The organism is Kribbella hippodromi (assembly GCF_039531045.1).
In the GTDB taxonomy this organism is placed as follows: domain Bacteria; phylum Actinomycetota; class Actinomycetes; order Propionibacteriales; family Kribbellaceae; genus Kribbella; species Kribbella hippodromi.
This window is the reverse complement of record NZ_BAAAPH010000024.1, coordinates 1-53,351: the sequence shown is the minus strand read 5'-3', so window position 1 is coordinate 53,351 and position 53,351 is coordinate 1. Positions and strand designations below refer to the sequence as shown.

General features: G+C 66.5%; 62 protein-coding genes, 1 tRNA gene and 2 pseudogenes (1 of these 65 running past the window's edge). 26 read left to right on the top strand and 39 right to left on the bottom strand.

Annotation, left to right across the window (positions count from 1 at the left end):
- From rsfS to ABD260_RS30400, 3 genes are all read left to right on the top strand, one after another.
- Window positions 1-393, top strand: the 3' portion of a protein-coding gene (gene rsfS / locus ABD260_RS30410) for a ribosome silencing factor (RefSeq protein WP_344239040.1). The gene continues 60 nt to the left of window position 1, outside the view; the window shows 393 of its 453 coding nt (coding positions 61-453); its start codon lies off the left edge, out of view; the stop codon is at window positions 391-393.
- Window positions 390-1,034, top strand: coding sequence for a histidine phosphatase family protein (locus tag ABD260_RS30405; protein WP_344239038.1), 645 nt, complete (start codon window positions 390-392; stop codon window positions 1,032-1,034). Before rsfS ends, ABD260_RS30405 begins: the two co-directional genes overlap by 4 nt.
- Window positions 1,035-1,473: 439 nt before the next feature.
- Window positions 1,474-1,546 (top strand) — tRNA-Ala (locus tag ABD260_RS30400).
- A gap of 614 nt (window positions 1,547-2,160) precedes the next feature.
- Here ABD260_RS30400 and ABD260_RS30395 read toward each other — a convergent pair.
- The 4 genes from ABD260_RS30395 to ABD260_RS30380 all read right to left on the bottom strand — a co-directional run bounded on the left by ABD260_RS30395 (window position 2,161) and on the right by ABD260_RS30380 (window position 4,937).
- On the bottom strand, window positions 2,161-2,835 hold the full coding sequence (locus ABD260_RS30395; protein WP_344239036.1) for a hypothetical protein: 675 nt from the start codon (window positions 2,833-2,835) through the stop codon (window positions 2,161-2,163).
- Window positions 2,836-3,348: 513 nt separating this feature from the next.
- Entirely contained in the window at window positions 3,349-3,801 is a 453-nt protein-coding gene (locus tag ABD260_RS30390) for an Imm1 family immunity protein (RefSeq protein WP_344239034.1), read from the bottom strand.
- Window positions 3,798-4,664, bottom strand: a complete 867-nt coding sequence (locus ABD260_RS30385) for a DddA-like double-stranded DNA deaminase toxin (RefSeq protein ID WP_344239032.1) — start codon at window positions 4,662-4,664, stop codon at window positions 3,798-3,800. Before ABD260_RS30385 ends, ABD260_RS30390 begins: the two co-directional genes overlap by 4 nt.
- 12 nt (window positions 4,665-4,676) lie before the next feature.
- Window positions 4,677-4,937, bottom strand: coding sequence for a hypothetical protein (locus ABD260_RS30380; protein ID WP_344239030.1), 261 nt, complete (start codon window positions 4,935-4,937; stop codon window positions 4,677-4,679).
- Between the two features lie 111 nt (window positions 4,938-5,048).
- Between ABD260_RS30380 and ABD260_RS30375 the strand changes: the two genes are divergently transcribed.
- Complete coding sequence (locus tag ABD260_RS30375) at window positions 5,049-5,573, top strand: hypothetical protein (RefSeq protein ID WP_344239028.1); 525 nt, start codon at window positions 5,049-5,051, stop codon at window positions 5,571-5,573.
- A gap of 30 nt (window positions 5,574-5,603) precedes the next feature.
- Here ABD260_RS30375 and ABD260_RS30370 read toward each other — a convergent pair whose 3' ends face one another.
- The 3 genes from ABD260_RS30370 to ABD260_RS30360 all read right to left on the bottom strand — a co-directional run bounded on the left by ABD260_RS30370 (window position 5,604) and on the right by ABD260_RS30360 (window position 7,420).
- Window positions 5,604-6,446, bottom strand: a complete 843-nt coding sequence (locus tag ABD260_RS30370; RefSeq protein ID WP_344239026.1) for a class I SAM-dependent methyltransferase — start codon at window positions 6,444-6,446, stop codon at window positions 5,604-5,606.
- 360 nt (window positions 6,447-6,806) lie between these two features.
- Window positions 6,807-7,001 (bottom strand): hypothetical protein, encoded by a 195-nt coding sequence (locus tag ABD260_RS30365; protein WP_344239024.1) that lies wholly within the window; start codon window positions 6,999-7,001, stop codon window positions 6,807-6,809.
- Between the two features lie 218 nt (window positions 7,002-7,219).
- Window positions 7,220-7,420, bottom strand: a complete 201-nt coding sequence (locus ABD260_RS30360; RefSeq protein WP_344239022.1) for a hypothetical protein — start codon at window positions 7,418-7,420, stop codon at window positions 7,220-7,222.
- 216 nt (window positions 7,421-7,636) lie between these two features.
- On the opposite strand from ABD260_RS30360, the gene ABD260_RS30355 reads away from it, so the two are divergent.
- Window positions 7,637-8,956, top strand: coding sequence for an NsdA family TPR-like regulatory protein (locus tag ABD260_RS30355; protein WP_344239020.1), 1,320 nt, complete (start codon window positions 7,637-7,639; stop codon window positions 8,954-8,956).
- The gene (locus ABD260_RS30350; RefSeq protein ID WP_344239018.1) at window positions 8,953-9,837 is read left to right on the top strand and encodes a phosphotransferase family protein; all 885 of its coding nucleotides are present in this window, start codon (window positions 8,953-8,955) and stop codon (window positions 9,835-9,837) included. Before ABD260_RS30355 ends, ABD260_RS30350 begins: the two co-directional genes overlap by 4 nt.
- Window positions 9,838-10,009: 172 nt before the next feature.
- Here the strand turns inward: ABD260_RS30350 and ABD260_RS30345 are convergent, their stop codons facing one another.
- From ABD260_RS30345 to ABD260_RS30335, 3 genes are all read right to left on the bottom strand, one after another.
- Window positions 10,010-10,897, bottom strand: coding sequence for an aminoglycoside phosphotransferase family protein (locus ABD260_RS30345; protein ID WP_344239016.1), 888 nt, complete (start codon window positions 10,895-10,897; stop codon window positions 10,010-10,012).
- A 100-nt stretch (window positions 10,898-10,997) separates the two neighbouring features.
- A complete protein-coding gene (locus ABD260_RS37685; protein ID WP_425553433.1) occupies window positions 10,998-11,297 on the bottom strand; it encodes a hypothetical protein in 300 nt (99 codons plus the stop codon).
- 253 nt (window positions 11,298-11,550) lie between these two features.
- Window positions 11,551-12,594, bottom strand: coding sequence for a GNAT family N-acetyltransferase (locus ABD260_RS30335; RefSeq protein WP_344239014.1), 1,044 nt, complete (start codon window positions 12,592-12,594; stop codon window positions 11,551-11,553).
- A gap of 36 nt (window positions 12,595-12,630) precedes the next feature.
- Here ABD260_RS30335 and ABD260_RS30330 point away from each other — a divergent pair, with 36 nt between their 5' ends.
- On the top strand, window positions 12,631-13,236 hold the full coding sequence (locus ABD260_RS30330) for a dihydrofolate reductase family protein (protein ID WP_344239012.1): 606 nt from the start codon (window positions 12,631-12,633) through the stop codon (window positions 13,234-13,236).
- Window positions 13,237-13,316: 80 nt separating this feature from the next.
- Here the strand turns inward: ABD260_RS30330 and ABD260_RS30325 are convergent, their stop codons facing one another.
- Window positions 13,317-13,736: a hypothetical protein gene (locus tag ABD260_RS30325; RefSeq protein WP_344239010.1), complete on the bottom strand. Its 420-nt coding sequence runs from the start codon at window positions 13,734-13,736 to the stop codon at window positions 13,317-13,319.
- A 36-nt stretch (window positions 13,737-13,772) separates the two neighbouring features.
- Here ABD260_RS30325 and ABD260_RS30320 point away from each other — a divergent pair, with 36 nt between their 5' ends.
- Window positions 13,773-14,399 carry a hypothetical protein gene (locus ABD260_RS30320; protein WP_344239008.1) on the top strand — a complete coding sequence of 209 codons (627 nt, stop codon included), beginning with the start codon at window positions 13,773-13,775 and terminating at the stop codon, window positions 14,397-14,399.
- 9 nt (window positions 14,400-14,408) lie between these two features.
- Complete coding sequence (locus ABD260_RS30315) at window positions 14,409-14,813, top strand: NUDIX domain-containing protein (protein ID WP_344239006.1); 405 nt, start codon at window positions 14,409-14,411, stop codon at window positions 14,811-14,813.
- On the opposite strand, the gene ABD260_RS30310 is transcribed toward ABD260_RS30315, so the two are convergent.
- Both ABD260_RS30310 and ABD260_RS30305 read right to left on the bottom strand, forming a co-directional pair.
- Entirely contained in the window at window positions 14,810-15,220 is a 411-nt protein-coding gene (locus ABD260_RS30310) for a hypothetical protein (RefSeq protein WP_344239004.1), read from the bottom strand. The two genes, ABD260_RS30315 and ABD260_RS30310, sit on opposite strands and share 4 nt — an antisense overlap.
- Before the next feature lie 70 nt (window positions 15,221-15,290).
- The gene (locus tag ABD260_RS30305; RefSeq protein ID WP_344239002.1) at window positions 15,291-16,085 is read right to left on the bottom strand and encodes an MBL fold metallo-hydrolase; all 795 of its coding nucleotides are present in this window, start codon (window positions 16,083-16,085) and stop codon (window positions 15,291-15,293) included.
- A 68-nt stretch (window positions 16,086-16,153) separates the two neighbouring features.
- Between ABD260_RS30305 and ABD260_RS30300 the strand changes: the two genes are divergently transcribed.
- Both ABD260_RS30300 and ABD260_RS30295 read left to right on the top strand, forming a co-directional pair.
- Window positions 16,154-16,750 carry a TetR/AcrR family transcriptional regulator gene (locus tag ABD260_RS30300; RefSeq protein ID WP_344239000.1) on the top strand — a complete coding sequence of 199 codons (597 nt, stop codon included), beginning with the start codon at window positions 16,154-16,156 and terminating at the stop codon, window positions 16,748-16,750.
- Window positions 16,751-16,758: 8 nt separating this feature from the next.
- The gene (locus ABD260_RS30295) at window positions 16,759-17,244 is read left to right on the top strand and encodes an NlpC/P60 family protein (protein ID WP_344238998.1); all 486 of its coding nucleotides are present in this window, start codon (window positions 16,759-16,761) and stop codon (window positions 17,242-17,244) included.
- Between the two features lie 79 nt (window positions 17,245-17,323).
- Here the strand turns inward: ABD260_RS30295 and ABD260_RS30290 are convergent, their stop codons facing one another.
- The 5 genes from ABD260_RS30290 to ABD260_RS30270 form a co-directional block, all read right to left on the bottom strand.
- Complete coding sequence (locus tag ABD260_RS30290; protein ID WP_344238996.1) at window positions 17,324-18,154, bottom strand: SDR family NAD(P)-dependent oxidoreductase; 831 nt, start codon at window positions 18,152-18,154, stop codon at window positions 17,324-17,326.
- Complete coding sequence (locus ABD260_RS30285; protein ID WP_344238994.1) at window positions 18,151-19,554, bottom strand: MFS transporter; 1,404 nt, start codon at window positions 19,552-19,554, stop codon at window positions 18,151-18,153. The genes ABD260_RS30290 and ABD260_RS30285 overlap by 4 nt, the downstream gene beginning before the upstream one ends.
- An 87-nt stretch (window positions 19,555-19,641) precedes the next feature.
- Window positions 19,642-20,085 (bottom strand): Rrf2 family transcriptional regulator, encoded by a 444-nt coding sequence (locus ABD260_RS30280; RefSeq protein WP_344238992.1) that lies wholly within the window; start codon window positions 20,083-20,085, stop codon window positions 19,642-19,644.
- Between the two features lie 56 nt (window positions 20,086-20,141).
- Complete coding sequence (locus tag ABD260_RS30275; RefSeq protein ID WP_344238990.1) at window positions 20,142-21,464, bottom strand: type II toxin-antitoxin system HipA family toxin; 1,323 nt, start codon at window positions 21,462-21,464, stop codon at window positions 20,142-20,144.
- Window positions 21,461-21,763: a helix-turn-helix domain-containing protein gene (locus ABD260_RS30270; RefSeq protein ID WP_344238988.1), complete on the bottom strand. Its 303-nt coding sequence runs from the start codon at window positions 21,761-21,763 to the stop codon at window positions 21,461-21,463. The genes ABD260_RS30275 and ABD260_RS30270 overlap by 4 nt, the downstream gene beginning before the upstream one ends.
- Window positions 21,764-21,956: 193 nt before the next feature.
- On the opposite strand from ABD260_RS30270, the gene ABD260_RS30265 reads away from it, so the two are divergent.
- On the top strand, window positions 21,957-22,703 hold the full coding sequence (locus ABD260_RS30265; RefSeq protein WP_344238986.1) for a phosphotransferase family protein: 747 nt from the start codon (window positions 21,957-21,959) through the stop codon (window positions 22,701-22,703).
- Window positions 22,704-22,796: 93 nt separating this feature from the next.
- On the opposite strand, the gene ABD260_RS30260 is transcribed toward ABD260_RS30265, so the two are convergent.
- The 6 genes and pseudogenes from ABD260_RS30260 to ABD260_RS30245 all read right to left on the bottom strand — a co-directional run bounded on the left by ABD260_RS30260 (window position 22,797) and on the right by ABD260_RS30245 (window position 25,545).
- Complete coding sequence (locus ABD260_RS30260) at window positions 22,797-23,531, bottom strand: Type 1 glutamine amidotransferase-like domain-containing protein (protein WP_344238984.1); 735 nt, start codon at window positions 23,529-23,531, stop codon at window positions 22,797-22,799.
- A gap of 70 nt (window positions 23,532-23,601) precedes the next feature.
- Window positions 23,602-23,715: pseudogene (locus ABD260_RS37680) on the bottom strand (2-oxo acid dehydrogenase subunit E2); the annotation flags it as partial.
- Between the two features lie 23 nt (window positions 23,716-23,738).
- Window positions 23,739-23,900: pseudogene (locus tag ABD260_RS37675) on the bottom strand (E3 binding domain-containing protein); the annotation flags it as partial.
- On the bottom strand, window positions 23,897-24,112 hold the full coding sequence (locus ABD260_RS30255; protein WP_344238982.1) for a lipoyl domain-containing protein: 216 nt from the start codon (window positions 24,110-24,112) through the stop codon (window positions 23,897-23,899). The pseudogene ABD260_RS37675 and the gene ABD260_RS30255, both read right to left, overlap by 4 nt.
- A gap of 60 nt (window positions 24,113-24,172) precedes the next feature.
- Entirely contained in the window at window positions 24,173-24,298 is a 126-nt protein-coding gene (locus tag ABD260_RS30250; protein ID WP_344238980.1) for a hypothetical protein, read from the bottom strand.
- Window positions 24,299-24,300: 2 nt separating this feature from the next.
- Window positions 24,301-25,545 carry a multidrug effflux MFS transporter gene (locus ABD260_RS30245; RefSeq protein WP_344238978.1) on the bottom strand — a complete coding sequence of 415 codons (1,245 nt, stop codon included), beginning with the start codon at window positions 25,543-25,545 and terminating at the stop codon, window positions 24,301-24,303.
- 102 nt (window positions 25,546-25,647) lie between these two features.
- Between ABD260_RS30245 and ABD260_RS30240 the strand changes: the two genes are divergently transcribed.
- Complete coding sequence (locus ABD260_RS30240; RefSeq protein WP_344238976.1) at window positions 25,648-26,520, top strand: helix-turn-helix transcriptional regulator; 873 nt, start codon at window positions 25,648-25,650, stop codon at window positions 26,518-26,520.
- 142 nt (window positions 26,521-26,662) lie between these two features.
- Here the strand turns inward: ABD260_RS30240 and ABD260_RS30235 are convergent, their stop codons facing one another.
- Window positions 26,663-27,337, bottom strand: coding sequence for a DUF4097 family beta strand repeat-containing protein (locus ABD260_RS30235; protein WP_344238974.1), 675 nt, complete (start codon window positions 27,335-27,337; stop codon window positions 26,663-26,665).
- Between the two features lie 230 nt (window positions 27,338-27,567).
- Between ABD260_RS30235 and ABD260_RS30230 the strand changes: the two genes are divergently transcribed.
- Window positions 27,568-28,560: an ATP-binding cassette domain-containing protein gene (locus tag ABD260_RS30230; protein ID WP_344238972.1), complete on the top strand. Its 993-nt coding sequence runs from the start codon at window positions 27,568-27,570 to the stop codon at window positions 28,558-28,560.
- Window positions 28,557-29,300 (top strand): ABC transporter permease, encoded by a 744-nt coding sequence (locus tag ABD260_RS30225; RefSeq protein ID WP_344238970.1) that lies wholly within the window; start codon window positions 28,557-28,559, stop codon window positions 29,298-29,300. The genes ABD260_RS30230 and ABD260_RS30225 overlap by 4 nt, the downstream gene beginning before the upstream one ends.
- Before the next feature lie 23 nt (window positions 29,301-29,323).
- On the opposite strand, the gene ABD260_RS30220 is transcribed toward ABD260_RS30225, so the two are convergent.
- From ABD260_RS30220 to ABD260_RS30210, 3 genes are read right to left on the bottom strand one after another with little or no spacing between them, the layout of a single operon-like run.
- The gene (locus ABD260_RS30220) at window positions 29,324-32,434 is read right to left on the bottom strand and encodes an ATP-binding protein (RefSeq protein WP_344238968.1); all 3,111 of its coding nucleotides are present in this window, start codon (window positions 32,432-32,434) and stop codon (window positions 29,324-29,326) included.
- Between the two features lie 37 nt (window positions 32,435-32,471).
- Window positions 32,472-33,383 carry an alpha/beta fold hydrolase gene (locus tag ABD260_RS30215; RefSeq protein WP_344238966.1) on the bottom strand — a complete coding sequence of 304 codons (912 nt, stop codon included), beginning with the start codon at window positions 33,381-33,383 and terminating at the stop codon, window positions 32,472-32,474.
- Window positions 33,384-33,419: 36 nt separating this feature from the next.
- Window positions 33,420-34,532 (bottom strand): MFS transporter, encoded by a 1,113-nt coding sequence (locus ABD260_RS30210; protein ID WP_425553432.1) that lies wholly within the window; start codon window positions 34,530-34,532, stop codon window positions 33,420-33,422.
- 234 nt (window positions 34,533-34,766) lie between these two features.
- Between ABD260_RS30210 and ABD260_RS30205 the strand changes: the two genes are divergently transcribed.
- Window positions 34,767-35,378, top strand: a complete 612-nt coding sequence (locus ABD260_RS30205) for a helix-turn-helix domain-containing protein (RefSeq protein ID WP_344238964.1) — start codon at window positions 34,767-34,769, stop codon at window positions 35,376-35,378.
- Here ABD260_RS30205 and ABD260_RS30200 read toward each other — a convergent pair.
- Window positions 35,359-35,811, bottom strand: coding sequence for an iron chaperone (locus ABD260_RS30200; protein ID WP_344238962.1), 453 nt, complete (start codon window positions 35,809-35,811; stop codon window positions 35,359-35,361). The two genes, ABD260_RS30205 and ABD260_RS30200, sit on opposite strands and share 20 nt — an antisense overlap.
- 75 nt (window positions 35,812-35,886) lie before the next feature.
- Here ABD260_RS30200 and ABD260_RS30195 point away from each other — a divergent pair, with 75 nt between their 5' ends.
- The gene (locus ABD260_RS30195; RefSeq protein WP_344238960.1) at window positions 35,887-36,414 is read left to right on the top strand and encodes a GNAT family N-acetyltransferase; all 528 of its coding nucleotides are present in this window, start codon (window positions 35,887-35,889) and stop codon (window positions 36,412-36,414) included.
- A 4-nt stretch (window positions 36,415-36,418) separates the two neighbouring features.
- Here the strand turns inward: ABD260_RS30195 and ABD260_RS30190 are convergent, their stop codons facing one another.
- Window positions 36,419-36,814 carry a VOC family protein gene (locus ABD260_RS30190; protein WP_344238958.1) on the bottom strand — a complete coding sequence of 132 codons (396 nt, stop codon included), beginning with the start codon at window positions 36,812-36,814 and terminating at the stop codon, window positions 36,419-36,421.
- A gap of 36 nt (window positions 36,815-36,850) precedes the next feature.
- Here ABD260_RS30190 and ABD260_RS30185 point away from each other — a divergent pair, with 36 nt between their 5' ends.
- Genes ABD260_RS30185 through ABD260_RS30175 form a run of 3 tightly spaced genes read left to right on the top strand, consistent with a single transcriptional unit; the run spans window position 36,851 to window position 38,947 of the window.
- Complete coding sequence (locus ABD260_RS30185) at window positions 36,851-37,423, top strand: NUDIX domain-containing protein (RefSeq protein ID WP_344238956.1); 573 nt, start codon at window positions 36,851-36,853, stop codon at window positions 37,421-37,423.
- A complete protein-coding gene (locus tag ABD260_RS30180; protein WP_344238954.1) occupies window positions 37,424-37,942 on the top strand; it encodes a hypothetical protein in 519 nt (172 codons plus the stop codon).
- Between the two features lie 57 nt (window positions 37,943-37,999).
- The gene (locus tag ABD260_RS30175; RefSeq protein ID WP_344238952.1) at window positions 38,000-38,947 is read left to right on the top strand and encodes a zinc-binding dehydrogenase; all 948 of its coding nucleotides are present in this window, start codon (window positions 38,000-38,002) and stop codon (window positions 38,945-38,947) included.
- A 45-nt stretch (window positions 38,948-38,992) separates the two neighbouring features.
- Here the strand turns inward: ABD260_RS30175 and ABD260_RS30170 are convergent, their stop codons facing one another.
- The 6 genes from ABD260_RS30170 to ABD260_RS30145 all read right to left on the bottom strand — a co-directional run bounded on the left by ABD260_RS30170 (window position 38,993) and on the right by ABD260_RS30145 (window position 45,351).
- Window positions 38,993-41,026 (bottom strand): PQQ-dependent sugar dehydrogenase, encoded by a 2,034-nt coding sequence (locus ABD260_RS30170; RefSeq protein ID WP_344238950.1) that lies wholly within the window; start codon window positions 41,024-41,026, stop codon window positions 38,993-38,995.
- Between the two features lie 181 nt (window positions 41,027-41,207).
- Entirely contained in the window at window positions 41,208-42,029 is an 822-nt protein-coding gene (locus ABD260_RS30165; protein WP_344238948.1) for a MauE/DoxX family redox-associated membrane protein, read from the bottom strand.
- 1 nt (window position 42,030) lies between these two features.
- Window positions 42,031-42,633 (bottom strand): cell wall protein, encoded by a 603-nt coding sequence (locus ABD260_RS30160; protein WP_344238946.1) that lies wholly within the window; start codon window positions 42,631-42,633, stop codon window positions 42,031-42,033.
- Between the two features lie 13 nt (window positions 42,634-42,646).
- On the bottom strand, window positions 42,647-43,060 hold the full coding sequence (locus tag ABD260_RS30155; protein WP_184834674.1) for an RlpA-like double-psi beta-barrel domain-containing protein: 414 nt from the start codon (window positions 43,058-43,060) through the stop codon (window positions 42,647-42,649).
- Window positions 43,061-43,234: 174 nt separating this feature from the next.
- On the bottom strand, window positions 43,235-44,806 hold the full coding sequence (locus ABD260_RS30150; protein ID WP_344238943.1) for an MFS transporter: 1,572 nt from the start codon (window positions 44,804-44,806) through the stop codon (window positions 43,235-43,237).
- Complete coding sequence (locus ABD260_RS30145) at window positions 44,803-45,351, bottom strand: TetR/AcrR family transcriptional regulator (RefSeq protein ID WP_344238941.1); 549 nt, start codon at window positions 45,349-45,351, stop codon at window positions 44,803-44,805. The genes ABD260_RS30150 and ABD260_RS30145 overlap by 4 nt, the downstream gene beginning before the upstream one ends.
- A gap of 240 nt (window positions 45,352-45,591) precedes the next feature.
- On the opposite strand from ABD260_RS30145, the gene ABD260_RS30140 reads away from it, so the two are divergent.
- From ABD260_RS30140 to ABD260_RS30130, 3 genes are read left to right on the top strand one after another with little or no spacing between them, the layout of a single operon-like run.
- Complete coding sequence (locus ABD260_RS30140; protein ID WP_344238939.1) at window positions 45,592-45,810, top strand: RNA polymerase sigma factor; 219 nt, start codon at window positions 45,592-45,594, stop codon at window positions 45,808-45,810.
- On the top strand, window positions 45,735-46,136 hold the full coding sequence (locus tag ABD260_RS30135) for an RNA polymerase sigma factor (RefSeq protein ID WP_344239187.1): 402 nt from the start codon (window positions 45,735-45,737) through the stop codon (window positions 46,134-46,136). The genes ABD260_RS30140 and ABD260_RS30135 overlap by 76 nt, the downstream gene beginning before the upstream one ends.
- Window positions 46,137-46,138: 2 nt before the next feature.
- Window positions 46,139-46,876, top strand: coding sequence for a hypothetical protein (locus ABD260_RS30130; protein WP_344238937.1), 738 nt, complete (start codon window positions 46,139-46,141; stop codon window positions 46,874-46,876).
- Window positions 46,877-46,963: 87 nt separating this feature from the next.
- On the opposite strand, the gene ABD260_RS30125 is transcribed toward ABD260_RS30130, so the two are convergent.
- Both ABD260_RS30125 and ABD260_RS30120 read right to left on the bottom strand, forming a co-directional pair.
- Window positions 46,964-47,470, bottom strand: a complete 507-nt coding sequence (locus ABD260_RS30125; RefSeq protein WP_344238935.1) for a GNAT family N-acetyltransferase — start codon at window positions 47,468-47,470, stop codon at window positions 46,964-46,966.
- Window positions 47,467-48,009: an ATP-binding protein gene (locus ABD260_RS30120; RefSeq protein WP_344238933.1), complete on the bottom strand. Its 543-nt coding sequence runs from the start codon at window positions 48,007-48,009 to the stop codon at window positions 47,467-47,469. Before ABD260_RS30120 ends, ABD260_RS30125 begins: the two co-directional genes overlap by 4 nt.
- A 335-nt stretch (window positions 48,010-48,344) precedes the next feature.
- Here ABD260_RS30120 and ABD260_RS30115 point away from each other — a divergent pair, with 335 nt between their 5' ends.
- Complete coding sequence (locus ABD260_RS30115) at window positions 48,345-49,331, top strand: TerC/Alx family metal homeostasis membrane protein (protein WP_344238931.1); 987 nt, start codon at window positions 48,345-48,347, stop codon at window positions 49,329-49,331.
- Between the two features lie 22 nt (window positions 49,332-49,353).
- On the opposite strand, the gene ABD260_RS30110 is transcribed toward ABD260_RS30115, so the two are convergent.
- Window positions 49,354-50,601, bottom strand: a complete 1,248-nt coding sequence (locus ABD260_RS30110) for an MFS transporter (protein WP_344238929.1) — start codon at window positions 50,599-50,601, stop codon at window positions 49,354-49,356.
- Window positions 50,602-50,904: 303 nt separating this feature from the next.
- Here ABD260_RS30110 and ABD260_RS30105 point away from each other — a divergent pair, with 303 nt between their 5' ends.
- Both ABD260_RS30105 and ABD260_RS30100 read left to right on the top strand, forming a co-directional pair.
- Window positions 50,905-51,798: a phosphotransferase enzyme family protein gene (locus ABD260_RS30105; protein WP_344238927.1), complete on the top strand. Its 894-nt coding sequence runs from the start codon at window positions 50,905-50,907 to the stop codon at window positions 51,796-51,798.
- Window positions 51,799-51,901: 103 nt separating this feature from the next.
- The gene (locus tag ABD260_RS30100; protein WP_344238925.1) at window positions 51,902-52,915 is read left to right on the top strand and encodes an ABC transporter substrate-binding protein; all 1,014 of its coding nucleotides are present in this window, start codon (window positions 51,902-51,904) and stop codon (window positions 52,913-52,915) included.
- Window positions 52,916-53,351: the final 436 nt, after the last annotated feature.

The window sequence follows — 53,351 nt, the reverse complement described above, 5'->3', positions numbered from 1 at the left end:
AAGAAGGCCGAGAACGTCCTCGCCTTCGACGTCTCCGAGCAACTCGCCATCACCGACGCGTTCCTGGTCGCCTCCGCCTCGAACGACCGCCAGGTCCGCGCCATCGTGGACGCGATCGAGGACAAGCTCCGCGAAGACCTGGACGCCAAGCCGGTACGCCGCGAGGGCGCCCGCGAAGGCCGCTGGGTGCTGCTCGACTACCTCGAGATCGTCATCCACGTCCAGCACGCCGAGGAGCGCAGCTTCTACTCGCTGGAACGCCTCTGGCGCGACTGCCCGATGATCCCACTGCCCTCCCCGGACGGCACCACGCCCGCCGCCGCTCCGGCTGAGCAGCCGTCGGGGGTCGCCGGAAGCGCGGCAGCCGGCAGTACGCCCGAGAGCGCCGAATGACCGCAGGCCGGCTGATCGTCTGGCGTCACGGCCGGACCGAGTGGAACCTGCAGGACAAGATCCAGGGCCAGGCCGACATCCCCCTCGACCCCGTCGGCCTCGACCAGGCCCGCGCCGCCGCCGCCCGGCTCGCGACGCTCGCCCCCACCCGCCTGTACGCGAGCGACCTGCAACGCGCCGCCACCACCGCCGGCCAGCTCGCCGCGCTCACCGGCCTCGAGATCGAGTACGACAAGGCGCTCCGCGAGATCGACGTCGACGACTGGGCCGGCCTCACCATGGCCGAACTGACCACCCGCAACCCCGAAGCCGCTGCCCGCATCCGCAGCGGCGAATCCCAGCGCCGCGGCAGCAACGGCGAAACCGTAGAAGAAGTAGCCGACCGCTTCGCCGCCGCCCTGGCCCGGATCGCAGACCAAGGCACCCCCGAAGACACCATCGTGATAGCCACCCACGGCCTGGCCGCCCGGGTGGGCATCTGCCTCTTCCTCGGCATCCCCCACCCCAACTGGCCCGCCTTCGGCGCCCTCTCCAACTGCAACTGGGTCTCCCTCCTCCCCGGCCGTCAGGGTTGGCGAATAGAAGAATGGAACGCCGGCTCCCTCCCCGAACCAGCCCTAACCGAAGACCCCCAACGCTGACCCCACCCCGACCCGCCCAAAGGACACCGCTCCGCGGCGACAGTCTTTTGCCGCCTCCGGCGGGCCGCAGGCTGTCCTGTGACCGCCCGCACTTGGCGAGAGACATGTGGTGAGAGCGGCAATCGGACACCGCTTCGCGGCGACAGTCTCTTGCCGCCTCCGGCGGGCCGCGGAGCGTCCTCTAGCGACTGCACTGGGCGAAGGGGGCCTATTCGGGTCAGTACGACGCTCCGTACGCTCATGAGACCCACGGGACGGACCATCCATACGCTCCACAGGTCTCATCGGATGCCCACTCAACCGCACTCAGCGAAGCCCCGCCAACTACCGATTCCCCACGGAATCCAGCCGTGGCACAGACCACACCAGCCCCACTACAGAACCGATTTTTCTTTGCCGCCCTCCATCCGCTAAGCTTTCCGAGTCGCAAGGACACCGCGGGGCTTTGGCGCAGTTGGTAGCGCGCTTCCATGGCATGGAAGAGGTCAGGGGTTCGAATCCCCTAAGCTCCACCGCAAGAGATCGCAGGTCAGGAGGCACTTTCGCCCCCTGACCTGTTTTGGTTAGAGGGGTCAATGGGAGCGATTTGGGAGCGGAACCCCACTCCCACCACCTTGGCAGCGAGCTTCTTCGCCTCCTCCTCAGCCTTCTCGATGGTGTCCCTGATCACAGGCACCCAAGTGAGGAGCTTCTCTCGTTCGTCAGCGTCAAGACGGGCCCCTCGGGGCCCGTAATGCGCGCCGCCACCGAAGGTCGGGACGCCTGCCCTCCACTGCGCTAGCGCTCCGTTCTGGGCGCGTCCCGTGGCCTGGCGCGCACGTGCAGCAGGGTGCCGGGTCAAAGACAGCAGAACTCGCCATCCGCTACTCGGCACCCTGTGATCTGGCGCTGTCAGAAATGGCCGGCCACGCCGTCCATGGTCCCCCGCGGTCAGCCGTCTGATTGGCTCCTGCATCGCCCCGCTAGCAACAATGGGAGGGACGGTCCGGCGCAGCACGCGTCAAGAGCGCCTCCGGCGTCGCTACGCGATCGAGCAAACTCGACCCATGACCCGCACCACACCGAACCTAGGTCGGCAGCTATCGGGGCGATGCCGCAGGGCTGGCCGAGGCTTGACACGTAGGTGTCAGTCTGAGGTCACCACGGGTTTCGTGGCCTCGGTACCGGCCGCCGTACGGAGGTGCTGCAGAAATTCCTCGCCGAACAACGTCAGGCCGTGCACATAGTCAGTCGACCTGTCCCATGATGTTTGGGCATCCAGCAGGCTGAGGTTAGCTAGCGTTTTCAGCAAGGGTGACGGGTATTTTCGTCCGGCATCAAGAATCTTCTGGTTGATCTCTCGCTCAGCTCCCCGCGAAGCCATCGGCCGTTCTCCGGACGCCTCGACTTCCTTCTGCACGCGGAGTATGTCCTCTAAGCACCTGACGTGCACCACCTCGACCTGAGCGAGCAAATCCACCCAAAGGGTCGAGTCATCGACCAATGCGTCATCCAAGACAGCCTCAGCGATCACGACACCTAGCATGCGACGCTTCGCCTCAAGTGCCGAGTCTGCGGCTGCAGCTATCGCACGTCCAAACAACGCATCAAGACTCTCTGATTCTAGGAGGCGCGCTTGAAGTTGGTCCTGTGGAACCCGTGCCTCGATCTCAGCCATTGCCTGGTTCGCACGGTATAGCCGTCGATCCCTGACGCCCTGATAGATCGTCATCATCGAATCCTTGCCATACGGCAACAGCTCGATCGCCGCCCGGATCGCGATGTCTGGGACCGTCGGCGGCTTCTTGTCGTCTGAAGTCACACCTCCGAGGATCGCACAGCCCGGATCGACGTGCTGGGGGAACGGAGTCAGCGTGGCGAACCTCGGAGCGGCCGGCGCCCGGCAGTCGCCGAGCTCCTGCCGCTATGGGAGGATTCTGGGAGCGAACCACGCGTAACAACGGTGTCGAAGCGGACCCAACGCGCAGCAACCAGCAAGGCGAGAACGCCTTGTAGGTAAGGGTATAAGCGTTGTCCCACGTGGACCATCAACACGACCCCCGCCCATGGCATGGAAGAGGTCAGGGGTTCGAAACCCCTAAGCTCCACCGCAGGTCAGAGGCCGGTTCCCCACTCGGGAAGCCGGCCTCTTGCATGACCTGAGTGACTAATTGAGTGACTAACGGTTTCGGGGCAGGCGTACCGGGCGCGCTCCATCAGGATGTCCGAGGGATGGTTCCCGGCGCGATGGTTGTCTGCACGTGTGTGGATAACTCACGGCGTGTGTGCACATAGCGATGTGTGCGGTCAAACGGCTGATGTAAGACGGATTCAGTCAGCCAATGTCGGACGGCCACTCAGCCCAGTCGAGCGATGCCGGACGTTCTGCGCCAGACTGCAAGAACTCCTTGATCGCTCCACGAATGTCCTCGGTCGAGAGCTCCGCGTCCTGCGGATACCCCTCGTCGTGCCCGGTGTAGTAGTAGAAGACTTCCTCACGCTGGCTCTGCTGACCCAGCGCGTACCAGGCACCAGCTTCGCCGTCGACCTTGCCGGCGTAGCGCAGGCTGCCGACTTTGCCTTCGGGATACAGCCCGACGCGCAGTTCGTGATCGGGGTAGCCGCGATCGTTGCGTGGTCGCTCTTGGATGTAGAGCGTGGCGACCGAGTTCTCAAACGGCTCCGTCAGCATGGCGTCGACGAGTGCGTCGACATCGGCAGCCGAAGTCACCAGTACGCCGCCGTCGGTGTGCTCGTACTTGTAGTACGCCTTCAGCGAATACGTCATGCCAGCTCTGTCCCTTCGGGCTTCGTCAGTTTGGGGTAGGTCTCTCTGAAGTTGTCTGGTCCGAAGATCGTCAGTTTGGCGCCCTTGGGCAGGAAGTCCTTCAGCATCTCATCACAGCCGGCTTCACCGGGGCAGGGACGTTTGTTGACGACCAGTGTTGCCCGTCGTAGGCCTCGTTCTCGCATGAACATGGCGAACTTGATCTCGACGTGTGAGGTGATCTGCAGCAAGTGCGGTGCGTTGCCGATCTTCTCGGCGACGGCGAACCGATCGGCCTTGTCACGCCACTCGTCGAAGCCACTGACCCACTCGTCGACCGTGCCGTCCTCGTTGCGCCACAGGCCACGGGTCTTCTCGCGATGCCCGGGACCGTCGCGGCGAACCGGCAGCTTGGCGAATAGTCGCCAGGCTTCGTCATCATCGATGTCCGGGACTTCATCTTCCCGACTCGTCTGATCGCCGGCCGCCGCGGTCTTGTCTGGTTTGCCCGCTTCTCGATTGTCGTCTCTGTCGTCCCGCCGGCGTTCTAGAGATGACGTGCTCCCACCTGAATCGAGCGGCCGGTCGCCTGTCGAGCCTCGGCTTGGCTCGGTGGTTCGTATGCCGCTGACCATCTGCTCGACCCACTGCTTTGCCCGCGCTTCAGCCGAGGACAGATAGTGAGCAGCCTCTTCGCAGCGCCGGGCCACGTCGTCGAGTTGCATGGCGGCTGTGCGGGCGTTCGGGTTGTTGCTCTGGCTGCCGATCCATGCCGCGGCTTCGCGGCACTTCCGGGCTCGGTCATGCAGGTAGTCGATCGCCCGCGGCGCCTCGTTCAGGCACGCGAGTAGCTCTCCAGCGACCCGCTGCAGCTCGGAGGGCATGTTTCGCCAGGATCAAATCTGGTCGGCGTAGCTGCGACATCCAGCCTCAGCGATCTGCAGCGACTGCACCGCCTGGTCGACGGACTTGGCCGCAGCGTCGAGCATGGTGGCGATGTCCTGGTCAGCTCGTGTCGCCGTGCCGCGGATGAGGGCCTGCACCTGCTGGCTCGATTGCTCGAAGCGCTGCTTGAATCCGGCGAGGCTGGTGGCACCTTGGCGTGACTGGTCGGCCAGACCGTGCAGCTGCATCTTCATTTGTTCGACTTGAGACATATACGGCTCCTCACTTGGTTAGACGCTCAGCGGTCTACTGCGGTCCGGATTGACAAGCCGCGCGGTAGCGCGGCAATGATGTTCCGTGAAAACGGGAGGACGATCAGGCAGATGATTCGACTTAGGAACGCCTTGCTGGACACGGCTCTCGCCTGCGTGGAGCGCGGCATTCCGGTGCAGGCGGCAACTATCGCGGGTGCGCCGGACGGCGACTGGATCACTGAAGCCGACGCAGCCCGCGCGACCTGGGACGTCGCCGAGCCGCCGAACCTGGCCATCTCGTCGTGTCCAGCTGTGGCGATCTGGCGCCTGCCGCGGATCGCCGGGGCTTACGGGAAGCGCCTTTACGAACAGGAGCGACCCGGAGTCTGGCCGCCGACGATGAAGCTGCCCGACGGCGACTGGATCACCTGCACCCTGCAACCCGACACCGAGCTTGGCCCTCTGGCGACCGGCGTCGAGTACATCGAGCCGGGTACACCGGTGGTCATCCCGCCGTCGACGACCTTGGACGGCCGGCTGAGGTGGGATGGATCGAAGTTCCCGCTCCATGCATTGCCGAGCGCAGATGCGGTGCTGTCGAAGGTGCTGCGCGCCGAAGAGGAGTACGTCGAGCTGCACGGCCAACTCGGCTGAGGTTCCGCCAGCAGTGCAGGAGGACACAGCTCAGCCCTTCTGGCCAACGGCCAGGAACAACGAACTTGCCGCCACCAGCTCCGGCATGCGATCTGCCAGGCGAGAGCACTCCAACGCCGTGTCCAGCGGGTCGTGTTCGGCCAGCTTGTCGGTGTAGGGCTGGCCTTTGAAATGGGCGTCGATCATGACTGTCAGCCAGCCACCGGGACCGGTGAGGCCGAAGATGCTCACCGGCCTGAGCCCGGCGCTGACGAGCTCGCTGCGTAGTTCGTTCTCGCGGTGGTAGTAGCAGTGCGCCATCCGCTCGTTGTCGGCGCTGTGACCGGTCTCCAAGATGTCGCGCACGATGCCGTGGCGTGTAAGCAGCGTGTTGGCCAGCGTCGAGCCGATCAGGTTAGCCGCCCGGTTGATCGCCACTGCTGCGAGCACACCACCTGGTCGCAGCACCCGCAGCGTTTCGCGTAGCGCCAAGCGGCGGTCACTGGCCTCCGGCAGGTGGTAGAGCGGTCCGGCCATGAGCACCGCATCGAACGACTCGTTCGGCCACGGCAGCCGGCGACCGTCGCCAAGCTCAGCGGTAATGCCCGCTGCATTGGCTTGGTCGACGTGCCGCTGGACCGGATCGAGCAGCACAACGTCGTGCCCCTGGTCGCGGAGCCAACCAGCATGCACGCCGGGACCGCCGCCGACGTCGGCAACGCGAGCAGGAGCCGACGGGAACCACTGGCCCAGGAAGTCGTAGAGCCGCGCTTGTTCCAATCGGCCTTTAACGGTGGAGCTCAACCGGGCAGCTTCGTCCCAGCGGCTCGAGTAATGCGTCTGGATCTCTGGATCGACGCTCGGCCGATCCAGCGGGCTTACGGGCGTATCCACTGCGCTCCTATCATCGAGGTGGAACAGCGGGCGGGCGTCCGCTTCTCTGGCTGTGCGCCCGCCCGCTGGTCTGTTAGCGGCGCTGGCTGGGTGGTTGCTCGCCCGGGCGCGTAGGCCCCAACCACCCAGCCAGCCGTGACCGAGGCACCCGTCCGGGCCTCGGTGCCTCAGGCGGCTGACACGGAGCGGACTCGCATGCACGTCCCGTGCCAGCCGGTAGCTGAGCAGACCCTGGCCGAGCCCTCCACAGGGGAGAAGGAGACTCGGACAAGGACCGCACTTTGGCAGGGCCAGCGGACGTGCAGCGATCGCACTGCGCGTGAGTGGAGGTGAGGAGGACTCCCCGCCGACCCCGCCAGTTCATGGGGCGACCTCGGGCAGCATGATGCGAGCCCCCGTGACCCGCTCGAACCGCCCACGTGTCTCCGCTGGATCTCCCACCAGTGCCAGGTGCCACAAACTCGGCAGCACGACTGCCGTGATCTCGTAACGGTTGACCGAAGCAACCAGGGCCTCGAACGCAGCCGGAGAGGTGTCCGGATCTTCGACGTACACGGAGCCCATGAGAAAGAAAGCCTTCGAGCTGGGCAAACTCCCCGAGCTCACGCTTCAGGCTCTCAACGTGTCGGTCGGACAGGTACAGGTCACGCCGTGCGCAGCCGAGCAGCAATGGCCGGCTGTCATCGGTCATCGGTCCACGTCCATCCAGCGACGGAAGACTGCGACCAACCGCTCCCAGAGCCGGGACCACCAGCCAAGTCGGCGCTGGCCGTTCACGAGTCAGCAGCATCCGGTCTCACCGCTGCGGTTGCCGGCTCGATGGTGACGCGCAGACTGGCGAAGCGCCGCGTCATGCCCGCCTGATATCGGATGGCGTCCGCGGGCTCGGCGGTGTAGTCCGCGATGACGTGCTCACCGAACCAGACGCGGACACGGCGGGCCGCTGGTTGCGGTGCCGCAGCAATAGTCGTCATTCGCCGCGCACCTCCTCGATGATGTCGCGGATCATGAAGCCGTAGAGCACTACTGCAATGAGCGTGAGGACCCATGTACTCGCTGTCATGACGACACCTTCCCGCCCCAGAAGGGATCCCGGGGAGGGAGGTTGGGAGGGATGCCAGCGGGATGAATTGGGGAGGAAACGTCGCGGTTAGATGCTCGGTGGTCACAGCCTGTGGCACCATCGATGAGTGACGGAGGCGAATGATCAGCTTCGCCACGCGCGTGAGCGCGTGGAGTCGCCTCACGCTCCGGGCCAGCCGGCATCCCGCCAGGACCTCGCCGAGATGGCCAACGAATGGATCTGGCAGCACCGTGGCCGCCGGACCGACCTTGACGCCAACTACGTCGGCAAGCTCGAACGGGGACTGATCAGGAGCCCTCAGGCCGACTATCGAGCGGCTTTGAGAGCCATCACTGGCGTGCGCACGGACCCAGAGTTGGGCTTTCGGGTGCGGCGCCACTCGTCCCCAGCGGTGGGGAACGTGGATCGAAAAGAGTTCATCCGAGCAGTCATCGGCGTCGGAGCAGCGGCCGTCAGCTCAGCGCCACTCCTGGAGCTACTGACGCCAGATCAGGCCACACCGGTACCGAACATCGTCACGCAGGCTGATATTGACGGCGTCCGTACGGCTGCGCAGGTCTTCGGCTCCTGGGACAACCACTACGGCGGTGGGCTGGCGCGCGAAGCGGTCATCGCGCAGCTGCGTCACTCAGCCGAGATGCTCGACTCCCGCTGCCCCGAGAACCTCCGGGGCGAACTGTTCTCCTCGGTCGGCTTCCTCGGCCACGTCTGCGCCATGATGGCCTTCGATGCCTACGCCCACGACGACGCGCGGCGGATGTTCCGCTTCACGCAGGCCTGTGCCGACGAAGCCGGCGACTGGAACCTGCGCGCCAAGACACTCTCCTCGATCGCTCGTCAAGCCATCTGGTGCGGCGACCCGGACGAGGGTTTGACGCTTACCGAGATGGCGTTGGTGCGGGCCGACCGCCTGACCGCAACTGAGCGAGCGATGCTACTGGCGGCCCGAGCTCGCGCCCTGGCCAAGCTGGGCCGCGTACAGGAAACGCTGCGGACGGTCGGGCTGGCCGATGAGCAGTTCTCCCAAGCCGATCCGGCCAACGATCCGGCCTGGATGCGCTACTACGACCGGGCGCAGCATCTCGGCGATACGGGGCACGCTCTGTGGGATCTCGCCGTCCGCCAAGGCCAAGCCGAACAGGAAGCAGCGTCCAGGCTGGCCAGCGCCGTCGCCGGCCACACCGAAACCTATGTGCGCTCGCGCGCCATGAGCGGCATCAAGTTGGCGTCGCTGACCATGACCGTCGGCGATCCGCAAGAGGCCGCGGTAATCGGGGCGCAGGCGCTCAAGGACGCGCGGTCTCTTCGTTCACGCCGTGCCGCCGACGACCTCCGAGATCTGGCACACCGCGCGACGGTGTTCGAGCGGGTCGACGAGGTTGCCGAGCTGCGTCACGACATCCGCAACGTGCTGGCTGCCTCGTGACGGTGCCACCCTCGGAGGTCCTTCTCAAGCAGGCGTGCGCGCAAGTCGGTCTGGCATCGTCTGGCGCCGAACCAATTCGGCTCGGCGAGAACGCCATCTACCGGCTCCCCGGCGAAGTGGTGGTGCGCATAGGGCGGAGCGGGCAGCTCGACGCAGCCAAGAAAGAGGTGGCTGTCGCGCGCTGGCTTGCCTCCGTCGAGATACGAGCTGTTGAAGTGGTGTCTGACGTCGACCAGCCGGTCGTGATCGACGGTTCGCCAGTGACGTTCTGGCGAGAGCTTCCCGAGCACCGCCACGGCACTCCGCCTGAGGTTGCCGAAGTGCTTAAACGTCTCCACGCCAGCCCACTGCCGACTGACTTCGATCTTCCACCACTCGCACCGTTTGTCCGCCTGAGTGAGCGGATCGATAGCGCGACGACACTGAGTGAGGATGATCGGACGTGGCTCCGTGGGCAACTCGCGCGTTTGACAGAGTCCTTCGCCGACCTGCCAGCCGGCCTACAACGGAGCGCGATCCATGGCGACGCCTGGGCAGGCAACATCGTCGTGACTGATGACGGCCCGGTGCTGCTTGACCTCGAACGCTTCTCACTTGGACCGCCCGAGTGGGATCTGGTGAGCACCGCAGTTCGGTTGAGTACGTTCGGCACGATGACAGCCGAGGAGTACCGAGCCTTCGCGGCCACCTACGGTCATGATGTTCTCGAATGGGACGGATTCGAGGTGCTGCGCGGCATCCGCGAGCTACGAGTGACCTGTTATGCAGCCCAGCGCGCGAGTGAGGAGCCGTCACTCCGACCGGAAGCCGAGCTGCGAGTTGCCTCCATTCGCGGTCGACGCGGACCGCGGCCTTGGCCAGATTGGAAGCCCCTGAGCTGAGAGCCAGTCACGCCCAGGCTGCACGATTTCGAACGTATGTTCCCTTAAGCCTTCGTAACGATGTCTTCGATGTAGGCCACGAAGGATCCGCTGTGTGTAGCTGCTGTGACGGCGGTCGTTATCTGGGGTGTTGTCGAAGCGCGTCAGGGTAGTTCACGATCTCGCTGTGGTGTCAGTCTTGGTCGGATAGGCCATGCGGATCTAGACCGTTCGGATCGAACAGGGTGCCTTGCTGATCGCGGCTGGCGAAGTTGCGGAGTGCGTGGTCGCGAAGGGCAATTGATCCGTTGAGGTGTGCGGCCGCGGCCACCTGGAGCGACAATGTCGCCCGATGCAGCATCGCTCGCCGCAGAAGTGCAGGTGCTGCGAGGCCAGCGACGGCGGCGGCACCGTGGAAGCCAATCAGCGGGGCAATGTCGATAGCGGGGTCACCGATGCAGGCGTGGTCGAGATCGAAGAGGCCGATAGGGCGATCACCGTCCCACGTGATGTTGTGCGGGCCAAAGTCGCCATGACAGACAGAGGTTTGAGCGATGCTCTCGGCTTGGATGAGCTCTGCGACCCGGATTGCTGCGGACCGTCTCGCGGTGATGGGGAGCAATGGCGTGAGATCGCTGCTTACCAGCTCAGGCCAGGCCGCTCCGCCGCACCAGGTCCTGGGAGGGGAGAGATCGACGAAGGCTATCGGATCGAGCGCGCTAAGCGCCGCTAGGAGCTTGCTGTAGCCAGCCTGCTGTGTTGATGACAGCACACCTCCCGCATGCGGGCCGCCTGGCACTCGGCTGATCAGGATCCCGCTCCAACGCGTTGACATGATCGGCCCGGCGAGCAGTTGGGGAATGGGGACCGGCAACGGGGCCGATTCGAACGCCAGTAACGTCTGGCATTCCCGATTCGTGCGTGCCTTGAAGCCATTCCCGATTGCAACGCGGAACAGCGGCCCACCGGGCACGGCGAGCACGAGGTGGAACGCGCCATTGAGCACGTCTGCGGACGCCCAGTCGTACGACGGCCAGCACGTGGCGGCGCGCTCGCGAAGCTCGTCGTGAAGGTCCGCCACCCGATCATCATCGCAGGCCTACCCGTGGCGCTGTCCTTTGGAACCGCTCGCGGCACGATGAGCGCTACGTAGGACCATCGGCGGATGGCGGACACCGTCTTCAACGTACATGCCCAGGTCGCAACACCATTCCCAGGCGCGGTGTCATCGGCCAGCTCGTGGCGCACGTGTCCCGGCTCGGGGTCGAGGCGATCACCGGCTTGCCTGCAAACCGACCACCCAGGGCAAGAACGAACGCTTCCACCAGACCCTGTTCCGCTACCTCGACAAACAGCCACTCGCTGAAACGCTCTCCGAGTTGCAGACCTAGGTCGACCTGTTCGACCACATCTACAACACCCAGCGACCCCACCAAGGGCTGCCCGGATGCGTCACACCCCTGACCGCGCTGCTCGTTCATCCCAGGATCGCCGGGCACGGTCCGACGCTGTACGAGGGTGGGTTGCCCGGTACGCGCCGGCTCGAGTTGCTCTCGGCGGAGCCGCTCAGTAACGGTGCAGTAGCCATGCACTACCGCCGCGCGCGCTGAATCAGGCTCCGGCCGGACCGTGCTAGCGGGAGTCCGCATCCTCCGTCGTGTCGCTGCGTGGGATCGCGCTCGCGGGCCCGCTAGCACTCGTCGAAAGGACGACCGTTAGCCAGCATCTGGGTGGTCAGAGATGGAGTCGTTCTGCCAGGTCGGCGATGTTGATTGTGATGAGGAGTCGACGGGTCAGCTCGTGGAAGCCTGTGCGTGCGTTGACAGCTCGCATTCCGGTGTTGGCGACGGCGGTTGTGCTGGACAGGCGGCGTACGTTCGGCAGCTCGTCCGCGAGGCGGAGGGCCATGGCGGCCTTCACCCAAGTCGCCAGTCCATGTCGTCGGTGCTCACGTACGACGACTGTGTCCTCCTGGCCCACGTCGACGGTTGAGCGGCCGACCTCCACTGCGGTGAATGCCGCCACCGTGGACGTGCCGGCGACGACGGCGGCGGTGACCCAAAGTGCGACACCGCGGTCGGCGCGTTCGCGCTCACTTTGGCGTACGAGGTCGCGATCCCACTCCACGACTGCACCCGGCGGCAGGTGGTTGTTTGGCGCATCGGCGATCGCGCGCTTTGCCAGGGCGTACGAGTCGACCAGGAGGTCCGGCGCCTGGTCCGACCAGTGCACCAAACGGTAACCGTCATGGCCGGTAGCGACGTTGCGCTCAAGGGAATCACGGTCAAGGTTTTCGAAGTCCAGAACGTTGATGACGAGTTCGTCACCGACCGCGGCGCCGAGGTCGAGAGCAAATCTTGCGCCGGGTGTATCCGCGAGAACCGTAGTGGCGAGGATCTCCATCCCCGCAGCCCGCTGATCACGGACCACTTCGGTGAGAAGCGACCGACCGACGCCGTGGCCGCGCATTTCGGGCAGGACGTAGATACGCGCAAATGCCGTCTTCGGTTCGCCGGCGGGACGGACCTCCGCGGCACCAACCACAGTCCCGTCGAGATCACCAGCCCACCGGACAGTCCTCGGGTCGGCGAGCTGCTCACGGAGACGCTGAGAGGGTTGAGCAGGTGCGGGAGCATACTCTCCGCGCTCGATCGCCCCCACCGTACGCATCACGTCGCCCCACGCCACAAGCCGCAACTCATCAATATCGGGACGCAAAACGTCAACACCGACGGCGGGAATACGCACGTCCTCCAGACTAAACGCCATAAGTTTCATGCTGAGAGTAGATGGGCCACGACAAGGAGGACGGCAATGCGAGTGATCGGCGAAATCACGGTCTCGGCGGACGGGTACTCGGCTGGGCTCAATCAGACCGCGGAACGGCCGTTCGGCGATGACGGCGGCGACGGGTGGGGCGACAAGCTGCACGCCTGGTTCGCCGACGAGCCCGAGGAGAATCGGGCCGAGATCGACCAGCTGGGCACGTACGGGGCGGTCATCATGGGGCGCAACATGTTCGGCCCGGTGCGGGGCGAGTGGGACCGGCAGTGGAACGGCTGGTGGGGCGACAACCCGCCGTTCCACGTGCCGGTCTTCGTCCTCACCCACCACGCGCGCGAGCCGCAGCCGATGGAAGGCGGCACGACCTACCACTTCGTCACCGACGGCATCGAGTCCGCGCTGACCCAGGCACGCGCGGCGGCCGGCGACGGCATCGTCAGCATCCTGGGCGGCGCGACCACCATCAACCAGTACCTCGCCGCGGGCCTGATCGACGAACTGCGCCTGCACATCGCGCCCCTCACACTCGGCGCCGGGACCCGGATCTTCGAGGACGTGCCGCCGCTGAAGCTGGAGCAGGTAGCGGCGCGGGCAACGAACCTGGTCACACACGTGACCTACCGTGTCCTGTCGTGACGGTCTTCTCTGCTGGCCGGGCGGTTCGTCTCCGGCTGGAACGCAGTCGGCCGTGGGTATACCGAATTAGGGGAGGTGATCTAGCGCGGCCGGGCTCGCGTGCTCTTGGGGTCGGCGGCCCGTAGTTTCGTCGGCCATGGGAATTCCAGGGGTTTGGAGCTAGCGCTCCACTGTTCGTCCAGTTTGCGCAAGAGCGTAGTAGCGCGGTCGATGGCCTCGTCCGAATACGGACAAGGCTCCTGAGAGATGACTCCCCAGCTCTCCCGCACGTCGGCGTACGGCGTTGGCAACCGTTTCTCGACGGCTTCATGGATTACCGCCGCGATCGCGCCGACGATTCCGTCGGGGATGCCGAGCTCCCGTTCGGTCACCGCATGCGAGAGGTCGTGCGGTACGCGCCACTTGCGGGAGTACGACGAAAGCGTGAAAACCGCGCCATCCGCCCGGCGGATCAACGTAAGGCTCTCCCCGCGCGGATCATGCTGGAAGGTGAGCTCCATGCCATCCAGCGTGACGGCGCACCTGCATGTACACCAATGGTTTTTCTGCAGCCGTCATCCGTCTTTCAACTTCATCCGATATCGGCGTACTGCCTGCGTGGCGGGGACGTGATCGTTGGTGCGATGGGATCATTGGGCGTGCGGTGGAGTGGGTTTGGCAGACGGCCGATGACGTGGCTCGGCGTCGTTGCTGCGGTGTGTACGGGCTACGGGGGGATCGCGGTGATTGAGTTGACGTCCCGGGCCGACGAGGGGCAGGACTTTTTGAGTACGGGGCTCGCAGCTGTGGCGGATCCGGTGATTCTGGATGTTCAGGTGGGGCGAGGGGCGCCTCAGCTTGCGGACGTGCGGGTCGAGTTCGAGGGTGCGGGTCAGGGGCGCATTCAGACGGAGCTCTTGTGGATCGATTTGGATACGCCGATCCCGCGCGAGGAGGAGCATCAGAGCCCTGACTCGGGCAGCCGTTATGCGGCTCCGCTGAGGATTCTCTACTTTTCGGATGATCCCCACACAGCGATCGCCGAGGCCGACGCGTGGCGGCTGCTGGACAACCGCGACAAGTACCGACGATGGGCCGCGGCCTGTCTCGCTTTCGGTCTCATCTTGGTGGGAGGTCTGGTGACGATTCTTGTGCGGCGGCCGCGGGAGCGCGTTCGTGCTTAGGGTGGCGGCATGGTGAAGATCCGGATCGCGGTTGCTGCGCTGGTGCGGGATGGGCTTGTGCTGTTGGTGCATCGTCACCCGGGGCGGGAGGTATATCCCGACTGTTGGGATCTTGTTGGCGGTCATGTGGAGCCGGGGGAGTTGCCGAAACAGACCGTTGAGCGGGAGTGCTTTGAAGAGCTTGGGGTCCGCGTGCATGAGCCCGTACGCGTCCCGATGACTATCAGCGACCCGAACCTCGACATGTACGCGTTTCTAGTGACGCGCTGGGACGGGGAGCCGGTCAACGCCGAACCTGCGGAGCACGACGACCTGCGCTGGTTCCGGCCGAGTGACCTTGCGGACTTGAAGCTGGCGCACCCGGCGGGAGTGTCGAGCATTCTGAGTGCGGTCCACGTAGCGGGCAGGCGCTAAGAGGTTCTGGCTGCTTTCAGGTGTTCGAGGTAGCGGAGGCCGGCGACGGTTATGGCGCCGGCGGCGGAGACGAACGCGACGGCGAACCATCCCGCGGCCTGGATCACCGAATCGTTGGCTTCGATTGCCTGCGTGGAGAACAGGGTCAGGCCGACGCCCAGGGTGGTGAAGGCCCCGGCGGCCCGGGGCACGATCTCGGTTGCTGTGGACTGTCCGGTTGCCGACTTGGGTTGGCGGGTTGCGAGATAGTGCGGTAAGCCCCGGAACGGCAGTACGTATCCGATCGCGACGAAGGCAGCCGTCGCCCCGAACGCAAGGTACGCGGGAGCGTCGAGTGCGACGGCCATCGCGGCGAGGACGACTGCACCGATCACACCGGCGGCGAGAACCACCATCTTTCGAGGCACAGCGCAGACAGTACGGGTCAGGACGACGTACCGCCAAGGGTTCAATCGCGAGCCACCTGGGCTTGGTGTGTCACAAGGTCAATTCTTCGCCTTGCTTGAGGGCGGCGACTTCGTAGGACCCATTCTCGGTTGCGGCGAGGAAACGGGTGAGTTCGTTCGGTTTGGTTTCGTAGAAGTTGTTTAGGTGGAAGCCGTTGTAGTGGATGGGGATGGCGACTTTGGCGCCTAGGAGGCGGGCTGCGACGGCTGCGTGTTGGTCGTCGAGTGATGCGGGGAACGGGCTGGGTGGTTGACAGTGGGGGAAGCAGACAGTCGGACCGTTGATCGGAGTCAGCACCGCATCGAAGGGCCCGTACCGGTGGGCCGCGCGCCACCAGTATCCGTGGAACATGCTGTCGCCGAGGTGAATCACGCGTTTGCCTTCGGCCTCGATGGCCCAGGAGACTTGGGGGTCGCCCAAGGTGTCGACGGCCGGTACGGCAGCGATGGTGAAAGGGCCGATCTGGGTGGTCTGCCAGTAGCTCATTTCCATGCGTGGCAGGCGATGCTGGTCGAGCTCGGCATCGCCCTTGAGGGTCCAGAGATTCTCGTGGTCGTCGCCGCCGAACGAGGCCGGGTGCAGCACTTTCCCGCCCGGGCGAAGGGCGGTGGCGAGGGCGCCCGCGTCGGTGTGGTCGCGATGGAGGTGCGTGCACAACCCGGCCAGGACATCGCCCTCGGTCGCGGGTGGCACGACCGTGGGCAGCGGCGCTTCGAGTGGGGTGCCTTCCAAGACTCCTTCTGGCCGGCCGAGAAGGTCGATCACCAGGCTTTCGCCACCCGCTTCGAGCTCCACGCCCGCCCATCCCAGCCAGCGAACCTTCACAACACACTCCTTTAGTGGACGATCGTTCGCTAAAAGATATCAAACGAGTGTTCGTTAAACTGGGGTGCATGAGGAAGTCAGCGGACGAGGCGCAGCAGACCCGCGAGCGGATCGTGGCCGCCGGCGTGATGCAGTCGTCGGTCGAAGGTCTGTTCGGGCTGACCCTGGGTCCGCTCGCGGAGTCGCTCGGCATGAGCAAAGCCGGCGTGGTCGGCCCCTTCGGAAACCGGGAGGGCCTCCAGCTCGAGGTGGTGCGTCAGGCTGCCGACATGTTCACCGCCGCCGTCATCGAGCCCAGCGCGACCACCGCGGACGGGCTTCCCCGCCTGCGAGCGCTGATCGACGCATGGTGCGAGTACTTGGAGGCCAGCCCGTTCCCCAACGGATGTTTCGTTACCGCCGCCTCCTGCGAACTCGACGGCCGCCCCGGCCCGCTGCGAGACGCCATGCACGACGTCGTGTCCAGATGGCGCGGGTTCCTCCGGGAGCACATCACGATCGCTCAGGCAGCCGGTGACCTCCGCGGAGACCCGGACGACCTCGTCAGCATCCTCAACGGAGCCGCCATGTCAGCGAACCAAGAAATCCAACTACTCGGCGACCACGCCGCGGCGAAGCACGCCCGGCGCATCATGCACGCCTGCATCGCGCAGCTGCAGCCCTAGGACGCAGCATGGTGCTCGATCAACTGCCGGCGGCTTTCTGGGACGTCCCGTACGTAGGCTCGCGTTATCCCGGTTCCAAAGCGGTGCGCGATCGTCCCGGGATGGCGATCGGTGCGAACTGTCAGTTGTTCGCGTACGAGGTGCTGCGGCTGTTCGGCCTGGCAGCACCCGCTCTTCGTTCCAGCGAACTCTGGACCGACACGCAAGCGACGGTTCGCGTACTGGCCGCACGACCGCTCGACCTGCTGCTCTTCAACACCACCAACGATGCGTACGGCGCCCATGTCGGAGTCTGCGTGGAAGAGGAACGCGTACTGCACCTGTGCGCGGAGGCCGCACGCCCCGTCGTCTGGGACATGTCAGCTTTCACGAACCGCGAGCGCTACCAGGTCCTGGTCGGCATCAAACGCGTGATCACCACCCACCCTCCTGCCGCGACCAGCTCAGAGTCCCTCGGCAACCTCAAGCCCGAACCGCCGAACCGGAACGGCTAGCTCGCTGAGCCAGCGGGCGCCTTTCCTTTCCCCACGTTTCCCAGCCGAGGACAGTCGTGCCGGTTGCGTGCTTCCATGCTTAGGAGTTGTCGCCCGGTGCGGTGGGGTGGGTTTGTAGTAGGTGGTGGGTTAGTTGGTTGAGGTGGGCTGCTGTGGTTGGGTTGAAGGTGGGGTGGTGGAGGTTGAGTTGGGTGTCGAGGAGGAAGGCGCTCAGGGGGTCGTGGGGTGGTTTGTCGATGAGCTTGATGATGGGGACGATTGCCTGGTCGACTGGTTGGGCGGTGCGTTTCATTTCGGCGATTTGGGTGGCGGTGGCGGGGTCGAATTCGCCGGCGAAACCTGTTTGGGTGCCGCCGGGGAAGTGCAGTACGTAGCGCGTACGGTGCTGTTCGGCGGCGAAGGAGACGGCTAGGAGATCGTTGAGGCGACCGCCTTGGGCCATTGCGGTCCAGCCGTCGTAGTTGTGTTCGAGGCCTAGGTCCTGCCAATTCACGGTCGGTGGGCCGACGCCGGGGCCCGCGACGTTCACGATGACGGGATCGGCGGCCTGATCCATTCGATCGGCCAAACCGTGCGAGAGCAGGTAACGGCTCAAGTAGAACAGTGCGAAGTTGTGTTCGAATCCCTCGGTGGTCACCAATCGGTGGGAGCGGAAAAACCGTGCGCACAGGATGAGCGCATCGATCGCGGGCGTCGTTTCCTCCAGTACGTTGATGACCCGCCGGTTCTCGCTCACCAAACTGAGGTCGGCCTGAATGAACCGGCCACGCTCCCCGGCCAAATCGAGAAAGCGCTGTCCTTTCACGGGATCGGGTGCGATGACGATCACTTGATTGCCTCGTGCAACGTATGTACGGGCCAGCGCCGCGCCGATACCCGAAGTACCGCCCGTGATAACGACCGTCTTCATCGGACCGCCCTTGCGCGCATCCGGATCGCGGTCAAAAGGGCCGCGGCGGCAACCGCGCCCATGAGCAGAAACGCATCCGAGTACCCAGCGCCGGAAACGCTTGTGTGTAAGGGATTTGTCGCATCTCCGCCGCCTTCGCGCACCGCGGTCACGAGTACGCCGAAGATCGCCGGGCCGGCGCCCGCGCCGAGGAACTGGGCGCCCTGCAGCAGACCGAGGCCGACGCCGACCTGTGCTGTGGGCAACGATCCCGCCGCGGCACTGATGATTGGAGTGATCACGAAGATGAAGCCGATGCTCAGCCCGAGGACGCCGACGCCCGCGGGCACGACCGACGCACTCCCCGCAAAGGTGGACAGGAACAGCGCGAACACAAAGACGGCTGCGAGACCGGCGAGTACCAGCGGTCGCGTACCGATCCGGTCGGCGAGGCGGCCGATCAAGGGCGACAGGACGGCGATCGCGACGCCCGCAGGGACCATCACCAGAGCGCCCTCTCCCGGCGTGAGCCCGTTCACCTCGACGAGCAGCAGCGGCACGTACACCAAGGCGCCCAGGTTCACAGCCATCACCAGGAACGCGATCACGACCGAGGTGCGATAGGTGCGGTTGGCAAACAATGTTGGCGGTACGAACGGATGCGCGACCCGAGCGGTGCGCCAACCGAAGAGCGCGAGTGCAAGTACCGCCACCGTCAGACTCGCCCAAGAAGTCGGCGCCGACAGCCCGGCAACCTGCAACTGCGTGATGCCGAACAGCAGCAGCCCGGCGCCGACCCCGAGCAGCGCGCCTCCGACGAAGTCGAACTTGCCGGCATCGGACGGTCGCTCGTCAGGAAGTACGCGCAGGGCCGCCGGTAGAAGTACGAGCGCGAGCGCGAACATGCACCAGAACAGCGCGGACCAGCCCAGGTACTGGCCGATCCCGCCGCCCAGCGCAGGCCCCGCGGCGGTGCCGATGCCCGCGGACGCGGACAGTACGCCGATGCCCATGCCCCGTTGTCCTTCTGGCATGAGGCGCGTGACCGCGACGATCGCAAGCACCGGAATCGCGCCCGCGCCTGCTCCGGTGACGATGCGGCCGGCGACCAGTACGAGGAGGCTCGGTGCCAGTGCGCAGAGCAGACTGCCCGCCGCGTACACCGACAACGCGAAGCCGAAGAGCCGCCGCAGGCTGACGCGGTCCGAGATCCGGCCGTAGCAAGGGATGCCGATCGAGAACATCAGCAGGAAACCGGTGACGACCCAGGCGAGCTCCGCCTCGGAGGCGCCGAACTGTTTCCCGATCGACGGCAGCATCAGATTGACCATGTCGCTGGCGACGACCGTGACCAGCATGGCCGGCATCAGCAAGGCCAGCAGCGAGATCCGGACGGGGGCGCGCTCAGTAGTTGCCGCCATGCGATAAGTCCTCCGAGAAGGTAACTGATACTGGGATGGTTACAGTTAAGACGAAAAGCAAGGCCGGGACATGGCATCCCGGCCTGGTCAGCGCTGCAGGTTGAGTTCGCGTTCCTTTGCCAGCACCTGACGTACGAGGTGCGCGATCGTGGTACGCCGGAGCCGTTCATCCAGAGCCTCCTCGGCCGCGCGGAACTCGGCTTCGAGCAGCGCCTGGATGTTGCGCCCGACTTCGCATTCGGCGCTCGGCGGATGGGCGTGACCGGTGAGCACCGGCCCGGTTTCGACCGCGGCGTACGCGTCGTACAGCGTGATCGTCCGAGGCGCACGCGCCAGCGTCCACCCGCCCCCACGCCCTTCCGTCGACTGCACCAAGCCGGCGTCGCGCAACGTACCCAGAATGCGCCGAACCAGAACGGGATTGCTCTCCAAGCTGTCCGCGATATCCCCGGACGTCAACGTACGCTCCGACCACCGTGCCAGCATCGTCAGCGCATGAATGGCCACCGCACTCCTGCTGCTGACAGTCATCCACCCTCCCGCCATCGACCCAACTGACACTACCGTAGTTGCAGTTTCCGGCCCGGTCAATCAGCCGACCGTTTGGCGCCGGAGGCGAACCTGCCGGCCCCTTCAGAGCCCTTGGGCACCCGCGACCGGGCCTTGCCGACGACGCCCGCGTCGCTGCTGAACTGTTCGCGCAGCCCCTCGAACACCGGCTCGAAGCGCTGACGTTCAGCCGCGCTGATTCCATGCGACGCCGCAACGGTTCGCCAGTCTGCCGTCGCGTCGCTGACTTCGCGTAGCGTTTGCCGGGCTTCACTCGGGTCGAGGTCGAACGTCTCGGCGTACGCCATCAGGCCGGCGACCTCGTCCGTGCGGTGACGGGCGCCGCCGATTCCGGTCACACGCTCCTCGCCGACGACCGGATTCGGGTTGATGTCGAATGCGGGTGACAGCGTCCAGCCGGCGCCATCGCGCAGGAAGCCATGGTTGCGGAGATGGTCGTCGGTGTTGTGAATCGCGACCGAGAAGGCGATCCGCCGCCACAGCTGGTGCAGATCCGCGCGGACCCGGGCACCGTACTCGGGCAACGTTTCGGCGACATCGACGTAATCTCTGACCTCACCGTCGCGACCCTCGATCAGTGTCATCGCACTGATGTAACCCCGGCGCCGTCCGTTGTTCCGGTCGAACCGTTCGAGGACTAGGATGTGCCGGCCGTCGATCCCCAGCAGTTCGTTCGCCGGTACCTCGATCCCGGCCCGCTCGGCCAGGTCGAGCGCGGTCTTCTCCCAGGCCATCACGTCCCAGTCGTCGCCTCGGTGCGGGAACTTGGCGATCAGCAGGCGCTCCCCGTCACTGACCGATACCTTAGGCCGGGCGCCGCCGAGGGAGCCCGATCCGGCGTCCAGCAAGGCCTTGATCGCGGCGAGATCGTCGCCGCCGTCGTTGGCCACCTGGTCGGCGGCCCACAGCAGCCTGGGCAGTTCGATCAGCTTCGGCACCTGCAGGTCCGGATCGAGAAAGGGGCCGTCGGCATCGATCTTGAAGCGCAGTGCGCCTTGCCGGGTCAGATCGCTGACACCGAGCAGAAAGTCGATATCGCTGAGTGCCGGGGCGACCGGATTCTCCCGAAGTGCGAGTGCCTGCAGGCGTTTGCTGATCAGGTTCCGGCCCCACCGGTCCGGCGAACAGTCCGCGAACGCGCCGGGAAGGCCGTCGGTCTGGCCAGGGCCGGCGAACAACTCGAGGGCGGGATCGATGGCGTACGCGCCTTTGCGGCCGAGGTAGCCCGGGGCATAGCGGAAGGATGTGGAGGATGCGCCACGACGACGGGTGAAGTACGCCGTGCCGACATCGACGACCGCGCCGTCGATCTCGGTGGACACCAGCAGCGAATTCGTCATGGCCGGACCCGTTGTGGGAGGACCTCGTCCGCGCGTGCCCGGCCGAGCTCTGTCTCGTATGGATCGAGCGACTCGGCGACGCGGTCGAGCGCGCCCAGCACCCGGGCGACGTTGAGCAGGACATCGACGCTGACACTGGTCTCGCCTTGCTCCAGCCTCCGCAGCGTCCCACGCGAGATTCCCGCACGCTCGGCAACCTGCGCTGCTGTCAGCCCTTGCAACTTGCGCCACGCAGCAAGATGCCCGCCGACACGCTGCGCGGCCAGGCGGACGCGCGCCGGGGTGGGTCTGGACACCATGTCACCACCTAACTTAATGGCCGCCAGAGTGACCACTATACACGACAATGGTCGATCTAGCGGCCATTAACTACGGATGCTGGATGGCGAGCCGAACGGTCTGAGGGGTGGTTTGGGTTGGGTGGAGGTACGAGGGTTCGTGCGTGGTAAATGCCGCGACGGGTGGTGGATGGGGTGGACATACTGGGTGGCCATGGATGAGGTTGAGGTCGTTTTGGCGCACTCTGAGCGGGCTACGTTGCGGGTGGGGGACGTGTTCCTGAAGGTGGATGGGGATCAGGCGCGGATCGATCGTGAGGTGGAGGCGCTCGCGCTGGTGCCCGTGCCGGCTCCGCGGGTTTTGTGGCGGCAGCCGTCTGTGCTTGCGATCTCGGCGGTGCCGGGGACGGTGCTCGCGACGCTTGGCGAGCCGTCGACCGCGTCGCCGGCGGCGTGGGCCGCGGCAGGTGCGGCGGTACGGAAGTTGCATGATGCACCGCTACCGCCATGGACCAGCCGGGGCGGCCAGAACCTCGACAAGCTGGCGGCGGACCTTGACGCTGAGTGCGAGCGGTTGGTGTCCGGCGGGATCTTGCCCGCGGACCTGGTGACGCGCAACCGGGAGGTCGCGGAGGCGGCGCTCCGGCCGTGGACCCCGGTGTTCACGCATGGGGATCTGCACGTGGCGCATGTGTTCGTGGAAGGTGATGAGCTGACCGGCATCATCGATTGGTCCGAGGCGGGTAGTGGCGATGGGTTGCGCGACCTTGCCACGTTGACGCTTGCGCATCCGGACCGTCTTGGGGATGTCGTCGAGGGGTACGGTACGGGCGTTGATGTCGACGTGATTCACGCCTGGTGGTCAGTACGCAGCCTGCTCGCGACCCGTTGGCTGATCGAACACGACTTCGACCCGTTCACGCCAGGTGGGGAAGTGGACGTACTACGCGCCCGCATGTGATCCGCTGGCCGGAACCTCTTCGTAGGAGCGTTTTGCTGCACACGTAGGAGAGATTCTCCCCGTATATGCCGGAAACGCTCCTCGATCACCCGGTTAGGCGTTGAAGAGGTGCCAGGTGCCTTCGGAGATTACCTCGGTGGTGGATTCGGTGATTTTGACGGCGGATTCGTCGTCCAGGGCGTAGGTGGGGGTGGGGATGTGGGACGCCCAGAGTTTTGCGTTGGGGAGAGAGGCGTCGGGGTGGTCCGGGTGGTTCAGGTGGGGGATTACGGCGAAGTCCACCAAGCCGGCGCCTCGCCCGGTGACGAGGGTTCGGTTGACGTCGCCTTCGGGGGTGGTGAAGACGGCGGGTTCTGATTTGAGCGGGCGGTCTTCGCCGCGGGGCGGTTCTGTGTACGTTTCGACGAAGGTGGTTGCCGCGGCTATTGCGCCGGCGCTCACGCCTACGTACACGATTTCTGGACGCAGGGTGGGCAATAGGTCGGTGAGGCCGGAGCGGTGCATCCAGCTGGCCAAGTACAAAGGGTCGCCGCCCCAGACCAGGATTGCGTCGGTGTCGCGGACGGTTGGTTCCCAGGCGGATTTGTCGATGCTCGGAAGGGCTGTCAGTTCCAGGATTCCGAGGGATCTCCAGCCCAGGTTGCAGAGCGGTGACGGTGATTGGCCGGAGAGGGCACGCCAGGCCATTCCGGGGCCGCCGGGGAACGGGTAGATGGCGGTGGGGATGAAGAGGGCGTTCGATTCGGCGACGGGCTTGCCGAGGAGGTCGACCAGCGCGTCGTTAATGCTTGCGTTCTTGATCCCGGATGAGGTGAGGAGAGCTCTCATCGTTCCGCCTTCCTGGTGCCACGCTGCGATCGGTGCCGCCAACTGAACCTACCCGGCGCCGGACCGGATGTCAGGCGAGGATTCTCAGTGGGTTTTCGAGGAGTCCGGTCAGGGTGACGAGGAACTGGGTGGCCGGGGCGCCATCGATGATGCGGTGGTCGGCGGTGAGGGTGTAGCGGAGGCGTTTGCGGGCGCGCCGCCGGGGCCGGTGCCGGGGATTGTCGACAGATCGATGCCGCGTTCGCGGGCGATCCGGCGTACGAGCGGCGTTGCGAGCCGCCGCGCGCCAGGTCCGGACGGGTCTGGGGATACGGCGGGGGCGGACGGGTTGGGGGAGGTGGATGGGGTGGTGGGGGTGAGACGGGCTATGGGGTGCCGATGGGGGCAGTTTCGCCTTCTGGGACGAGGATTTCGGTGAGGGTGCCGGGTTCGTGGGCCTCTTGTTCCATCAGGGCCTTGTCGGTTTCGATCTCCACCAGGACGTCGCTGGCGGCTACGAGGTCGCCGGGTTGTTTGTGCCAGCTGGCGATCGCGCCTTCGGTCATGGTGTCGGACAGGCGGGGCATGAGGATGTCAGTCATGGGTCCTCTTCAACAGGTCGGCGGCCGGCGGGTCGGGTCAGTGGTGGCGGGCTACGGCGGTCAGGGTTGGCGGATGGCTGTGGCGGCGTCCTCGGGGGATTGGAGGGCGGCGGTTTCGAGGGACTTCGCGTAGGGCGTCGGCACCTCCGCCATCGCGACCCGGCGTACCTTCTCGGCGAACCGCACCGTCAACGCCTACTCGGCCTTCGCCCCGCCCCGACCCGCGCGGCGGCCAAAGCCCATGCCCGCGCCGCCCTCGCCGTGGTCTGAAGAATCGCCAGTGCGGAGAGCGCGGTGAGTACGAGCACGATGCTCGCCATCGGTACGGCAGTGTGCTCCCCGCCGAGGCCCGCGATCGGCGCGATGACACCGGCCATGCACCACTGCAGGAAACCAAGTAGCGCCGAACCGGTACCAGGATGTTCGGGTACGGCGCCTGACGCGAGCGCACCGGCATTGGGCCCGATCAGTCCTTGAGCAGTCATCAGTACGAAGAACCCGATCAGCGCGATCACCAACGGCATCCCGAACAGTGCGCCGACGAACAGCAGTACGCCCGCGATGCCGGTTGTCAACAATCCGACGCTGATCACCCGCTGAGTCGGAACGCGCCCGGCGAGCCGTCCGGCAATCAGCGTGGCGATGGTCAGGCCAACGGCATTGAACGCGAAGTCCACCGAGTACGCGACCGGCGACAGGCCGTTCATCGGCTGAAGTACGAAGGACGAGGTGGCCACGTACGCGAAGATCGTGCCCATCGAGAACGCGAACACCACGAGGTAGCCGGTGAACACGCGCTCCCGCAGCACCTGCCCGGCCGAGGCGACCAGCTCGGTGAGACTGCCTAGATGCCGCGCAGCCAAGGTCTCGGGTACGCCGACCGCAACCGCGATCACCATCACCGCGGCCAGACCGGCAACGACCCAGAACGACACCCGCCAGTGCGAGAACTGCAAGATCATTGCCCCAAGCAACGGCCCCACGATCGGCGCGACTCCGGCGACCCCAGCGACCAGGTTCATCGCCCGGACCAGCCGCGGCCCCGAAGTCAGGTCGACGACGATCGACCGCGCGATCACCATCGCCCAGCCGCCGCTGAACCCCTGGATCAACCGGGCAAACATCATCACCCCGATGGCCGGGCTGACGCCGCACAGCACCGACGCGGCCGTCAGTACCAGCAAGGAAACCAGCAGCGGACGCCGTCGCCCGACGCGATCCGAGAACGGCCCGCCGAAAAGCTGGCCCAAGGCCATGCCGACGAAGAAGGTCGTCAGCGTGAGCTGTACCTCAGTGGCATTTGCGTCGAGATCGCGGGCGACAAGAGGGAACGCCGGTACGTACATGTCCGTGGCCAGCGGGGCGATCGCGGTGATCAGTACAACTGTCCCGAGTACCGTGGTGGTCAGTGCAGCCTGCCGCGATCGGATCACTGCACCAGGAAACGCGCCGTCCATGGCCGCGAGGAAGTCACGCTCCTGAGGTGTACCGGCAGGGCACCCCTCGCGCGGCGCGTTGCCGGTACCGTCGATGGCATGGACAACAAGGCCGAGGTCCGCGAGTTCCTGATTTCGCGCCGGGCCAAGCTGACGCCGGCCGACGTCGGATTGCCGACAATCGGACAGCGGCGGGTGCCCGGTCTGCGGCGGAGCGAAGTCGCGATTCTGGCCGGAGTGAGCATCGAGTACTACGCGAAGCTCGAGCGAGGCGCGATCGCGGGCGCGTCGGCCGCCGTACTGGAGGGGCTCGCGCAGGCGCTTCGGCTCGATGACACCGAGCGGACGCATCTGCTCGATCTCGCCCGGGCGGCCGATGGCATCCCGTCCTCCGGTCGCCGGCGGCGTCGGTCCACCGGGCAGATGGCGAACCGGCCGAGTCTGCAATGGGCGCTGGAGGCAATCACTGATGGGGTCGCGTTCGTTCGCAACCCGGCGCAGGATCTGCTTGCGACGAATGCGCTCGGCCGCGTGTTCTACTCGCCGGTGATCGGCGACGGCGGGCGTACGCCGAACCTGGCGCGATTCCAGTTCCTCGACCCGGCGGCGCGTGAGTTCTACCCGGACTGGGATCTGTTCGCGCAGATGTGCGTTGCGATCATGCGTGCGGAGGCCGGTCGCGACCCGCATGACCGTGGTCTGCAGGACCTGGTGGGGGAGCTCTCCACTCAGAGCGAGACCTTCCGGCGGCTGTGGGGCGCGCACGACGTCCGCACCCACGGCGCCGGCACCAAACGTTTCCACCACCCGGAGGTCGGCGAACTCACGCTGGTCTACGAGGAGCTCGCGCTCACCGCTGATCCCGGCCTGGTCCTGCTCGTCTACACCGCCGAACCCGGCAGCCCATCCGCCGAGAAACTCCACCTTCTCGCCAGCCTCGCCGCCGAGCAGAAGCAGCAGATGAACAGGTAGTACACCCGCGAGACACCGTACACACGAGGCCCGCCACGCTCAGGTGCACTACCCAGCACCACACACCTCCTGTCGAACCGCCGAAAGAACATCAGGCGGGGCAGCATCAGACGGATGCTGAGCGGTGGCAGGCGGGTGGGCGTCAGGGGCGGTGGAGGGTGATGTTGCCGCCGTGGGTGCGGGCTCGGAGGGTGACTGTGCGGGTGGGGTTGGTGGGGGCTTCGAGGTCGTTGAAGATCCGGCCGACCGAGGTGTGCGCGTCCACGGTTGCGGTGGTGCCTTCGGGGATGCCGACCTCGACTTCGCCGGTCGGGGTGTACAGGTCGACCGTGCCCGTGCCGAGCTCGCCGACGCGGATGTTTCCGGCAGCCGTACGGGCCTTGACCGTCGTCGCGACCGCGTCCACGCAGATGTCGCCGGTGGCTGACTTGGCGCGCAGTTCGCCGCTGACCTTGTGGATGCGGATGTCCCCGTTCGCCGTCTTCAGTTCGCACGCGCCGACCTCGCCCTCGACGACGTACGCGCCCTTGGCCGTGTACCCCTGAAGATCCGACCCGGTCGGCAGCTGGACGAGGACCTGCACCGATCCGTACCGCTTCATGAACACCGTCCGCAGCTTCGGGTGCTTGATCTGCAGTTTGCCGTCGGTGAACTCGACCACGACCTGCTCGGCGGCCTTCACGTCCAGCGCCCAGCCCGGGTCGGTCGGCCGCACCTCGACCACGGTGTCGGTACGGTCGCCGGCGCTGACCGTGATGTCTCCGAAGATGATGTCGACGGCGACGGTGATCGGCGCGGGGGTGCTGAAGGTGGTCATCTCTGTGCTCCTCGGTCGAATGTGGTGACCGGCTGTCCCGATCACGCGGACTGGTGACCGGCTAGCCGATCACGTGGTCTGCTGACCGGCTGTTCCGGTCACGAGAGCAACTCTGCTGAGCTGTCCTGACACCGCGCCGCCACGGCGAGCGGGCCGGCGCGGACATGGGTGCTGACACGGTGTAGGCGCGGTGTCAGACCGGTGTCAGGGCGTCCGCCGAAGGTGATGACATGACAACTTCGGCGATCGCGGTCACTGGACTGCGCAAGACATTCGGCGACAAGACAGTGCTCGACGGCATCGACCTCGAGGTCCCCGCGGGCACCGTCTTCTCCCTGCTCGGCCCGAACGGGGCCGGCAAGACGACAACCGTCAACGTGCTCACCACGCTGACGAAGGCCGACGGCGGCACGGTCCGGGTGGCCGGGCATGACGTCGTGTCCGAGCCCAAGGCGGTGCGGTCCGCGATCGGGGTCACCGGCCAGTTCGCCGCGGTGGACGAGTTGCTCACCGGCCGGGAGAACCTGCAACTGATGGTCGACCTGTCGCCGGCCCGATCGAAGAGCACTCGGATTGACGACAAGCAGATTGTCAACAATCTCCTGGAGCGATTCGACCTGGTGGAGGCGGCTGACAAGAGCACGGCGACGTACTCAGGTGGGATGCGCCGCAAGCTCGACCTGGCGATGACGCTGATCGGCGATCCGCGGATCATCTTTCTGGACGAGCCGACCACCGGTCTGGACCCGCGCAGCCGCCGGACGATGTGGACAATCGTCCGCGAACTGGTGGCCGACGGCGTGACCATCTTTCTCACCACGCAGTACCTGGACGAGGCCGACGAGCTGGCCGACCGGATCGCGGTGCTGAACAACGGCCGATTGGTTGCCCAGGGCACCCCGGACGAGCTCAAGCGGCAGATCCCCGGTACTCACGTCCGGTTCCGCTTCGGCAGCGCCGACGAGCTCGACGCGGCCGCGGCGATCATGCCCGGTGCGACCCGCGACGACGACGCGCTGACCCTGCGGGTGCCCAGCGACGCCGGCACCAAGTCGGTCCGCGCCCTGCTCGACCGGCTCGACGACGCCGGCCTGGACGCGGACGAGTTCTCCGTCCACACCCCTGATCTCGATGACGTCTTCCTGGCCCTGACCGGCCACGACACCCAGACCGGCGGCGACAGCCTGACCGGCAACGACAACGCGGAGGTAGCAGCGAAATGAAGAACCCCTCGATCGTGATGCTGCGCCGCAACTTCAAGCACATCGCCCGCAATCCCATCTCGGTGTTCAACGCCGTCCTGATGCCGGTCGTGGTGATGCTGATGTTCGTCTACATGCTCGGTGACGCATTCAGCGTCGGCGTCCCGTACGTCGACTACGCAACGCCCGGCATGCTCTTGCTGGCGGTTTGCTACGGGCTCGGCGCGGTCGCGACCTCGGTGAACTCCGACATGACCAAGGGCATCATCAACCGGTTCAAGGTGATGGACGTACCCCGCGGCGCGGTTCTGACCGGGCATGTGATCGCCAGCCTGCTGACCAACCTGATCGCGATCGCGGCGATCATCGGGGTCGCGTTCGCGCTCGGCTTCAACCCGTCGGCGAACGCGGTCGAGTGGCTCGGCGTGATCGGGCTGGTCGTCCTGCTCGGCCTCGCCACCGGCTGGCTGACCGTCGCGCTCGGCCTCGCGGCCAAGACCCCGGAGACGGCCGGCCTGTCCTCGGTCCCGCTGGTGATGCTGCCGTTCTTCAGCAGCGCGATCGTTCCGGCCGACAAGATGGGTCCAGGCGTCAAGCAGTTCGCCGAGTACCAGCCGTTCACGCCGATCATCGAGAGCCTGCGCGGCCTGCTCAGCGGTTCGGCGGCTACCAGCGACCTGCTCGCGGCGCTGGCCTGGCTGGTCGGGATCGCGGTCGTCGGGTACGTCTGGGCGACCGCGACGTTCAAGAAGCGAGCGTGATGTTCAAGAAGCGACCGCGACCTTCAAGAAGCGAGCGTGACCGCGACCAGTTCGTGCCAGTCCGCCTGCCGTCCCTCCTCCGTCGCCTCGGTGAACTTCCGGTCACCGAGGCGGCGGCGCGTCTCGGCCTCGATCCGGGTCAGGTCCGGGTTGGACCGGTCCGGCAGCCCGCGAAGGGCAGCGCTCGCGGCCAGCAGCCGGGCGGCCTGCTCGTACTGCTCGGTCCGGACGGCCAGATCCGCCACGCCGACGAGCACCTGAGCGATCCCCGGCGGATGCGGGCTCTCGCTCACCGCCTGCACCGCCGCGCTGCGGTGCTCCCACGACTCGTCGACGTCATCGGTCAGGTATCCGAGGAGGTCGAACCGCATCGCCCGCAAGTTCGGCCGCTCGGCGTCAGCACCCAGCAGCGTGGTCGTGAGGTTCAGTTGGCGGCGCGCTTCGTCGGCATCGCCGCGCCAGTGCGCGAGCTCGGCCTTGGCCCGGGCGAGCTCGACCAGCGCTTCCGGCCAGGCGACCCGTTCCGCCTGGCGCTGCGCGTCCGCCATCGCCGCTGCACTCGCCTCGTGATCGCCGGCCAGCCAGTACAGCTGGGCCTGCCGCGACAGCAGCCGGACCGTGTCCTCGGCGGCGCCGACTTCGTTCGCGACCTCGACCGCCTGGCGGAAGTACTCGCAGGCCTCAGTGAACTCGCCGCGGACGGCCAGCCGGTCGGCCAGCTCGGTCAACGCGAACGAGATGCCCCACCGCTCACCGATCGCCCGGAATTCGGCCAGCGCGGCTTCGAGCGCCGCATCCGCCTCCCGATCGCCATCACCGAGCATGATCCGCATCTTCCCGGTCTGCAGCCGCGCCAACGCCCGTACCCAGGGGTCGTCGTCAGTCAGCTGCGGCTCGAACGCGGACACGAACGCACTCGGACCCGCCAGCAGCCGCTCCAGCGCTTCCGCGAGCGTCACCGCCGGGTGCGTGTTCCGGACCCGGCGGCTGACCTCGGCGGCTTTCCGGATCCATTCCTCAGCGCTGGTCTGATCGCGCCCGCGCCCCGACGTCATGAATCCGGTGACGAACGCGTACACGACCGCCAGGACCTCGTCCGGCACCTCGCCGGGCACGTCCGGCGCCGCCATCAGGAACTCGCTGCCCTCGACCTTGTGCCCCGCGAACCACCAGTACCAGCCGGCCGCGGCCCCGAGCCGCATCGCGAGCTCACCCTCGCCGGCGCCGAGCGCCCAGCGCATCGCGGCGGCGATGTTGTCGTGCTCGGGTTCGACAATCGCGAGCCATTCGAGCTGCTCCGCGCGGCGCAAGTGCGGGTCCGCGGTGTTGGTCAGCTCGGTGAAGTGCGCGACATGCGTACGCCGCGCCGACACCGCCTCGTTCGCTTCGTCGAGCCGCTGCTGGGCGTACTCCTTGATCGTGCCAAGCATCCGGTACCTGGGGGCGCCCTCGTCCTTTGTCACCACCAGGGACTTCTCGGTCAGCGCGGTGAGCAGATCGAGCACCTCCCACGACTCGACCGAGCCGCCCGCGCAGACCTCTTCGGCCGCTTCGAGGCTCGCGCCGCCGGAGAACACCGACAACCTGCGCAGTACGGACCGCTCGGCGTCCGACAACAGCTCCCAGCTCCAGTCGATGACCGCGCGGAGCGTGCGGTGGCGGGGGAGCGCGGTACGGCTGCCGCCGGTGAGCAGGCGGAAGCGGTCGTCGAGACGGGTCGCGAGCTGCTCGAGCGACATGGTGCGCAACCGGGCCGCGGCGAGCTCGATCGCGAGCGGCATCCCATCCAAGGCGCGGCAGATCCGGGCCAGCGTTTGCGGATCGGTGACGAGGTCCTTGCGTACGGCGGTGGCCCGATCTTGCAGCAGCCGGACCGCTGGCGACGCGTCGATCTCGTCCGGATCGGCCGTCTCCCGTGGCAGGACGAGCGGCGCGACCGGCCACAGTGCTTCGCCGGTGATGCCGAGCGGTTCGCGACTGGTCGCCAGGATGCGCAGTCGCGGGCATTCGCCCAGTACCCGATGCGCGAACGTCGCCGCGGACTCGATCACGTGCTCGCAGTTGTCGAGAATCAGCAGCATCGCGCGTTCCCGCACCGCCGCGATCACTCGGTCGGTCGGGTCGGTGTCGGGCGCCTCGCCGAGCAGCGCGTCGCGGAGCGCGAGGGCGCTGAGCGTTGCCTGCGCGACGTCGCCGTCCGGGTGGATGGCCGCGAGCTCGACCATCCAGGCGCCGTCGGGCAGATCGGCGAGCAGCGTACGCGCCGTCTCCGCGGACAGCCGCGTCTTGCCCGAACCGCCCGGACCGATCAGCGTGGTCAGCCGATGGTCGCCAATGAGTTCGCGTACGGCGGTGATGTCGGCGTCCTTGCCGACATACGTGGTCAATTCCTCGCGCAGGTTGGTGTTGCGCTTCTCCTCGCGGCGCACCAGTTCGCCGCGGAGCAGCGCGACGTGCAGCGCGGACAGTTCGGGCGAGGGGTCGACGCCGAGCTCGTCGGCGAGGGTCTCCCGGGTACGTTCGTACACCCGGAGTGCTTCGGTGTCCCGACCGGATGCGACCAAGGAGCGCATCAGCGCGGCGACGAGGCGTTCGCGTACGGGATGTGCTTGGACGAGATCGGTCAGCTCGGTGACGAGGTCCGCGCCGTGGCCGAGGGTGATCTCCGCGTCGTAGCGATCCTCCATCGCGGTCAAGCGCAGACCGTCCAGGCGGGTGACGGCCGCGTCGAAAGCACCGCTCTCCGTCAGTCCGACATCCTGCATCGCGGCGCCCCGCCACAACCCGAGCGCTTCCCGAAGCAGCCGTACGCCCTGCGAGTCCTGGTCGCTCCGCGCCCGCGCCACCAGCCGCTCGAACCGAACCGCATCCACCGCCTCCGGCTCGACCTGCAACCGGTACCCCTCCGGCTGCCCCTCGACCGGCAGCACCTTCCGCAACCGCGAAACCAGCCGCTGCAACGCATTCGCGGCGTCCGCCGGCGGCTGCTCACCCCAAATCCAGTCCACCAGCGTCGCCTTGGGCACCACCCGCCCCGGCTCCAGCGCCAGCGCGATCAACAACCCCCGCAACCGCGCCCCCGGCACGTCGACGACGCCCCCATCGTCCCCACGCACCTCAAACGGCCCCAACATCCCAATCTGCACCCACCCGATCTTGCCACGTACGAGATCACTCGCGACGCCGCGAGACCTCCCGAACGCACTCGACGACCAGATCAGGCCGATCGAGCTGCAGATAGTGCCCGGAATCCGGCACCACCAGATGCCGCCCTCGCGCCTGGGCCGCCAGCTCCTCCTGAACCGCGATCACCCGCGGCGTGAACTTCTCCGGCCGTCCCTTGGTCGCGGTCAGCAATACGACCGGCACGCTCGGCCACACCGCACTCGCACGGTACGCCGCGAGGTCGTCCAGGTGCTCGAGAATCATCGGCAGCTCGTCGAGGTAGGCGAGAAGTTGCTCGTCGGTCTGCAGGTAGGACAGGCAGGCCTGACGCAACAGTTCGCCGACGGGTACGGCGGTGTCGACGCTGCGCACGACATCCTCGGCAAGTTCGTGGCCGAAGGCAACCACATCGTCGTACCGCGAATCGGCTGACGCGGGCCGGGTCCGGTCCGGGCGCCGGCCCATCGCCGCCCGTTCGTCGGCGGTGAGTTCCTGCCAGAAGACCTCATGCGCTGGATCGAGCAGTACCAGCCCGGTGACGAGGTCGGGTCGGTTCCAAGTGGCCAGCTGGGCAAGTAGTCCACCCCAGCTGTGCCCCACGATGATCGAAGGTCCCGCCTGCTCGAGTACGGCGATGAGGTCCCCGAGCTGGAGATTCAGATCGAGCGGTACCGGAGTGCTCCCGCCGTACCCAGCGCGGTCGTACGCGATCAGGTGATGATCCGGCGCCAGGGCCTTGAACACCGCCGCAAAGCCGACGACCGGAGACATTGCACCCGCCTCGAACACGACGCTCGGCGAGGCCGAGCCGGCTTCGAGCCAGGTGAGGACGCGGTTGCCCCGGTTGATTGTCCTTCGGGTCACACCGCCGACCAGCGCGTCGATGGCGGCACCGGAGTCGTCCGACGGCGGGTTCATGGGCACCTCGCTGGTTGCTGATGGGTGCCTTGGAGATTAGCGGTGCTTGGTGGTGTGGTCCCGGAGGATGAGAGGGAGGGTGAGGGTGGCTAGGAGGGTGCCTAGGCAGGGGATTGTGGGGAGGGGGGCTCCTAGGTGGAGGGGGAGGGCGGCTAGGGCGGGGACGAAGCTGATGCCTAGTTGGAAGGCGGAGACGGTGGTGGCGCCGGCGAGGGTGGGGGCGGTGGGGGCGAGGGTGAAGATGCGGCCGTAGATGGCGGGGTTGAGGATGAAGCCCGCGACGCCCAGGAGGAAGACGAGGGGGATTACGGCGGATGCGTGGTGGGCGAGGGTGGCGATGAGGGCTGAGGTGGTGAGGATGCCGATGGTGCCGGTGGTGAGGGCCAGGTGGGGGCGGCGGTCGGCGATTCGGCCGCCGATTGCCAGGCCGAGGTAGGCGCCGAGGCCGAAGAGGACCAGCACGGGGGCGGTCCAGGTGGTGGGGATGCGGGTGGTGCGGGTGAGCAGCTCGGACAGGTAGCTGAAGGTGATCATGTACGACGCGGTCGTCAGCAAGGTGATTGCTAGAACTGTCCACAGGCGCGGTTGACGGAGCGTACGCAACTCTCTTCGGAGATTTGTATCTGGTGATTTGGTCGTTGGTTGGGGGCGGTGAGGCGTGGCGAGGGTGATCGTGATGGCGGCCAGGACGGTGAGGGTTACTACTAGCCAGAAGCCGCTTTGCCAGCCGGTTCGGTAGCCGAAGGCGGTGCCGGCTGGGCCACCGAGGATCATCGCGAGGCTGAGTCCGCTGACCACGACGCCGGATGCACGGGCAGCTCGATCAGCTGGTACCAGACTCACTGCGGTGACGGCGGCGACCGCGAAGAACCCCGCGTACGCCAAGCCGGCGAGGAAGCGCGTGATCAGCAGCGCCTCGTACGTCGAGATGAGCAGACCGATCGCGATACAGAGGGCGAAAACAAGCTGGGTGAGTACGAGAGCCGTACGCCGCGGCCAGCGCCGGCTGATCACCGCGAACGGCGGCCCACCGATCACCACACCGATCGCGAACGCGGTGATCAGCCCACCCACCGTCGCGAGGTCGACGTGCAGCCCGCTCGCGACCGCGGGCAGTACGCCGGCGAGCAGGAACTCCGAGCTCCCCATCGCAAACAAGCTGAACCCCAGCAGGTACACGGCAAACGGAAGCCGCCCGGGCGTACGAGGGGCGCGCGACTGCTCTTGACCGGCGGCTCCACCGGCCGCGGGTGCTGCGCCGACGGGGGCGGGCGTACCTCCAGGTGATGGTTCTTCGGTTCTCATGCTGCAACGGTCGGCGGCGATGTGCTGGATCGGCAACTTTCGTTGCTGGAACTGGGACGGCTGGGATCTGCTGTTGAGATGCCGACCACCCAGAGCACGCAGAACGTGCAGAACGTGCAGAACGCCATTGACGCCGCGCTCGACCGCCTCGGGCCACGACTGCGCCGGATTCGCGAGCAGAAGGATCTCTCGCTGGCCGCCCTCAGCCGTTCGACCGGGATCTCCACCAGCACACTCTCACGCCTGGAATCGGGTCAGCGCCGCCCGGCCCTCGACCTGCTGCTCCGAATCGCCGCCGCCCTCGCGGTCCCCCTCGACACGATCATCGCCGCCCCTCGACTGGTCGCCGGACCGCACCCCGGCGCCGGTGGGCGGACCTTCCTGACGTTGACCGCGAGTCGATCGGTGAACGAGGCAACAAAACTCACGATCGCGAGCGGTGAGTCCGACGTGTTCCTTCGCACGCACCCAGGATCCGAGTGGCTCTATGTGCTCAGCGGGCGGCTTCGGCTGGTTCTGGGTGCGGAGGATCTGGTCCTCCGCCCCGGCGACGCGGCTGAGTTCGATACCCGGCATCCGCACTGGTTCGGGGCCGTCGGCAACGGTCAGGTCGAGGTGCTCAGCTTGTTCAGTGCTGAAGGGCGCCGGGTACGCGTGCGCGCCCGCTCGGTCAGCCGGCCGCTTTCTTGATCAAGGCAACGATCTTCTTCTCGATCGCGGGCGTCAGCTTGATCAGCGCGTACGAGGTCGGCCAAAAGTCGCCGTCGTCGAGCAGCGCTTTGTCGCTGAAACCGAGCGTCGCGTACCGGGCCTTGAACTTCGCCGCGTCCTGGAAGAAACACACGTTCTTCCCGCCCTTCACCCAGCCGGGCATGCCGTACCAGAGTTTCGGCGTCAGCTCCGGGGCGACCTCGGCGATCAGTTCGCTCAGCCGTTCCGCGATCACCCGGTCCGCGTCGGCCATCCCGGCGATCTTCGCGCGCTGCGCCTCGGCCGGGTCCTCGGTGCTCTTGAGCTCCTTGGCGCGCTCCTTCATCGCGTCCCGCTCCGCCTCGGTGAACCCGTCGTACGACTTCTTCTTGGTGGCCATCGAAGTGCCCTTCCCGGTGGTCTGTCTGAACACCACCTACCTTAGGAACCCGCGCCCGGCGGACGCTTCTTGAAAACTGATCGATCCCCGGCGGTTACAGTGGCGCCCATGTACGCCGACCTGCCCACCGAGCTCGAAACCGAACGGCTGCGACTGCGGCCCTGGCAGCCGGCGGACGCGGAGGCGCACCGCGGGTTGTGGATCGAGCGGGATCCGCGGGCGCTGCGCCGGATCGACGCCGACGGGCGGCCGACGGTCGAGGAAATGCGCGGTTGGCTGATCGAGAACCCGTTGTGCGCCGCGCCGGGCCTCGGTCTGCTGCCGATCGAGCTGCGGTCGACGGGGGAGTTCGTCGGGTACTGCGGGCTGACCGTCGGGCAGGCGTCCTTCGAGGAGCCCGAGATCGCGTACGAGTTGGCGCGCCGTGCGCACGGTCACGGGTACGCGACCGAGGCCGCCCGCGCAATAGTCGATGCGGCGGCGGGTACGGGCCGGAGGCGGTTGTGGGCGACCGTACGCGAGTGGAACGCACCGTCCTTCCGGGTGCTGGAAAAGCTAGGTTTCGAGCGAAGCGATCGCGTCACGGAAAACGCCGAACACGGCAACTCGATCTGGATGAGCCGCGCGCTGCGCTGAAACCTCAGCCGTTCGCGTACAAACAGAACGGGTGACCCGCCGGGTCAATCAACACCCGAACACCCTCCTGCGGCTGAAACCCGGCAACCTTCGCGCCCAGCTCAACCGCATGCTCGACGGCCGCATCGAGCTCGCCGACCTCGATGTCCAGATGCATCATCATCTGTTGCTGCCCTTCGGCCGCCGGCCACACCGGTCGAGCCCAGGGCGCGGACGTCTGCCGCTGGAACGCCAGGTAGGTCTCCGAGTTGCCCGGCACGGCCAGCGTGAACTCGGTCGGCTCGTTCTTGTGGATCTCCCAGCCCAGGACCGCGTGGTAGAACAGGCCGAGCGCCTGCGGATCCGGCGCGTCGATCACCGTCCCGAACCAGTGCCCGTTCTTGGATCGGCCTCGTAGCATGCGGGTCTCCTCTCCTTGGTGTACGAGACTAGACGCGTGAACCGACAAGATGACGTGGCTGCCGAGGGGGAGCCGGAGGCGGAGTTCAATCCGGGGATCGCGGGGCGGCTGCCGCGGAAGACGGCCGCGGGTGGTGCGCTGATCCGGGATCGGGGTGGGCGGATTCTCTTTCTCGAGCCGACGTACAAGCCGACGCTCGACATCCCTGGTGGGATCGTGGAGGAGAACGAGTCGCCGTACGAGGCGTGCCGGCGCGAGGTGAAGGAAGAGATCGGCCTCGACCTGGAGATCGGCCCGCTACTCGTCGTCGACTGGATTCCGGCCGCGGGCCCGTGGCCGGACGCCCTCGCCTTCGTCTTCGACGGCGGAATCCTCGACCACGACGCCCTCGACCACGACGCCCTCGCACGCGCCGCGGCCGACCCGACCGAGCCCCACGCGGACCCGGCCGCGCTCACCCTCGACCCCACTGAGGCGCGCGCTTACCACTACCTCACGCTTGCCGAAGCCACGCCTCGTCTCCGCCCGTCCATGGCCCGCCGCCTCGCCCTGGCCGAGCGGGCCCTGACCACCGGCATCTCCGTCTACGCCGACTTCGGCAGGTCCTAGATGCACACGATTCCCTATGTAGCGAAACAGAACATCACCATCGTCGCGATCGACGACACCCTCGAAGCATCCGCCGTACGCGCCACCCTCGAGGGCTTCAACTACCGCACCACCACGCACTGGGTCGGCTCCCGTGCCGAACTGCTCAAGCTGCTGGCCGGTGAAATCCCGACCGACGACGTCGTGATCCTGTCCTGCCACGGCGACGACCACGGCATCCTGGTCCCGGACGAGCCGACGGCCACGCCTGCCGATATCCGCGACCACGCCCACCTCAACGGAAAGACGGTCATCAACCTCGGCTGTCTCACCGGCGCCGGCGACCTCCCTGCCGCGTTCAAGCATGCGGGTACGGCCGCGTACGTCGCGCCGATCGACTACCCGGACGGCAGCGCCGCGCTGGCTTTTGTCAACAATCTGCTCTTCCTGCGCACGTACGACATCCCCCTCGACCAGGCAGTGCGGCGCGCCGCCGCCGTACACCCGGAGTGCGCGCAGTTCCAGCTGCACCACTCTTGACCTCAACGTTGGTTCAGGTTTTAGCGTCGGAGACCTGACTAGCTGAGGAGGTTCGTGGTGCGGGTCGTACGAGTGGAGCGGTTCGGTGGGCCTGAGGTGCTTGAGGCGGCGGAGGCACCGGCGGGTGAGGCGGGCGCCGGCGAGGTGGTGATCGACGTCGCGGTCGCGGAGGTGCTGTTTCTCGACACGCAACTCCGGGCCGGGTGGGGGCAGGAGTACTTCAAGCTCGACCTGCCCTTTGTCCCAGGCGCCGGTGTCGCCGGGGTGGCGTCCGCGGTCGGTGATGTTGTCAACAATCCTCTCATCGGCCGACGGGTGATCGCCGGTACCGGGCCGGTCGGCACGTACGCCGGAGGTGGATATGCCGAGCAGGCTGTCGTCCCGGTCGATGAGGTGTTTCCGGTGCCTGATGGTCTCGAGCTGAGTACCGCGATAGCCGCGCTGCACGATGGTGCGACTGCGCTGGAGCAGTTGACCCAAGGGCAGGTGCAGTCGGGTGATCGGGTGCTGGTGACGGCGGCCGCGGGCAGTCTCGGGTCCTGGCTGATTCCGTTGCTGTCAGCAACTGGCGCGACGGTGATCGCGGCCGCCCGCGGTGAGCGCAAGCTTCGGTATGCCGAGGAGCTTGGAGCTGATCGGGTTGTTGACTACTCGCTGCCTGGTTGGGCGGATCAGTTGAGCGAGGTCGATGTTGTGTTCGATGGGGCCGGCGGGGCGATCGGCCAGGCGGCGTACGCGGCGACGAGGTCCGGCGGGCGGTTCCTTGGGTACGGCGCGGCCAGTGGCGACTTCACCGCGCCGGATCGGGACGATGTCACGACGGTCGGGATCTTCCGCCCGGAGCCGGCCGAGTCGCGGGAGTTGACCCGTCGGGCGCTCGACGAACTCGCGCGCGGCAAGCTCACACCCACGATCGGCCAGACGTTCCCCTTGGCCGAGGCCGCGGCGGCCCACACAGCCATCCAAAACCGCCACGCCCTCGGCAAAACCCTCCTGCTGACCTAGAACTTCAGCCGCACGATCACAGTGCCAATCGTGCTGGGGGTTCCGCTACGAAAACTTCAGCCGCACGATCACATTGTCGATTGTGCTTGGGGTTCCGCCGTTCTTGTCGTTGTTCGTGGACGTCACCCAGAGACCTCCATCGGGCGTCCGAGTAACGCTCCGCAGCCGCCCCCACCGACCAGAAAACACCGCCTGCGGAGTCCCGACGCCAGTACCGGCCGAGTTGATCTTCGTCACCCAAAGCTGCTGACCCGTGACACCGGCAAGGTAGATCCAGTCGTTGACGATCTCGATCCCACTCGGCCCGGCCTGCGAGGTCGGCCAAGTACGTTTCGGCGCGATGTACCCACCACAGTCGCCAATCGTGCCTTCACACGCCGGCCACCCGTAGTTCCCGCCCTTCTGGATCAAATTCAACTCATCCTGGCTGCTCTCACCGAACTCGGCCGCCCACAACTGACCGCGCGAATCCCACGCCAGCCCTTGCGGATTCCGATGTCCCCAACTCCACACATACCGCGCGTTGCCGCCGCTGCTGTAGAACGGGTTGTCGCTCGACACCGTACCGTCCGCATTCATCCGCAGGATCTTGCCGTTCAGCGAATTCTTGTCCTGCGCATTCCCGGAGTTCTTCGCGTCGCCGACCGTCGCGTACAGCTTCCCGTCCGGCCCGAAGGCGATCCGGCCACCATTGTGATACCGGTTCTTCGCCAGACCGGTCAGCACCGGAGCGGACGTGGTCGCAAGCTGCCCGTTCTCGTACTTCATCCGCACAATACGATTGTCGTTGGCGGCGGTGTGGTAAAGGTACACCCAATGATCGGTCGCGAAGGTCGGCGACAACGCGATCCCGAGCAGACCGCCTTCACCGCTTGTCGTGACCACGCCCGGCACCTTTCCGAGCGTCGTCTTCTGGCCGCTCGCCGTCACCCGCAGGACCTCGAACCGATCCCGCTCCGTCACCAGCGCGGACCCGTCGGGGAGAAATGCCACGCTCCACCCGAGATCAACCTTCGCGATGTCCTTGTCGTACGCCGGAATCCCGCCGGTGCCTCCGCTCGATGTACGTACGGTGACTGGATTACTCGCCGCGGATGCATTGCCGTCAGGGTCACGGGCCTTGACGGTGAACGTGTACTCGGTGTTCGCGGTCAAGCCCGTGACAGTCGTGGTCAACGAACCGGTCGAAGCGACTTTCGCGGAACCCTGGTACACGTCGTACCCGGCGATACTCCCGCTGTTGTCGGTGGACGCGTTCCAGGCAAGGGAAACCGAGTTCGCGGTGGTGCCGGTCGAATGCAAGTTCCCGGGCACGGACGGCGGTGTTGTATCCCCGCTTCCTGGTGTCGTGAAAGTGACGACGTTGCTTTGTTGCGAAGCGTTGCCGGCGGCATCGAAGGCGCCGATCGAGATGTCGTACGAGGTGTTTGCCGTCAACGTGTCGACGGTTGCCGAGAGGACGTTGCCGTCGACAACTTTCAGTACATTGCCGCCGCGGTTGATCTCGTACCGGACCACGCCGACATTGTCGGAAGCGGCGGTCCAGTGGAACGTGGCGGCGTTCGACTTGAGGTCGCTGACGGTCAGATTCCCCGGCGCGGAAGGCGGTGTGGTGTCGTCGCTGGTCGGAGTGACGGTCAGTTTGTCGGCGTTGGGTCCGCCGTCGGCGCTGGTCGCGCGGGCGCGGATCTTGTTGGTACCGGCAACGAGTTGCAGGCGTACGGTCTTGCTCTTCCAGGTCGTCCACGCGCCGGTGCCGGGGAACGTGATGCCGACCGCGCCGGGCTGGCCGTTGACCGTGAAGTCCATCGGCCGGGTCGCCGCGGTGCCGTTCGCGTACCGCAAGCTCACGTCGGCCGGGCCGGCCGGGGCGGTCACTGTCCATTCGATGTACCCGCCGGCGACGTTGTCGTAGTTGACGAAACCGCTGCCGGTGTAGCCGGCGTGGTTCGACTCGACGACACCTTGGGAGATGGTCGCGTCCTCGGCCTGATAGTCGGTGGCGGCGGAGGCGGGTGGTGCGGTGCTGACCGCGGCGAGCGTGAGCGCGACCGCCGCCGCGAGCGAACGGGGTTTCATGGGGTCTCCTGAAATTCCGGGGCGGGGCAGGGGACTGACTGTTAGGAAAGCTTCCTAATGATCGAGTCGTGTGTCAATGGGGTGCCGGATCCGCAGGCCATCACAAGGCCGCCGCCCCCGCCACGGTGAGCGTGGCGGGGGCGGCGGACCTTCGATGGTGATGGCCTGGAGATCCGGGCCATCAGACGGTGGCGAGCACCGCCGGCCGGTAGAGGGTCAGCCCCGACGTCTCGTCGACGACGGCGACCCGGATCGACTCCGGCGTGGTGTTCCGGTGCGGCACGGCGAACACGGCGGTTGCCGCGCGGCCGTCATACCGGGCGACGTAACTCAGATAGCGCCAGTCCTCGTCGTCCCAGTAGTCGTGGATATCGGAGCGCAGTAGCCCGTCAACCGCCCGGTACGCCGGGCTGAGCAGCACCCGCCGTTGGGTCGCGGCGAGCGGTGCGGTGCTGGACGCCGTACCTGCCAGTGGATGACTGAGCCCGATCCGGAATCTGCGGAGCGGGAGCAGCCAGTACCGGTCGAGCTCGGCGGACAGCATCGCGAAGACTGCCGCTTCGGCGACAAGTACCACCAAGCCAGGCCCCGCCGACCACCAGCCTGCAGCGGCCGGAATTGCGACTACAGCGGTTGCCAGTAGCAACAAAGCGCGAGCGATCGCACGGCCGCCAACGGGTTTGGCAGACGCCTTCATACAACCGCAGGACGCTTCCGGTACGACGATCTTCGAGTACACCAGGAAGCCGGTGAACCCAGCCGCCAGCACCGCCGCGGCGATCGCCTCGATGGTCCAGACCGGTGGAAGTAGGAGGGCCAAGGCAACCAACGCCTCGATCCCCGCGACAGTTCGGTACGCTCCGGTCGCCCGCGACTCACCGACCAGCCGGGGGAGCGCCGTACGCTCCGCCTGCTGGGGATCAGCGAACTTCCCGTACGACGACCAGAGCAGGAGCAACCCGATCAGCAGCGGCTGAGCGGCCGCGACTTGTCCGGCACCCATGTCAGTTCGAGGTGTAGATGGTCGCGATGTCGATCTCGTTCGTCCCGGGTCGCCAGGCGCCGATCACCTGGGCGTGCCGACCGACCTTGAGCATCGACAGGTCCGTGACCGCGGGCGTCCCGTTGTACGCGGCCGCGGTGAAACCGGACTGCACATGTCCGACGACCCGTTGACCGTTGTGATCGAGCTGCACACTGCTGCGGCTGATCGACGTGATGCCGACGGTCAGGTTGACGATGTTGATCCAGACTGCTTCGGCGGCAAGGACACCATCGGGCATCAGTACACCGCGCGCGTACAGGCCGTCGCCGATCTTCGCGTCGGCGATCGTTGTCGGACGCAACTTCCAGACGCTGGTCACGCCGGTGAGCTGAATCCGGTGCATCCGGCCGTCAGATCCCTGGACCCGCAAGAGATCCTGGTTCCGGCCGGTGATCAGTCCTTCAGCGAAGTTCGGATCCGGCTGGCCGGCGTCCGGGTATTGCATCCCCGCGGCGAACGCGGTCTCCGGGGCGAGCGAACCCATCGCGGTGGCGGCGACCAAACCGGTCGCGCCGAGGGCGGCCCGGGAGAGCAGGGAACGGCGGTTCATCGTGCTGGTCATCTCAGCTCTCCTCTCAGCCGACGTCGATCGAAGCGGGGATCAGTCCGTTGCTCAGGCTCGCGATCGCGGAGAACGCGGCCGGGGTCAGGTCGATCACCCGGTTGGCGGCGCACGTCCCACCACAGCAGGCGCGTTCACCACAGAACAGGTCGGTCTGCGGACCACAGTCCGCGATCGACGTGACCACCCGTTTCCCGTTGCACAGGTTGGTCGTGGCGTGCTTGAACCCACAGGTACGCCGGGTCATCCCGGTGATCCCGCAGGTGTCCGGGTGGGTGATGGCGTAGCACGCGTCGGACGTGTTCGGCCACGCGTGCTGGAAGTTCCCGGAGTTGCACGTACCGCAGGCACCTTTTCCGGTGCTTGCGCAGGGTCCCCATGCGTTCCCACAGCAGAACCATGAGGCTTCGGCATTGATACCGGCCATGACAAATTCCTCCTAGGCCTAGGGGCGGTAAGACCTACAGAATTCGTTTGTACTCCGATTCGGCGAAATCTCCCAGGGCTCAGCCAAGAAACGGAAACTTTTTGCCTGCCGTTCGCGTCGGTGTCCGCGTGCAGCTGGCCCCGGGCGGTGGGTGCCCAGGGCCAGCCGAAGTGGTTAGTGCTCGGGTGCGGTGTCGTTGCTGAGGCTTTGGCCGCGGAGCAGGAACCAGGCGGCGACGGCGGTGGCCAGCAGTACGACCGCACCGACCCCGGCCGCGGTCGCCACTCCACTCGCGAACGACTGCCGAGCCGCGTCGAGCAGCGCGGCCCCTACTTCAGGCGGCAGCTGCCCGGCGGCCTCAACCGCACCGCCAAGCGACTCGTGCGCCCCAGCCGGCGTACCCGCAGGGCTGGGGAAGTTGCGGTAGATCCCGGTGACGATCGACCCGAGTAGAGCGATTCCCAGTGCCGCACCAAGCTCGTACGCCGTCTCGGACACCGCGCTCGCCGCACCAGCCTGCTCTTTCGGTACAGCGGTCAGGATCACGTCCGCGGTGACAGTGAACGAGAACCCAGCGCCCGCACCGACCAACAACAGTGCCGCACCGAGCAACGGGTATCCAGTAGTCGCGCTGACCGTTGTCAACGCAGCCAACGCCAAGCCGATAGCTGCCAAGCCGCCGGCGACCACCGCCCGTACTGAGAACCGCCGCGCCGCGCGCCCAGCGAGCAGCCCAGCCACAACCGAACCGACCGCTGCGGGCAGCTCGGCCAGGCCAGCCTCCATCGGCCCGCGTCCCTGCACGAGCTGCAGGTACTGCGAGAGGAAGAAGATCAGCCCCGACAGACCGAGCAATGTCAGCAGATCAGCCGCGACCGCACTGCTGAACCCACGGCTGCGGAACAGGCTCAGATCGAGCAGCGGTACCGGCATGCGCAGTTGGCGGCGAACGAACCCGTACAGCCCGAGCGCGCCAATCACACCGGCAACCAGCGGCGCCCAGTCGAAGCCGTGTGCGGCGAACTCCTTGATCGCGTAGACGACGCCGATCATGCCGACCATCGACAGTACGACGCTGGTCAGATCCCAAGGGCCTGGGCTCGGGTTGCGCGACTCGGGCAGCAGCTTGGCGCCGACGATGACCAGCACCGCCATCACGGGCAGGTTGATCAAGAAGACCGAACCCCACCAGAAGTGCTCCAGCAGTACGCCTCCGACGATCGGACCGACCGCCATTCCGGCCGACGCGGCGGCGCCCCAGATACCGATCGCGAGACTGCGCTCGCGCGCGTCGTGGAAGATGTTCCGGATCAACGCGAGCGTCGCGGGCATCAGCGTGGCACCGGCAACACCGAGCAGGGCGCGGGCCGCGATCATGAGCTCGGCGGAGGTCGCGTACGCGTTCAGTACGGACACCGCACCGAACGCGGTCGCACCGATCAACAGGATCCGCTTCCGGCCGATGCGATCGCCAAGACTGCCCATCGACACGAGCAGGCCCGCAAGTACGAACGAGTACGCGTCACCGATCCACAACAACTGCGTACCGGACGGCTTCAGATCCTCGGTCAGGAAGGGCGTCGCCAGGCCGAGTACGGTCGAGTCGACCGCGATCAGCAAGACCGCCAGTACCAGCACTGCCAGCGCCAACCAGCGTCCCGGCCGCGCTACGACCGCGTCGTCCGAGCTGCTGCCTGATCTGTTGTTGTCCGGACTGGTGTTGCCCGGGGTTACTTGCTGCGTCATGTGTCTCTCCGTACGGCACCGCCGAGCAGCAGCTCTGCGATCATGGTGGTGAAGTCATTGCGGGCCAGTCGGCCCTCGGAGATGGACCAGGCGGCGGACACCACGAGCCCGTATACCGCCTCGGCCAGCCAAATCGGACTGAGCTCCAGACGGAACTCGCCGGCCTCCTGCCCACGCCGGAACAGGGCGACCAGATTCGCGTCCAGTCGCGCCCAGCCCTCGTTCTGCTCATCGCCCTCGAACAGCTGGTTCTCGCTGTAGAGGAACGCGAGCAGGCCCGCCGACGGCTCCAGCTCCCGGATCATCCGCCGCACCGCGTCGGCCGCCGAACCTTCCTCGAGCTGCGCCTTCGCCAGTGCGTCCTCGCACTCGGCAATCCCCAAATCCTCCAGCGCCCGAACCAACGCATCCCGCCCGGCAAAGTGCCGATTCAACGTCGCCCGGCTGATCCCAGCCGCCCGTGCCACCTCATCCAGCGTCGCCCCCGACTTCCGCATCAGCAGCCCCGCCGCATCGCGCAAAACCTGCACCCGATCCACAACCATGAGACAACGATACCTCAATTGAGACATCTATGTCTCATTCGAGAGGGTCTCCGCCGTCCTGCGCTGAGCGGTACCGAACGACAGGTAGTGCACCGGCGAGACACCGTACGCAAAGGCGCCGCCACGCTCAGGTGCACTAGGTGGGGATCCACCACTACCTGTCCTTCGGTACCCAGCGAACGCTGCCGGCGGCTGGTGACAAGTAGCTTGTGACGGTCGGGTGGTGGGTGAGGGGGAGTTGTGGAGGCGGACGACGAGCTTCTCGTGCGGTCGCGCGTCACGCCCGCGGCGTTCGAGCCGCTGGTCGAGCGGCTGGGGCCGGCGGTGCACGCGTACTTGGCCCGCCGCGCTCCGTACGCGGCCGATGAACTCCTGGCCGACGTCTGGCTGGCCGCCTTGCGAGTCGGCGCACGTTCGATCCCGACCGCGGTACTGCCCGGACCTGGATCTTCGGGATAGCGCGGCACACGCTCCTCGCGCACTACCGCCGCGTGAGCAAGCAGGACGTACCAACCACCGACCCGACCGCGGGCACCGATTGGTCGGCCGTCGACGCCCGGCTTGATGCGGTCGCGGCGGGCAATGCGCTGCGGGACGCGTTGATGGCGTTGCCCGAGGTTGAGCGTGAGTTGCTGCTGTTGGTGGCGTGGGAGGAGCTCAGTCCGAGCGATGCGGCTCGCGTGCTGGGCATCCCCGCTGGTACGGCGCGCTCCCGCCTCCACCGCGCTCGCGAACGCCTCGGCCAGGTTCATCAAGTACTGGGCGAGAACGAAGGAGGTCCCTAGCCATGACTGACCCATCAAGCCCAGGACGTCATCCAGACGAGGTTGCATCAGGCCGAGAAGATCATCCACGCGAGCCGACGGCAGACCTCGACGGCTGGGACCTTCTCGTCGCGGCGGGCGAGGTCAGCCCAGTACGCCCGGACGTACTCAAAGCAACCCGCGCCGCAGTCCACCGAGCAGCCAAGGAAGAGCGAGCTGTTGTCGTGCCGGTTCGGTCCCGTCGGTTGAAGCGTGGGTACGTTTTCGCGGGTGCGCTTTCTGCGGTCGCTGCGGTTGTCGCCATCGTCGTACTGGTGGACGGATCGTCGTCTGGACCGGTCGCTGGTCCGAGTGCGAGTCCGCGACCGACGGCGCCCGCCAGCTCGCAATCCGGCCGGGCAAGCTGCGTCGTGGGCTACAGCCTGACCACTCTCACCCGTGCTTCCTTTGCGTTCGACGGCACGGTCGAAAGCGTCAAGCCGGTGAACGAAGGGCCGGACGCTCGGTTCGGACGCGTGCAGGTCGCCTTCGCCGTCCACGAGTGGTTCCGCGGCGGTCGCGGGCCGCGGGTGACCATCTCCTTGTTCCCCACCGGCGAGTGGGCGGTACCAGACCTGCGCTACGGCGTAGGCACCAGATTGCTGGTATCAGGCGCGAACCAACGTCAGGGCATACCGATCGGCTGGTCCGGCTGCGGCGGCTTCACCCAGCCGTACACCCCATCGGTAGCCGCCAACTGGAGATCCACCCTCAACCGCTAACTCCCACGCCCCTCGGCCGGCGGTGGTGTGGCGTACGACGGGCGTTGCCAGCTGTGCTTGTAGCTGGAGTTGGCGCAGGTGGGCCGGTCAGGGACGTCGTACGAAGCCGATGTAGTCCGCGTCGGCCGGGCCCGGGCGTGATGTGCCGTCGCGGGTCCAGCCGTGATGCTCGTAGAACCGGATGGCACGAGTGTTGCGTTCCCAGACGTCGACCTCGCCCACGGCGTCGGCGTGGCGTGCGGTGGAGAGGAAGCGTTGCATCAGGGCGCTGCCGACACCGCTCGACCACTGACCAGGCTCGACGAAGATCCCAACCAGCCGGATGCGGGGCTCGTGTGGTGCGTTGGTTGGAAACACTCCGTTGGCATCCAGGGTGAGTACGCCGACGAGGTCACTATTCATGACGGCTACCAGGACGGTGAGTCGGGAATCCGCCACCATCTTTCGCCACGTCTCGCGGTACATGTCGTCAGGAACTGTTGCCACGTGATGGCCGCCGGCGCCGTAGTAGGCGGCTCGGGACCGGGCGTGTAGCTCCGCGAGGGCGTCGCCTTCGCCGGGCATTGCGGCTCGAAGGTGGGTGGGCTCGGTCATGTCAGCTCGCCGGCTTTCTCCTGGTACCGCTGAATCTCCGCGAGCATGAGGGTGGCGACCTGGAGTGGGTCGTGATCATCCACGGTGACGACGATGTCGCCGACGCCACGTTCGGTCATCATGCCGTGCAGTTCGGTGCTGCGGTGCAGGTGCCAGGCCAGTGATTCGCCGGACTCGCGGCGGTGCAACCGTTCGTGTACCCGATCGAGTGGGGCATCCAACCGGAGAATGACGATCAGCGCGCCGGGGAGCGCGTCTTCGTACACGCTGCGTTGGCTGGGATGTTCGACGATGTCGGTGAGCAGTAGCCAACGGGCGCCCCGTTCGGCGAAGTTCGGCCAGATCGCGCTGAGGTTGGTCAAGGCGAGCTGGGTGTGGAACGGGTCATCGGGATCGTCCGGCCACAGCGTACGGAGGCTGTCGAGGTCGATCGCAGCCACGGCCTCGCCCCGCTCAGCCAGCAGTCCGGCGAGAGCCGGCATGCTCGCGCTCTTGCCCACGCCGACGGGGCCGGTGATCACCACGACGACAGGCCTCATGTCAGCCGATCCTCCCAGGTAAGCGGGCGAAGCCAGCTGTAAGTGGACGCTAGCATTGGAGGCTGTATGCGGTATACGATCCATGGAGAGCGGGTTGGGTGAGCGGTCCTATTGGGAGCGGATACACTTGGCGCGTTTGAGGAGGGGAGTATTCCCCTGGGACCGGGCCTTCGGGTGCGGTTCGAGGTGGCAGTGTCGTCATCACGGGAGGCCTGGGCGGCCGAACCGGTGCTGCCGGCCCGGGCTGGGCGCGTACGCGGACCAGTCAGGGTGGAAGAGACCTCCGGACCACGCAGCGGTACGCCGACGTCCGGAGGTTTGTCATGGTTTCCGTCATGTCCCCAGTTGTCTGGGTGCTCACGATCGCCGGGCTGCTCGCGATTGTCGCGTTCGATCTGGTCGTGATCGCGCGCCGGAACCACACCGTGACGATCAAGGACGCGACCCGCTGGGTGCTGTTCTACGTCGGGCTCGCGGGGCTGTTCGCGGTCGGGCTGTTCGTGTTCAGCCCGGGGCAGACCGGCAGTGAGTTCGTTGCCGGGTACATCACCGAGTACAGCCTGAGCGTCGACAACTTGTTCGTGTTCGTGATCATCATGGCGCGGTTCGCCGTACCGTCGCTGGCTCAGGACAAGGTGCTGTACATCGGCATCGTGGTTTCGATGCTGCTCCGCGCGGTGTTCATCCTGGCCGGGGCGGCGGCGATCTCGGCGGCCAGCTGGGTGTTCTACATTTTCGGTGCGTTCCTCGTGTACACGGCGGTGCGGCTCGTACTCGAAGGCGAGAACGACGAAGCCGACTTCCAGGAGAATGCCGGGCTGCGGTTGATGCGCCGTGTCCTTCCGCTGACGCACGACTACGACGGCGCGAACCTGACCACGCGCGTCGACGGGCGCCGGATGCTCACCCCGTTGGTGATCGTGATCGGCGCGATCGGGATGGCGAACGTGATCTTCGCGCTCGACTCGATCCCGGCGATCTTCGGGCTCACCCAGGACGCGTACATCGTGCTGACCGCGAACGCGTTCGCGCTGATGGGCCTGCGGCAGCTGTACTTCCTGATCGGTGGCCTGCTGGAGCGGATCGTCTACCTGAACGTCGGGCTGTCGGTGATTCTCGCGTTCATCGGCGTCAAGCTGATCATCGAGGCGCTGCACGGTTCGCACATCGACGACATCGGCGCGATCCACCTGCCGCACATCGGCATCCTGACGTCGCTCGGGTTCATCGTCGGCACGCTGTTCGTCACCACGGTGGTCAGTCTGGCGAAGTCGGCGCGCGACAACCGCCGCGAGGCGATCCGGGTCAAGATCGACGAGTAGACCGGATCTGCAGATCCGCAGCTCAGGAGGGCACCGACTCGGTGTCGGCTGTGCGCCTGGTGCCGAGGCGCAGGTAGAGGGCGGTGATCGGGGCCAGGATCAGGCCGGAGGTGAGCAGGGCGGCGCGCAGTGACGTACGGCCGAGGGCGCCGAGGGGTGGGCCGCCCGCGACCTGACCGATCGCGTTCGCCTGCGAGACGATCGAGATCACGGTCGCGCGGGACCGCGACTCGACGTGCCGGTTCAGCCAGGCGGACTCGATCGGCATCCGGACCGTGTCGGCGACGGTGCGCAGCCAGAGCGCGGCCAGCGCGAACCACAGGTTGCCGACCAGCGCGAACGTGGTCACGCCGACTACCTGCAGCAGCGCGAGGGTCGCGAGTACGCCGGTGGGATGCGACGACTTCAGCAGGCCGGGTACGAAGCGGGTCAGCGTGAGCGATGTGCCGAGTGAAAGCAACGTGCCGGCCAGGGCGAAGATGGTGAACCAGACGGCCGGGTCGGACGTACCGAACACAGTCGGGAAGGTGAAGGTCAGCAGCTTCACCGACCACAACCGGTCGAACGCTTCGCTGGACAGACCCGCGACCAGGCTGATGATCACCAAGGTGCGTACGACCGGACGCCGCCGCGCCGCGTGCAGACCGCTGCGGAACGTGTCGGCCATCTGCCGGAACGTTTCCCGCTCCTCGCGCGGCGTGCGGTGGAAGTTCTGCTCGCGCATCACCACGTGCAGGACGAGTCCGAGCAAGACCATCCCGGCACCGGACAGGATCATCGGCAACGGCAGGCTGATCAGACCGAGTACGCCGGCCGCGACCGTACCGACGAGGGTGCCGCCGAGCTCGAACTGCTGCGCGCGGACGAACACCCCGGCCGCCCGCTCGGTACCGATCTCGTCGGTGATCCAGGCCTGATCGGCGCCGGAGGTGAAGGTGAAACCGATGCCCCACAGCACCTGCGCGGCGAGGATCGCGAGGAACGCCGGCACCAGCGCCTGAAGCAGGAAGCCGGCGCCGATCAGCACGAAGCCGATGACGAGCGAGAGCCGGCGGCTGTACAGGTCGGCGACGATGCCGGTCGGGATCTCGAACAGGAAGCAGGACAGTTCGAGGACGGTGCCGACGAGGACCATTTGGAGCGGGTTCAGTCCGGCGTCGCGGACGTAGTACACCGCGCTGAGGGTGAAGGACAGTGCGAAGAGAAAGGAGAGCGCGGCGTTGTAGACGTAGTACGTCCGGACGGGCTCGGCGGATCGGTAGAACGCCATGCGAAGGTGCTCCTGAAAGCGGGCGCGGGCAGGACAAAGCGCGACCAGGCAGAACTGGCGCCCCGGGGCGGAGCACTAGCGCGGTCGAACGCTTGGACGTTGCGCACGGCGAGTGCGCTTTCAGGAACTACGACGCATGCCGGACAGAATAGGGCAGACCACGGCGCGTCCGCCGCTCAATATCGCGCGGGCGACTGGGGATCAGAGGTATCATCGAAAGTGCCTGGCCCGGCCGTTCCCCCGTGATGGTCGGGTCAGGTTTTTCTGTCGCCGCCGAGTAGTGCGGCCTGCGACGATGACCTGATGCCGCTTCCGCGTACGCCGCCCCTGGACAGCTTCGGTCTCGACGCCGATCGGCTCGAACCCACCCGTCCCGGGGACGACGAGTCTGTCGGCAACGGCAACTGGCATCTGTGGACGCGCGGCGGCGAGCACCTGATCCTGCGGCGGTATCACCTGCTGCACACCGAGGTAGATCTGCGATTCGAGCGCGCGGTGCTCGATCACCTTGATGCACGCGGTTGGTGCGTACCGGGGGTGGTTGCCGGTCCTGTTCGGTACGAGGAGCGGCTCTGGGCGGTCACGCGTTTCGTACCCGGGCAACCGCACCGCGACGAGACCGTGGCGCAGCAGCATGAACGTGGTGCGATCCTCGCCCGCTTGCATGCCGATCTGCGTTCGCTCGATCTCGATGCCGGTACGCGGCCGGGGTTCTTTCCGGCGGCGGATCTGGACGCGATGGGGGAGTTCCAAGGCTGGGATCGCGGCATCGAACTGCTCGCTGCGCAGCGCCCCGATCTCGCCGAACGGTCGGTGCGCGCGATGGCGTACGCGAAGGAGCTTGTCGTCGAGCATGCGCTTCTGGACCTGCCGCGGACCGTCGTGCATGGCGACTTCGCCAGCTGGAACCTGCACTTCGACGAGACCGGACGGTTCGCCGGCGTGATCGACTTCGACCTGTGTCATCCGGACAGCCGCGCCTGGGAGCTCGTGATTGCCCGGGTCGATCGTGCGCCGGAGCTGGTTGCCGGGTACCAGGCGGCGACTGTGAATCCGCTGACCGAGCATGAGCTGGCCGCGATCGAGCCGCTGCAGGTCGTGCTGCGGGTGCTGATGGTGATGGCCGAACTCTGGACCGCCCAACAGAGCGGCACCTTCAACGAACCGATGATCGTCCGCCAGCTCGACCGAACCTAGTTTGTGAACCCACCACGCGTTTTCGCGGCTGCGGATACACGGTAGGTACACAAAGTGGGACTGGTTAGGGCTGCCTAACCTTTGTTGTGTAGGGTCGGCGGTTGTGAAGAAGCTGATGGGAATCGTCGTGGCGTCGGCCTTGCTTTTGGTGGCTGGGTGTGGTGGCGGAGACACGAAGAGTGCCGACACCGGGGTCGGGGACAAGGAAGTCGCGACCGGTGGGCGGCTGTTCAAGACCGCCGACGCCGAGACCGCGAAACTTGGCTCGGACGCGGCGCCTGGGGCGTTCCCGCGGACCGTCAAGGACGCGATCGGTTCGGTGCAGCTCGAGAAGAAGCCGGCGCGGGTCGTCGTACTGGACAGTGGCGAGCTCGATGACGTACTCGCCCTCGGGATCACGCCGGTCGGGATGGCGACGACGGCGGGGCAGAACGGCGTCCCTTCGTACCTGGCGGACAGGGCGCAGGGCATCAAGACGGTCGGCGGGATCAGCGAGCTGAACCTCGAGGCGATCGCCCAGCTCAAACCGGACCTGATCCTCGGCAGCAAACTCCGCGCGAAAGACCTGTACCCGAAACTCAGCGCGATCGCGCCGACCGTGTTCAGCATCCGGCCCGGGTTCCCGTGGAAGGAGAACTTCCTCCTGGTCGCGGACGCGCTCGGGGAGGAAACCAAGGCCACCGAGGTCCTGAACGACTACCAGAAGCGCGCCGACGAGGTGAAGTCGAAGGTGCAGGGGTCGCCGACGATCTCGCTGGTGCGCTTCCGGCCGGGGGAGATCCGGCTGTACGGGAACCTGTCCTTCATCGGCGTGATCCTGAAGGACGTCGGGTTGCCGCGACCGAAGCTCCAGGACGTGCAAGATCTTGCCGTCGAGGTCTCCCAGGAGAACATCGGGCAGGCAGCCGGCGACCGGATCTTCTACTCCAGCTACGGAAAGCCCGACACCACTGACGAAACCAAGGTGGTGAACGGAAACCTGTGGAAGACGATCCCGGCGGTCAAGTCGGGCAACTCGGCGCGAGTGGACGACGAGGTCTGGTTCCTGGGCCTGGGCCCGATCGGCGCAATGTCAGTCCTCAACGACCTGCAAAAACTACTCGCCGAAAAGGGCTGACAGCCAGAAGACGCGTACGGAGTACATCCCGTGCTCCCACCACCCCTGGCTCAGCGCTGTGCATCTAGGTTCCGGCTGGCGCCGGGGGGTTGGGCGCTGAGCGCGGGCTCGACGGCTGGCTGGGTGTTCCTGGAGCGGGCGGACGGCCGGTTGATGCGTGCGGTGGCCCGTCCCGCTTGTTGTGCATGCTGTGTGAGCGGACCGGCGGACCGGCGGACGGTGCATCCCCGCGTGCTCAAGCGCGCTCTTCATCCTGCGTGCTCAACTGGTTGGTGAATTGTGTGTACGGGCGACCCGCGTGCTGTGTTCGTTGCTGTGCTGGATATCCACCCGGGTTGTGGGTTCTCCACTCGTGTACCGGTGGAGAACCCACAACCCGGGTGGATATCCACCGGCGCGGGGGTTACAGGCCTAGGCGGGTGGTGATTTGGCTGAG

Excerpts from the sequence above, each read along its gene's own strand:
- ABD260_RS30405 (WP_344239038.1), top strand. The coding sequence starts at position 390 with ATGACCGCAGGCCGGCTGATCGTCTGGCGTCACGGCCGGACCGAGTGG.
- ABD260_RS30390 (WP_344239034.1), bottom strand. The coding sequence starts at position 3,801 with ATGACGTATTCGCTGAAGGCGTACTACAAGTACGAGCACACCGACGGC.
- ABD260_RS30385 (WP_344239032.1), bottom strand. The coding sequence starts at position 4,664 with ATGCCCTCCGAGCTGCAGCGGGTCGCTGGAGAGCTACTCGCGTGCCTG.
- ABD260_RS30380 (WP_344239030.1), bottom strand. The coding sequence starts at position 4,937 with ATGTCTCAAGTCGAACAAATGAAGATGCAGCTGCACGGTCTGGCCGAC.
- ABD260_RS30375 (WP_344239028.1), top strand. The coding sequence starts at position 5,049 with ATGATTCGACTTAGGAACGCCTTGCTGGACACGGCTCTCGCCTGCGTG.
- ABD260_RS30360 (WP_344239022.1), bottom strand. The coding sequence starts at position 7,420 with ATGACGACTATTGCTGCGGCACCGCAACCAGCGGCCCGCCGTGTCCGC.
- ABD260_RS37685 (WP_425553433.1), bottom strand. The coding sequence starts at position 11,297 with ATGAACGAGCAGCGCGGTCAGGGGTGTGACGCATCCGGGCAGCCCTTG.
- ABD260_RS30335 (WP_344239014.1), bottom strand. The coding sequence starts at position 12,594 with ATGAAACTTATGGCGTTTAGTCTGGAGGACGTGCGTATTCCCGCCGTC.
- ABD260_RS30330 (WP_344239012.1), top strand. The coding sequence starts at position 12,631 with ATGCGAGTGATCGGCGAAATCACGGTCTCGGCGGACGGGTACTCGGCT.
- ABD260_RS30325 (WP_344239010.1), bottom strand. The coding sequence starts at position 13,736 with ATGGAGCTCACCTTCCAGCATGATCCGCGCGGGGAGAGCCTTACGTTG.
- ABD260_RS30320 (WP_344239008.1), top strand. The coding sequence starts at position 13,773 with ATGGTTTTTCTGCAGCCGTCATCCGTCTTTCAACTTCATCCGATATCG.
- ABD260_RS30315 (WP_344239006.1), top strand. The coding sequence starts at position 14,409 with ATGGTGAAGATCCGGATCGCGGTTGCTGCGCTGGTGCGGGATGGGCTT.
- ABD260_RS30300 (WP_344239000.1), top strand. The coding sequence starts at position 16,154 with ATGAGGAAGTCAGCGGACGAGGCGCAGCAGACCCGCGAGCGGATCGTG.
- ABD260_RS30295 (WP_344238998.1), top strand. The coding sequence starts at position 16,759 with ATGGTGCTCGATCAACTGCCGGCGGCTTTCTGGGACGTCCCGTACGTA.
- ABD260_RS30290 (WP_344238996.1), bottom strand. The coding sequence starts at position 18,154 with ATGAAGACGGTCGTTATCACGGGCGGTACTTCGGGTATCGGCGCGGCG.
- ABD260_RS30285 (WP_344238994.1), bottom strand. The coding sequence starts at position 19,554 with ATGGCGGCAACTACTGAGCGCGCCCCCGTCCGGATCTCGCTGCTGGCC.
- ABD260_RS30280 (WP_344238992.1), bottom strand. The coding sequence starts at position 20,085 with ATGACTGTCAGCAGCAGGAGTGCGGTGGCCATTCATGCGCTGACGATG.
- ABD260_RS30275 (WP_344238990.1), bottom strand. The coding sequence starts at position 21,464 with ATGACGAATTCGCTGCTGGTGTCCACCGAGATCGACGGCGCGGTCGTC.
- ABD260_RS30270 (WP_344238988.1), bottom strand. The coding sequence starts at position 21,763 with ATGGTGTCCAGACCCACCCCGGCGCGCGTCCGCCTGGCCGCGCAGCGT.
- ABD260_RS30265 (WP_344238986.1), top strand. The coding sequence starts at position 21,957 with ATGGATGAGGTTGAGGTCGTTTTGGCGCACTCTGAGCGGGCTACGTTG.
- ABD260_RS30260 (WP_344238984.1), bottom strand. The coding sequence starts at position 23,531 with ATGAGAGCTCTCCTCACCTCATCCGGGATCAAGAACGCAAGCATTAAC.
- ABD260_RS30255 (WP_344238982.1), bottom strand. The coding sequence starts at position 24,112 with ATGACTGACATCCTCATGCCCCGCCTGTCCGACACCATGACCGAAGGC.
- ABD260_RS30240 (WP_344238976.1), top strand. The coding sequence starts at position 25,648 with ATGGACAACAAGGCCGAGGTCCGCGAGTTCCTGATTTCGCGCCGGGCC.
- ABD260_RS30235 (WP_344238974.1), bottom strand. The coding sequence starts at position 27,337 with ATGACCACCTTCAGCACCCCCGCGCCGATCACCGTCGCCGTCGACATC.
- ABD260_RS30230 (WP_344238972.1), top strand. The coding sequence starts at position 27,568 with ATGACAACTTCGGCGATCGCGGTCACTGGACTGCGCAAGACATTCGGC.
- ABD260_RS30225 (WP_344238970.1), top strand. The coding sequence starts at position 28,557 with ATGAAGAACCCCTCGATCGTGATGCTGCGCCGCAACTTCAAGCACATC.
- ABD260_RS30220 (WP_344238968.1), bottom strand. The coding sequence starts at position 32,434 with ATGTTGGGGCCGTTTGAGGTGCGTGGGGACGATGGGGGCGTCGTCGAC.
- ABD260_RS30215 (WP_344238966.1), bottom strand. The coding sequence starts at position 33,383 with ATGAACCCGCCGTCGGACGACTCCGGTGCCGCCATCGACGCGCTGGTC.
- ABD260_RS30210 (WP_425553432.1), bottom strand. The coding sequence starts at position 34,532 with ATGGGGAGCTCGGAGTTCCTGCTCGCCGGCGTACTGCCCGCGGTCGCG.
- ABD260_RS30205 (WP_344238964.1), top strand. The coding sequence starts at position 34,767 with ATGCCGACCACCCAGAGCACGCAGAACGTGCAGAACGTGCAGAACGCC.
- ABD260_RS30195 (WP_344238960.1), top strand. The coding sequence starts at position 35,887 with ATGTACGCCGACCTGCCCACCGAGCTCGAAACCGAACGGCTGCGACTG.
- ABD260_RS30190 (WP_344238958.1), bottom strand. The coding sequence starts at position 36,814 with ATGCTACGAGGCCGATCCAAGAACGGGCACTGGTTCGGGACGGTGATC.
- ABD260_RS30180 (WP_344238954.1), top strand. The coding sequence starts at position 37,424 with ATGCACACGATTCCCTATGTAGCGAAACAGAACATCACCATCGTCGCG.
- ABD260_RS30170 (WP_344238950.1), bottom strand. The coding sequence starts at position 41,026 with ATGAAACCCCGTTCGCTCGCGGCGGCGGTCGCGCTCACGCTCGCCGCG.
- ABD260_RS30165 (WP_344238948.1), bottom strand. The coding sequence starts at position 42,029 with ATGGGTGCCGGACAAGTCGCGGCCGCTCAGCCGCTGCTGATCGGGTTG.
- ABD260_RS30160 (WP_344238946.1), bottom strand. The coding sequence starts at position 42,633 with ATGACCAGCACGATGAACCGCCGTTCCCTGCTCTCCCGGGCCGCCCTC.
- ABD260_RS30155 (WP_184834674.1), bottom strand. The coding sequence starts at position 43,060 with ATGGCCGGTATCAATGCCGAAGCCTCATGGTTCTGCTGTGGGAACGCA.
- ABD260_RS30150 (WP_344238943.1), bottom strand. The coding sequence starts at position 44,806 with ATGACGCAGCAAGTAACCCCGGGCAACACCAGTCCGGACAACAACAGA.
- ABD260_RS30145 (WP_344238941.1), bottom strand. The coding sequence starts at position 45,351 with ATGGTTGTGGATCGGGTGCAGGTTTTGCGCGATGCGGCGGGGCTGCTG.
- ABD260_RS30130 (WP_344238937.1), top strand. The coding sequence starts at position 46,139 with ATGACTGACCCATCAAGCCCAGGACGTCATCCAGACGAGGTTGCATCA.
- ABD260_RS30125 (WP_344238935.1), bottom strand. The coding sequence starts at position 47,470 with ATGACCGAGCCCACCCACCTTCGAGCCGCAATGCCCGGCGAAGGCGAC.
- ABD260_RS30120 (WP_344238933.1), bottom strand. The coding sequence starts at position 48,009 with ATGAGGCCTGTCGTCGTGGTGATCACCGGCCCCGTCGGCGTGGGCAAG.
- ABD260_RS30115 (WP_344238931.1), top strand. The coding sequence starts at position 48,345 with ATGTCCCCAGTTGTCTGGGTGCTCACGATCGCCGGGCTGCTCGCGATT.
- ABD260_RS30110 (WP_344238929.1), bottom strand. The coding sequence starts at position 50,601 with ATGGCGTTCTACCGATCCGCCGAGCCCGTCCGGACGTACTACGTCTAC.
- ABD260_RS30105 (WP_344238927.1), top strand. The coding sequence starts at position 50,905 with ATGCCGCTTCCGCGTACGCCGCCCCTGGACAGCTTCGGTCTCGACGCC.